Below are 57002 nucleotides of genomic sequence, written 5' to 3'. Positions count from 1 at the left end.
CCGACCTCGACCTCGAAGTGACCGAGACGCTGCCGGCGGAAACCGCGACCGCGGGTTCCACCACCGTGCCGGCGCACATGTTCTACGACATCGTGCGCAAGCTGCCGGACGGCTCGCAGATCGTGCTGGAGGCCGACGGCGACCGCGCCGTGCTCGCGATCCGCGCCGGCCGCTCGCGCTTCACGCTGCAGACGCTGCCGGAGAACGATTTCCCGGATCTGGCCGCCGGCGACATGTCGCATTCGTTCTCGCTCGCCGCCAAGGACGTCAAGCGGCTGATCGACCGCACCCAGTTTGCGATCTCGACCGAGGAGACGCGCTATTACCTCAACGGCATCTATCTGCATGCCGCCGGCACGCCAAAGGCCGCCACCCTGCGCGGTGTCGCCACCGACGGTCACCGCCTCGCCCAGCTCGACCTGGTGCAGCCGAAGGGCGCCGAGGGCATGCCCGGCGTGATCGTGCCGCGCAAGACGGTCGGCGAGGTGCAGCGCCTGATCGAGGACACCGAGGCCGAGATGACGATCGAGCTGTCGCAGGCCAAGATCCGGTTCACCATCGGCAACGTCGTGCTGACCTCGAAGCTGATCGACGGCACCTTCCCCGATTACGGCCGCGTCATTCCGCAGAACAACGACAAGGAGCTCGTCGTCGACAAGAAGGATTTCGAGAACGCGGTCGACCGCGTCTCCACGATTTCGAGCGAGCGCGGCCGCGCGGTCAAATTGTCGCTGTCGGCGGGCAAGCTGGTGCTGTCGGTGACCAATCCGGATTCCGGCAGCGCGACCGAAGAGCTCGAGGTCGAATACGCCTCCGACGCGCTCGATATCGGTTTCAACTCCCGCTATCTGCTCGACATCGCCGCCCAGATCGAAGGCGACGTCGCCACGCTCCGCCTCGCCGACCCCGGCTCGCCGACCTTGGTGCAGGACCGCGACGACAAGAGCGCGCTGTACGTGCTGATGCCGATGCGGGTGTGAGACCTACCGGCATCCACACCTGTCACTACATCGTCATGGCCGGCGTAGCCGTCCGAAAGGACGGCGTCGCTTTGCTCCGCCTATGTCCCGGCCATCCACGTCTTCGGAGCCAAGAACGTGGATGCCCGGCACAAGGCCGGGCATGACGGAAAACGGATCTCATGACCCCCTCCCGCATTTATCGGCTGACGCTGACGCATTTTCGCAATTACCGGGCGGCGGGGCTCGAGACGGCGGCTGATCTGGTGGCGCTGGTCGGGCCGAACGGGGCGGGCAAGACCAATTGCATCGAGGCGATCTCGTTCCTGTCGCCGGGCCGCGGCCTGCGCCGGGCGACGCTGGAGGATGTCGCCGACAACCAGGGCGACGGCTCCTGGGCGGTGTCGGCGCAGGTCGAGGGCGCGCTGGGGCTCGCCACGCTCGGCACCGGCATCGATGCGCCGCGCGCGGATACCACGGTGAGCCGGCGCTGCCGCATCGACCGCGAGCCGGTGGGCTCGGCCAGCGTCTTCGGCGATCATATCCGCATGGTGTGGCTGACGCCGGCGATGGACGGGCTGTTCATGGGCGCAGCGTCCGAACGGCGGCGCTTCTTCGACCGTCTCGTGCTCGCCATCGACAGCGAGCATTCCAGCCGCATCAACGCGCTCGAGCGCTCCTTGCGCTCGCGCAACCGCCTGCTGGAGACGCGCAATTACGACGACCATTGGTGCGACGCGATCGAGCGCGAGACGGCCGAACTCGCCGTCGCGGTGGCGGCCACGCGCGGCCAGACCGCGGCAAGGCTCACCGGCATGCTCAACGCGCGCGCACAGGCATCCGCATTTCCGTCCGCTCAGATCGCGCTCGACGGCTGGATGGAGAATGCGCTGCTCGAGGAGACCGCGACGTCGGTCGAGGACCGCTACCGCCAGATCCTGCGCGACAACCGCCCGCGCGATGCGATCGCCGGCCGCACCACCGACGGCCCGCATCTCACCGACCTCCAGGTGATCTACGCGCCCAAGAGCATGCCGGCGCGCGATGCCTCCACCGGCGAGCAGAAGGCGCTGCTGATCGGCCTCGTGCTGGCGCATGCGAGCCTGGTCGCCGAGATGACCGGCATCGTGCCGCTGCTGCTGCTCGACGAGGTGGTTGCGCATCTCGATCCGAACCGCCGGGCGGCGCTGTTCGATGAGCTGAAGAAGCTCGGCGCGCAGGTGTGGCTGACCGGTGCGGATCCTGCCGCCTTCGCCGAGATCGGCGCGGGGGGCGAAGTGTTTGACGTCGAGAGCGGACGAGTCTCGGCCCGCGCCCAGGCCGCCGCATTGAACCCGCCTGTTCCAGATCGCGACTAGCTGCTTGAGGCCGCAAGAAGCGGCCATCGCGCAGCACTCGGACATGCGCGATATCCTTCGCGATATTTTTGGAGCATGAGCATGACGGCGGTGAGGCATGGGGCGCAAGCTCCGGCACGATGGCAGTTGTTTGCGTGCGGCTTCGCCCTGTTTGCGATGTGCATGCTCGCGGCCAGCGCCGGTGCCTCGCTGCCGCATCTGTTTCCGACGCCGCTCACGCTGGATTCCGATGCCAAGCTGCCCGCACCGACCCGCTATACTTACAGGGGGATCCACACCACGCTGATGCAGGGCGTCGACGCGCCGCTCCGCGTCAGGCTGGAGGCCACCGTGCCCGCGGGGCTCAGCGACGTGCTCGCCTTCTACCGGACCGAGCTTCGCAAGCTCGGCTGGCAAGAGCAGCATGATGGCGCCGTGATCAATGCCGATCACATCCGGCTCGCCTTCGTCTCGCCGCTGGGGCCGGCCGCGCTGAAGCTCGACCGCAAGGATTCCGGCACCTCGGTTCATCTGGTGCAGAAGAACGCGGACATGGCGACAAAGGCGAACGTGCTGCCCGAGCCCGGCCAGGCGAAGCTGGTGTTCAGCAATATCGGCGACAAGGAAGCGGTCCTCACCATCAACGAGCGGACCATCCCGCGCCCGGCCGGCGCGAACGCCGTCGCGCTGGACCTCGCGCCGGGCGAATATTCGTACAGGCTGGGCGTCCCGGGCCAACCCGCCACCACGAGCATCCTCACCGTCGCCGCCGGCGACACCTGGGAGCTCACGGTCGGGCGCGACGGTGACGCCTGGCCGCCGTTGCAGCTGTACTGAGCCTGTTGAACCTCTCCGGTTCCCGGCGCGACTTCTCGTCTGAGGCCGCACCGACGGCGCCGCAGCCCGCCAATGCGCAAGGGCATGACGACCCGCGCGACATCCAGGAGTTTTTGACGATGCCGATGATCCGGCGCGGGGCGCAAGTCCCGGCAAGATGGCTGCTGCTTGCCTGCGGCATTCTCGCGATAGTGATCCCCTCGCGTCCCGCCGGCGCGGCAGACGACGGCATCGTCGACGTCCATACGCTGCCGCGGCTCGACGGCGCGGTGGAGGACACTTCGCGTCCCGACACCTATCGCGTGATCTACACCGTGCCGACCCCGCTTGCCGGCACGTCGGACGCCACCAGGAAGCTGCTGAGCGCCGACGGCTGGGTGCCCTATGTGTATCCCCTGGATGAGAGAAGCGCAGCGTTGACCTTCAAGAAGGGACGGCAGGGGCTGCGCGTTTCCTTCACACAGGCGCGCGGGCGACCCGACCAGTCCGCCGTGTTCTACACGCCGAACCGGATCTATGCGAACGTGCCCTTTCCGGAAGGCGCGATCGATCTCGTGTTCGACGAGACCCGGCCCTATCTCAGCTGCATTGCGCCCGGCGCGCTCGATGCGACCGCAGCATTCTTTACCAAGGACATGGCGGCGATGGGGTGGCGCAAGCTGAACCCAGAGACGGCCTTGCGCTGGCCGAACGCCGATCTTGCCGGGACCGTTCCGAACGGCGTTCGCGTCTTCTACGACCACCCCGATCGCGACGCGACGCACGTCTACCAGAAGCCGGTGATGCTGACCCTGACGCGCCGCGACGATGGCCGCACCAATGTCGAGATCCGGGTCGCGCCGTTCGCGCTGCCGGAGGTGCTCGAGGCCGACGACGACATGGCCGGCCTGCCGCGGCCGAAGCCGACCAAATCTGCGCGGGGCCTCGGCAGCGCCAGCTCGAACAAGCGCGAGATCTCGGCCGCGGCGATCGCCGAGCTGCCCGCCGTGCGCGCCTTCTATCAGCGCGAGCTCGCCGCGCGCGGCTGGCAGGAGGATGGCAGCGCACCGCTCGCGCCCGGCGACGAGGTGGCGATCAAGATCTCCAACTCTGATGAAACCGGCGTGCTGCGGCTCGGCCGCAAATATGATTTCACCATGGTCAGCCTGACCGCGCAGGTGAAGGAATCCGCGCTCGCCGCCCGCGCCAAGGCGAAGAAGGAGGCCGACGCGCGGTTCCTGAGCGATGCCTTGGGCACGGCTCAGCAGCTCATTGCGGCCGATGATATCAGGCGCAAGACGCAGGCCGCCTCCCTGTCGGACGCCCCGCTCACCGCGCTCACCGCGCTCGCTGACAGCAAGACGCCGGTGCCGCTGCCCGAAAACGCCGAAGCCGTGACGTTCGAAGGCGGCGACGGCCACCTGGAATTCTCCTCGGCGTCGAGCGTGAAGGCGCTCAGCAGCTTCTATCGGACGGCGCTGAAGAGCTCGGGCTGGAAGGAGCAGCCCTCCGTCATCAACCAGCCGAACATGGCGGTGATGGCGTTCTCGAAGGGCGGCAAGTCGATCTCGATGACGGTGATGCAGATGGGCCCGAAGGTGAATGTCCGCGCCGACGGATCGGGCCTGGTGACGGAAGCGGCCAAGGCTGCGGCCGGCGCGGAGGTGGAGGTTCAGGCCAAATCCGCCGAGCCGCTCAAACCCGATCCTGAGTCCCCGCTGCCGGTGCCGACGCAGCGTTCGTCGAAATCGCTCGCCACCACCAAGATACCCGGAGGCGAAGCGCCGCTCCGCCGCGAGCTCGAGGCCCGCATCCCCGCTTCGCTCGACGAGGTCCTCGCCTTCTACCGGGCCGAGCTTGCAAAGCTGGGCTGGCAGGAGAAGACCGACGGCGCAGCCGTGTCCGCGGAACGCGCGCAGATCGACTTCACCTCGCCGCAAGGTCCCGCCGTGCTCAAGCTCGGCCGCGCCAAGGGCGAGACCACGGTCAGCCTGGCGCAGAAGAATGCCGATGCCGCGGCCAAGGCCGAGATCATGCCGAAGGCGGGACAAGCGCGGCTCATGCTCGGAAACATGGCAGCGAACGAGGTCGCGCTGACGATCAACAAGCAGACGGTGAAGATCGCAGCCGGCGCCGGCGGCCCGCAATCACCGAAAGGCCCGATGCTCGACCTACCGCCCGGCAAATACGTGTACGCGTTGCGCCTGCCCGGCCGCCCTGCGCGTAGCGAGTCCCTGACCGTTGCCGCCGGCGAGGCCTGGGGCCTTCTGGTGGGCCCGAGCGGCGACGTGCTGCCGCTGCAGATGTATTGAGGCTGCACGCTTTCAGATTCGCGGTATCGTCATGGCCGGGCTTGTCCCGGCCATCCACGTCTTCCGCGACGCCAAGAACGTGGATGCCAGGACAAGGCCGGGCATGACGGCGATCGATGAATCAGTTTCAGGTGCCCCAAAACCACTCTTCCTGGCCCCGCAAAATCCACGGCTTTTCGAGGCAAAAAACTGCCCTCGAATCGGGCTTTTTGCGGCGCCCAGAATCGGCCCTCCGGCGCCTTGAAAACCGGCCGAAAAACCCTATCTGCTCAAAGGGTTGCCGGAGGATACTTTGCGCTAGGCGCAAGCGGTCTTTCATGGCACAAATAGCCCCGCAAATCAGCGCCTTTTGCGCCGCTGATTCGGGCGACATCTCGAAGGCCTCTCATGACAGAACCTGCTCGGCAGCACGCTGCCGAAAACGAGCCCTCCAACGCGAGCGATTACGGCGCGGAATCGATCCGCGTGCTCAAGGGACTCGATGCCGTCCGCAAGCGCCCGGGCATGTATATCGGCGATACCGACGACGGCTCGGGCCTGCACCACATGGTCTACGAGGTCGTCGATAACGCCATCGACGAAGCGCTCGCCGGCCATGCCTCGCGCGTCGAGGTGATCCTCAACGCGGATAATTCCGTCACCGTGCGCGACGACGGCCGCGGCATTCCCGTCGACATCCACAAGGGCGAAGGCATCTCGGCGGCCGAGGTCATCATGACCCAGCTGCACGCCGGCGGTAAGTTCGACCAGAACTCCTACAAGGTCTCCGGCGGCCTGCACGGCGTCGGCGTCTCCGTCGTCAACGCGCTGTCGAGCAAGCTCGGCTTGCGCATCTGGCGCGACAACAAGGAGCACTATATCGAGTTCGCCCACGGCGATGCCGTGGCACCGCTCAAGGTCGTCGGCGATGCCCCGGGCAAGCGCGGCACCGAGGTGACGTTCCTGGCCTCGACCGAGACCTTCAAGAACATCGAATACGACTTCGCCACGCTCGAGCATCGCTTACGCGAGCTCGCCTTCCTCAATTCCGGCGTCAACATCGTGCTCTCCGACATGCGCCACGCGGTCGAGAAGCGCGAGGAGATGTTCTATTCCGGCGGCGTCGAGGAGTTCGTCAAATATCTCGACCGCAACAAGAAGGCCCTGGTGCCGGCGCCGATCATGGTGCGCTCGGAAGCCAACGGCATCGGCGTCGAGGCCGCTTTGTGGTGGAACGACAGCTACCACGAGAACGTGCTGTGCTTCACCAACAACATCCCGCAACGCGACGGGGGCACCCATCTCGCCGGCTTCCGCGGCGCGCTGACGCGCCAGGTCAACGGCTATGCCGAGGCCAATGCCAAGAAGGAAAAGATCGCGCTGACCGGCGACGATTGCCGCGAAGGGCTCACCGCCGTTCTCTCGGTGAAGGTGCCCGATCCGAAGTTTTCGTCGCAAACCAAGGACAAGCTGGTGTCCTCGGAAGTGCGCCCCGTCGTCGAGAACGTCCTTAACGAGGCGCTTGCCGCCTGGTTCGAGGAGCACCCGAGCGAAGCCAAGATGATCGTCGGCAAGGTGATCCAGGCCGCGGCGGCCCGTGAAGCTGCGCGAAAAGCGCGCGAGCTGACGCGCAAGAGCCCGCTCTCGGTCTCCTCGCTGCCGGGCAAGCTCGCCGACTGCCAGGAAAAGGATCCGGCCAAGTCCGAGCTCTTCATCGTCGAGGGCGACTCGGCAGGCGGCAGCGCCAAGCAGGGCCGCAACCGCGAGTTCCAGGCCGTCCTGCCGCTCCGCGGCAAGATCCTGAACGTCGAGCGCGTGCGTCCCGACAAGATGCTGTCGTCAGAGCAGATCGGCACGCTGATCACCGCGCTCGGCACCGGCATCAGCGACGAGTTCTCGGTCGAGAAGCTGCGCTATCACAAGATCATCGTGATGACGGACGCCGACGTCGACGGCGCCCACATCCGCACGCTGCTGCTGACGTTCTTCTACCGGCAGATGCGCGACATCATCGATGGCGGCTATCTCTATATCGCCCAGCCGCCGCTCTATAAGGTCTCACGCGGCAAGTCCGAGCAGTACCTGAAGGACGAGCGGGCGCTGGAAGACTATCTCATCGACGCCGGCCTCGATGATTGCGTGTACATCCCCGGCACCGGCGGCGACCGCTCCGGGCGCGATCTGCGCGCGCTGGTCGATGACGCCCGCGTAGTCCGCAGCGTCCTGCGCAACCTGCACAGCCGCTATAATCGCAAGGTGGTCGAGCAGGCCGCCATCACCGGCGTGCTGAACAAGGAGATCTACGGCGATCCCGAGAAGGCGGCGGCCGCCGCGCAATACATCGCGAGCCGGCTGGACAACCAGGCCGAGGAGGTCGAGCGCGGCTGGGTCGGACAATTCATCGAGGGCCAGGGCTTCCTATTCGAGCGCACCGTGCGCGGCGTCAAGGAAGCCGCCGTCATCGACGATGCGCTGCTTGGCTCGGCCGAGGCGCGCAAGCTCGACGAATACACGACCAAGCTCCAGGACGTTTACGCCCGCTCCGGCAAGCTACGGCGCAAGGATTCAGAGCACGTGGTCCACGGCCCGGTCGATCTGTTCGAGGCCGTGACCGATTCGGGTCGCAAGGGCATCAGCCTGCAGCGCTATAAAGGCCTCGGCGAGATGAACCCGGAGCAGCTCTGGGAGACGACGCTCGACACCGAGGCACGCTCGCTGCTCCAGGTGAAGGTCAAGGAGGTCGACGAGGCCGACGACATCTTCACCAAGCTGATGGGCGACGTCGTCGAGCCGCGCCGCGATTTCATTCAGGAACATTCGCTGAGCGCGACGATCGATATTTGAGGGCGGCTGGCTTTGGATTGATCTGCTGGCCAAGCACTCGCTGCACCTCTCCCGCTTGCGGGAGAGGTCGACACGCTCGCAGAGCGTGGCGGGTGAGGGCTTCCTCCTCTAGGGGATTGTCCCGTGTGGAGAGACCCTCTCCCCCGCCCTCCCCCGCAAGCGGGGGAGGGGGCGCACCACCTTCGTGGCAACACCGCCCCTGAACCTCCCCACCCGCCATCGCGACGAAACGGCATGCCCCCGCAAGGCCAGTTCCGGCCGGGAAGCTCGCGCCATGACCGCCTCTGCAACGCCCAGTTCCGCTATGCCCTCACGCCGCCTCGGCATCATCGGCAGCATCGTCGGTGTGCTGGCGTTGATGGCGGCGGTGCTGCCGCATTGGGTCGTGCCGATCGTGTTTCCGCCGCCGCCGGCGGACAAGGTGATCGTCGACACCGGACATCGCATCAAGGACCGCATCGTCGCGAAGGTGAAGGGCGTGGAGTTCAAGGCTCCGGACCTCGAGAAATCGGCTGGACGAAGCTGGAGTGATATCGCATCGGTCACGGCGATCTCGCTCGGCCTGCTCGCCATCCTGCTGTCGGTGCTCTCGCTGATCTTTCGGGAGGAACGGCTCCTTGCCGCTGTCGCCGCCGCACTCGGCACCGGCGCCATCGCCATCGAAATCTCCTTCTTCCTGATGGGCGTCCTGATCCTGATCGCGTTCCTCTATGTGGTCGGGAGTATCATCGGGTTGTTCTGAGGGCGGGTCCTGCCACAAGCGACGGACGGACGTGTGCGGGTCCCAGCCGGCACAATTGCTCCCGCGCTCAAATCTCTGTAGTTTCCGCCCGAAACAGGCCCTCCCACTCAACAGGACAGCGAGAACCCCGTGGCGCCCATCCAATACATCGTCGAGGGCGGTCACCGGCTCTCGGGCTCGATCGAGCCGTCCGGCAATAAGAATTCGGCGCTACCGATCATCGCCGCCGCGCTGCTGACCGAGCATCCGGTCGTGCTGGAGAACGTGCCGCGGATCCGCGACACCGAGACGCTGGTCGAGCTGGTCCGCTCGGTCGGCGCGTCGGCCGAATGGTCCGCGCGCAACACGCTTCACATCCACGCCAAGAGCATCCGCGCCGCCGACCTCGACCCCGAGCTGTGCGTGCGCATTCGCGCCTCGATCCTGCTCGCCGGGCCGCTGCTCGCCCGCTGCGGCGAGGTGATGCTGCCGCCGCCGGGCGGCGACGTCATCGGCCGCCGGCGACTGGACACGCATGTGCTCGCGCTGGAGCAGCTCGGCGCCAAGGTCACCGCGACCGATCGGCTCGAATTCCGCGCGCCAAAGCTCGCGGGCGCGGACGTGTTCCTGGACGAGCCGAGCGTCACCGCCACCGAGAACGCGCTGGTCGCGGCGGTCGCCGCCGACGGCATCACCTATTTGCGCAACGCGGCCTCCGAGCCGCATGTGCAGGACCTCGCCAATTTCCTGGTCGCGCTCGGCGCCAGGATCGAAGGCATCGGCACCAACACCATGATCATCCATGGTCAAGCGACGCTCGGCGGGACGACGTACCGGATCCAGCCCGACCACATCGAGGTCGGCTCGCTGATCGGGCTTGCCACCGTGACGCGCTCGCCCTTGCGCATCGCGCGCGCGGGCGTCGAGCATCTGCGCTCGATCCGCATGGGCTTCGAGCGGCTCGGCATCGTCTGCCGAATCGAGGGCGATGATCTTATCGTGCCCTCCAACCAGACATTGAAGATCCAGGACGATTTCGGCGGCCATGTGCCCAAGCTGGAGGACCAGCCTTGGCCGGCCTTCCCGGCCGACCTGATGTCGATCGCCATTGTCACCGCCACGCAATGCGAGGGCGTGATCCTGATGTTCGAGAAGATGTTCGAATCCAGGATGTTCTTCGTCGACAAGCTGATCGCGATGGGCGCGCGCATCGTGCTGTGCGACCCGCACCGCGCCATCATCGCCGGCCCCAGCCGCCTGCACGGCGCGACGATGACCTCGCCCGATATCCGCGCCGGCATGGCGATGCTGCTCGCGGCGGTGTGCGCCGAGGGAACCTCGACCATCAACAACGCCGACCAGATCGAGCGCGGCTATGAGCGCATCGAGGAGCGGCTGAACGCGCTTGGCGCGAAGATCAAGCGCGTGCCGGAGCGGAGCTAACCTGTTCTATTTTGGCGGATTCGCGTCGAAGGCCTGTTTGCAGGCCGCGGACAAGCTCGCGTAATTGTCGCCGAGGCATTTGCGGATGCGGCCGCTCCCGGGCATGGTGCCGGCGCAGAACCGTGAATAGTCTGCCTTGCAGGCCTGCTTTGCCTCACTCCGCGCATCGCCTGCGGAGGCTTGTGAAAGAAACAGCACGAGAAGTGCGATCAGACTCGCGGCCGCAAGCCCCGCACGCACGTAGACGGCCGCCCGATGCGAGAACCTCACCACCGGTCCGCTTGCCGCCCGGCCAAATCGTTGCACCATGTCACCTCCATCAATTCGCAGACATCGATGTAGGTGATACGTCTGGACGGGCCGAATCCCTCGTTCACTCTGCGCGGCTCAGCGAAAATAGCCGCCGACGAGTTGTCGGCGTCCTTTCGTTGAAATTCGTTCCAGCATCTCGACGAAGGTCGAGACGACGAGGTCGCCAATCTTCACGCGCTTGTCGCGGGCATCCTTCACGGCTGCTTCCAGCTCGGCCTTGTCGAGATTCGTCTGCGCCGCCGTTTTCATCGCCTTCATCAACGCGAGCCGGTACTCGGCCTGGAGCGGGGCCAGCTCCGCCTCCTTGCCGCGATAGATGCTCCACAGGATCTCCGCGTCTTCCGCCGGAAGTCTTTCGGCGACACGCTCGATCATGCGTAGCGGCACGGCTGCGCCCGGTCGAAAGCCGCCGGGTAGCAGCCATTGCGCCGAGACATAGGTAAACAGGGCGACGTTGACGCACAGCGACAGCAGCATGAGCGCCCGCCAGGGAGTGGACCATTCTCGCCGGAACTTCATTGCACCGATCCCAAACCGATTGAGTAGACGTCGAAGACGCCGCTCATGACGGACAACGGGTCCGACGCCGAATGGACATAGGGCATCGCCCCCGCCAGCCACACGCCGACGATCGCGGAGCAGGCGAGACTTGCGGCGGGAACGAGCGTGGGCCAGCGCAGCAGGCGTCGATACCATGCCGGCCGATGCTGCTGCGGGACCGCGGCGAGCCGCTGCAGGACGAGCAGGCTCGAACGATCCGCCCTCGCCTCGTCGATCTCCGGGGCCACCGCGAGCAGGCGATCGAGCCGTCCCTGCTCATCCAGGAGGGCCGCGCCTTCCGCACTTGCCGCAAATCGCCGCGCGGCCTCGCGCGTTGCCGCGGGCCAACGCTCGACATCGCCTCCCCATGTCTCGGCCAATCGTCTGAACTGATCCGGCGTCATGCGTAGCTCCCTGTCTCCTGTATTTTCTGGACGTTTGCTTTCAGCGCCGTGCGGGCACGGCCCAGCAGCGATTCGAACGCCTTGGCGCTGACGTCCATCGCCTTGGCGGCCTCCTCGCCGCTCAATCCCTCCATGTGGAAGAGCGCGATCGCGCCGCGCTGCCGGTCCGACAGGCCGGCCATCGCGCGATTGAGAAGACTGAGCTCCTCATCCGCGATCAGCCGCTCGACGGCGTGCGGTCCCATGTCGGGTACGTCGCCGGCGTCTTCGAGCGGCAGGAACGTTCGCCGCCGCGTGCGATCGAAGGTCAGGTTGAGGACGATGCGGTAGAGCCAGGTCGTAAACTTCGCAACCTGCGGATCGAACGAGGCTGCGTGCGTCCAGACCCGCATGAACGCCTCCTGGCCGATGTCGTCGGCCTCGGCCGGGTCGCGCACGATCCGCTCCGCGACCCGCAGCGCCCGAGGCATATGGCGCCGCATGAGGACGCGAAACGCATGCTGCCGCTGCGCCGAAACCTCCGCCATCAAGGCCTCGTCCGATGGCTCTTCCATCACATCATCTGTTGCTCTGGCCTGCGGACATCGTAGCCGAGAATTGCGAACCGATCCTACCAGGCGATAGCCGCCTCCAACCGAGCATCAAAAGCGCCAATAGACTCCGGCTCGCACCGTGTGCGTGTCGAGCCGGGACTCGCGCGCGCCGAAGGTCGTCGCGCCGACCGTCTGGGCGGCCAGCGTCTTCGAGCCGTAATTGTCATAGAGATATTCGAGCCGGACCGAGGCCTGCGGTGCGAAGCGGAATTCCCCGCCCGCTCCGATCGACCAGCCGATCCGTGTATCGCTCCAGCTCGCAACGGCCCCGATCCCATTGTCGAACGCCTTGCTCTCGACGCCCGCGACGGCAAGGCCACCGGCGGCGAACAGCAGCGTGCGGTCGAAAGCATAGCCGATCCGTCCACGGAGACGGCTGTTCCAATTGACCGCGGATTGAAGCTGCGTGACCGCGGGTGTCGGCGCAAAGCCGGTATCGATCGTCGTGCGCGCATCGACGAAGTTCACGTCGCCCTCGAGCCCGGCGACGATCCGGCCCCATTGCGCCGAGAAGCCCGCCGTTGCACCGACGATCGCGCCCTTCGGATCGACAAAGTGGAATTCACCCGTCGCGGGCAGCGAGATCTCGGAGCGGCCCGAAAGATAGCCGGCCTGAACGCCGAAATAGGGCCCCGCCCAGCTCAGCAGGGCTGCCGACGCCGCCGGCGGTGCTGCGGGCAGCCTCAGGTCGGCCGCTGCAGCGGCGCCGGCACCCAGGATGGCAGAACCGATGAACAGTGCGGCAAACGTCAGTCTAAATCTCGTTATCATACTCAATTCCCAATGTGAGACCGGCCCAGATTCGCCGCACATGACGAATACGGTGCAACCCGACCTTTCCTTCGCCTGAGCCCCCGCCTTTTTTCAGCGGCACCCGCCCTCACATTTCTTTGCCGTTACTTCGCCGATCGAGGCTGCTATGTCCCCGGCATGACCGAGCTTTTGGATACCAAACGGCGGTACCGGGCACGCCTGGACGCACGGCAGAACCATCTTGCCGAAGAATTCATCGAGACGCTGCGCCTCGCCGTGCCGCTGATGCTGACGCAGCTCGGCCAGATCGCGATGATCACGACCGATCTTGCGATGATCGGCCGGCTCGGCGAGGAGGCGGTGGCCGCGGCGGCGCTGGCCCATACGGTCTATTTCGTCAGCTTCACGTTCGGGCTCGGATTGACGTCCGCAGTGTCGCCGCTGGCGGCGCAGGCGTTCGGCGCCGGCGACGTCAGGCGCATTCGGCGCTCCTTGCGCGTCGGTCTGTGGGCCGCGCTGCTGATTTCGCTGCCGATGATGGCCTCGCCGCTCTATGGCGAGCAGATTTTGCTCGCGCTCGGTCAAACGCCGCACTCGGCCGCGCTGGCGCAGCACTATCTGAACGGCCTTGCCTGGGGCATCGCACCGGCGCTCGGATTCATCGCGCTGCGCAGCATGATGAGCGCGGTGAACCGACCGCAGGCGCCGCTGTGGATCACACTGGCGGCGATCCCGGTCAATGCCGCGCTGGTCTATGCCCTGATCCACGGCCTGTTCGGCCTGCCCGAGCTCGGCCTGTTCGGCGCGGGGCTTGCGACCACGCTGGTCAATCTCGGCACCTTCCTCGCCGCGCTCGCGATCGCCGGGCTGCGCAAGCCGTTCGCGGACTATCGTCCGCTCGCCCACTTCTGGCGGATCGACTGGCCCCTGATGCGCCAGCTGATCGCGATCGGCGCGCCGATCTCGTTTTCGCTGCTGCTGGAATATGGCCTGTTCTCCTCGGCCGCGCTGCTGATGGGCCTGATCTCGACCACCGCGATTGCCGCGCACCAGATCGCGCTCCAGGTCACCGCCGTGCTGTTCATGGTGCCGCTCGGCATCGGCATGGCGGCGACCGTGCGGGTCGGTCATGCCTTCGGCCGCAATGATCCGGCGGCGGTGAAGCGCGCAGGGCTCGTCGCAGCCGTGCTCGGCCTCGCGCTGGTCTCCGCGCTGACGATCGCCATTGTGATCGGTCGCTATCAGCTCGGCCGGCTGTTCTTCGGCGCCGGCAGCGAAAGTGCGGCCACCGTCGAGCTGACGGCAACGCTGCTGCTGGTCGGGGCCAGCTTCTTCATCGCCGACGGCCTGCAGACCATCATGGGCGGCGCGCTGCGCGGCATCAACGACACCAAGATGACCCTGCTGTTCGCCGCGATCGGCTATTGGGGCGTCTCTTTTCCCATCGGCTGGTTGCTGGCGTTCCACACAGGGCTGGGCGCGATCGGCGTCTGGATCGGATTCTCGATCGGCACGTTCGTCTATGCCGGGCTCCTGATCTTGCGCTTCCGGATGCTGACGCGCAAAATGGCGGGATGATCGGGACGGTCCGCGAAGTCGCGCCTGAAGTCGATGCCGATGCGCTGCTCGCCGGCGCGCAGTTCATCGACGCGTTTTGCGTGGACATCGGCGCCGCGGCGGTGAATGCCCGCGAAGCCTGCACCAGGATGGTGCTGCACGGGCCGCGCTGGATCGACGCACTGCTGCGCCTGCGCAACATTCTGGTGAGGCCGTTCGGGCTGAAGACATCGGGCGAAGGCGCCCCGGCGCCGGGCGGCATGATCGGCCTGTTTCCGGTGCTGAGCGAGACGCCGGAGCAGCTGGTCGCGGGCTTCGATGATTCGCACCTCGATTTCCGCATCGTGGTCGACGTTTCAGGCAATGCCGCGCGCCGGCAGGTGACCTCGACCACGCTGGTGCGCACGCACAACCTGCTCGGCCGGACCTATCTTGCGCTGATCATGCCCTTCCACAAGCTCGTGGTCCGCAACATGATGGGACGCATCGTGGAGACGGCCCGATGAACTGTGCGGGCCGACATTGAACGAACACGCCCTGTTCAGCCCACCGGCCCTGCAGTCCAATTGTCGCCAGCGAGCGGACTGACTTTCACGTCAGGAATGACACCGAGGTCCATGCTCGGATCGAAATGGCGCATCGTTCGCTCATTGAGGTCGATGATGCGGCCAGGTCTTAGTGGTCCCACGTCGTTTATCTTGACGATGACCTTCTTGCCCACGGCCTCGACGAGAGCATATTTCGGCCTCGCGCCGAATCCGACCCCACCGAATTTCCGGCGCAGGCTCGTCTTGATGGCAGCCGTCCAGGCGGAGGGATCATAACGTTCGCCGGAAGCCGTCTGCGGACCGCCCTCCTCCTTGCCGGGCTTGAACGGATTATAGGTGGACGCCGCGCCAATAATCGCATCGCCCGAGGCGGCATCGACGACGGCACTTGAGTGATCCCCACGCGTTTCACTTCGAGCAACGGCAACAGAGAAGGCAAGCATAACCAGGGCGCCGCAAACTGCGGCGCTCGAGCGGAAGAGCATCATGAGTCCTGTGATTTTTTAGATTGTCCGGTTCCAGAACCGCAAACGTGGTCAAGCGAACGCAGCAGCGCTCATGAACTTGCCGAACATTTTGCGGATTCGAGCCAACCCCTGGCTACGGAACCGTTGTGAGAACCGGAGTGGTCTCACGTCGTGTTTAGCTTCTCGCCGATTAAAACAGAAAATGCGTCAGCAACATGACCCGATGGAACCTCGTGCGTGGAGCGACTCAGAGCCGCAGACCGCCGATCACCGCCGCGCTTCGCACACGCGCATTACTGTCGAAAGCCGACGTTGACGACGACGCGCCCGAACTCACTCCGCAACGCGTGCGGTTTTATCTGTCGAGGCCTCCGACCATTCGCCGACGACGCGGTCGAGGTCGCCGAGATTCTGGTGCATCTGCTCCAGGGAGAAGCCGAGCGCGAAGAAGCGCTCGGCTGTGTCACTCGCGTGGCCGCGGATCAGGCCATCCTGACGGACGGACGCGACCGCCTCGGCATAGTGCTGGAGCGCGACATGGACGGGATGGATCGGCGGCGCGCCGACGCCCTCGCGCAAGGCGCCAGCGGCCGAGCGGAGGAAGCGGGCGATCACGGTCGACACTTCCGACAGGGGCGCTGCCAGCCGCAATTGCACTTCCACCGGCAGCGGCACCACCGTGGCGCGGCCGATCATCACGACGTCATGGCGCAGCCGCAGGATCGTTCGCAGCAATGGGCCGGTGTCCGGACCGCTCGACAAGCGCGCCGCGCGCTCACGCTCGGCTTCGGAGCCGATCGCATTCAGATTGACCATCGCGGTGCCGATGCCGTCCTGGATCCGGTGCAGCGCGTCGTTGTCGCGGCCGCGCGTGAGGCCTGCCAGCAGCTCGGCGAGGGCATCGGCGATCAGCTCGAGCAGAACCGCCGCGCTGGCGCGGATCTGCCGCACCGCGCGCGAGGGCAGCACCAGGAAGGAGACCAGCAATCCCGTGACGGCGCCGACGCCGACCTCGCTGACCCGATCGATCGCCGAGGTCAGGGGATCGGCATGATGCAGGGTCGGAACCAGGAGCACGATCACGGCGGTGACAGTGGCGGCGCTGAGGCTCGGATTGATCGCGGCGATGAAGGCGAGCGGGGCGACGGAGAGGACCAGCAGGCCGAGCAGGCCCGCCTCGCTGGAATAGGGAATCAGGATGGCGATGGCGCCGCCATAGAGGGCTCCGCCGATGGTGCCGAGCATGTAGTCGCGCGTCGCCTTCAGCGAGCGGCCGACGCTCATCTGGGTCACGATCAGCGAGGTCAGCACCGCCCAGAGCGGCAGCAGCAGATGCAGCGCGGTCGCGATCGCATAGGCCGCTGTCGCGGCGACCGTGACCCGGATCGCCAGCCCCAATTGCGTCCGCCGCGCTCGAATCCGGTCGAACAGCTGCCTTGCGCGCGTCATGCGGAATATCCCGATCCTTTTCGCCTAAGCAAAAGCATGGCTGATCCCCGCCGACGCAAGGCCGCTTGAAAGGCCAAATCAGCCCGCCTAACTTGCGCGCCAAATCGAGGAAACACGATGGCTCACGAAACCGCAACGCTCGCCGCCTATGTCTTCAATCTCAAGTACCAGGATATTCCGGCGGAGGTGCTGGAGCGCGCCAAGGTCCTGACGCTGGACTTCCTCGGCAGCGCCATCAGGGCGCGACGCGAGGCGGAATCGACCCCGTCGATGCTGAAGATGCTGGAGGCGCTGGCGCTCGACACCAAGGGCGAGTCCACCGTGTTCGGTGATGCCAAGACCTGGACGCCGGCGGTCGCGGCGCTGCTCAACGGCGCGCTCGGCCACTCCCTCGATTTCGACGACACCCATGCCGATTCCTCGCTGCATCCGAGCGCACCGGTGGTGCCGGCCGCCTTCGCTGTCGGCGAGATGGTCGGCGCCTCCGGGCGCGACGTGCTCACGGCGATCGTTGCTGGCTACGAGGTCTGCTGCCGCCTCGGCAATGCGCTCGATCCGACCTCGCATTACGCGCGCGGCTTCCACCCGACGGCGACGGCCGGCACCTACGGCGCAGCCGCGGCGGCGGGCAAGCTGTTCGGCCTGAGCGAAAAGCAGCTGATTGCCGCGTTCGGCATCTCCGGCAGCCAGGCCGCGGGCTCGCTGCAATTCCTGGTCAACGGCGCCTGGAACAAGCGCTACCAGGTCGGCGCCGCCGCGATGAACGGGGTGATCGCCGCGACGCTGGCGCGTAACGATTTCGTCGGTGCGACCGAGTCGGTCGAAGGCAAGCACGGCCTGCTCGCCGGCTATACCGACGATGCGCATCCGGACAAGGCGGTGGCCGAGCTCGGCAAGACCTATGAGACCATGAAGATCGGCGTGAAGCCCTATCCGAGCTGCCGCTACACCCATGCCGCGATCGACGCGCTGATCGCGATGCGGCGCGAGCACAATCTGACGCCGGAGCAGGTCAAGCGCGTCGAGATCGGTCTGCACCGCAACGGCATCACGCTGACCGGCGACGCCGCGACCAAGCGGCACCCGCGCTCGATCGTCGGCGGCCAGTTCTCGATGTTCTTCACCGGCGCGCTCGCGCTCGACCAGGGCTCGTTCGGCTGGGACGATTACAACCGTCTCGGCGACTCCGCCATCGACGCGCTCGCCGACAAGTTCGACGTGGTGCAGGACGATCGCCTCGAGATCGGCCGCAGCCATCCCTTCGGCGCGCGCGTGAGCATCACCACGGACGACGGCGTGCACGAGCGGCTCTATGCCGACCCCTCGGGCGAGCCGAATTCTTTTCCGGACACCCAGGCGATGCAGCAGAAGTTCTTGACGCTGGCCCGCCCCGTGCTGAACGCGCGCGCGGAAAAATTTGCCGACGCGATCATGACGTTGGAGCGGTTCGACCGCGTGGCGCAGGCGACGGAATTGGGGAGGTAAGCAGGTTCGCCGCAGGGCTTCGCTTACCCTCCCCTGGAGGGGGGGGGTCGGCACGCGATCGAGCAAAGCGAGATTGCGTGACGGGGTGGGGTGATCTCTCCACTCGGGCACTGTTCGTCGCGGAGAGACCGTCACCCCACCCCGCTCGCGCTGCGCGCGATCGACCCTCCCCCTCCAGGGGAGGGTAAGAAAGAACTCATTTCCCTCCCGCCAGCCTCCCCTTCTCGCGCGTTGCCGCCACCACATCGCGCACGAGGTCGAACACACCGTCGGCGTGCGGCGGCGCGTTCGGCGAGCGCCCCATGCGCACGATCACCAGCTGCTGCGACGGGATCACGATCGTGTACTGCCCGATCGTGCCCTTGGCGAAGAAGGCATCGCGCGGCCAGCCGTGCTCCACGCGATAATTTGCGCCAAGGCTGTCGCCCCGGTTGGTCCAGAAGCCGGCGCCGATGCCGACCCACGCATTTGGCGTAGCACTCGCCGAATAGTTCACCCAGCCTTCCGGCAGGATGCGTTTGCCGCCGGCGACGCCGTCATTGAGATAGAGCTGGCCGAAGCGCGCCCAGTCGCGGGCGGAGGCGAGCATCTCGCTCGACCCTTCGATCGTGCCGGCGCCGTCGAGCTGGAGCACGACATGGCGCATGCCGAGCGGGGCGAACAATTCGCGGCGCGCGAAGCGCAAGGCATCTTCCGGTGTACCGCCGGCCGCATCGCGAATCAGATGCGCGAGGATGAGGCTGTTGCCGTCGTGATAATTCCATGCCGTGCCCGGCGCGGTTGCGAGCGGGATGCTCTCGGCGTAGGCGGCCATGTCCTTCTCAGCGAATTTCATCCGGTTGATGGGCTCGAGCCCGGAGCCGAGCGAGGCCTGCAGCGAGCTGCCGAGCGCAAGGCCCGCGGTGTGACGCAGCAGCTGGTCGACATTGATGGCATGGCGCGGATCGTCGGAATCTCTCCAGACGGTGACCGGCGCGGGGCCGTCGACCTTCAGCTTGCCCTGACGCACCAGCACGCCGATCAGCGCCGAGATTACCGACTTGGTCATGGAGAAGCCTAGCAGCGGCGTCTCGGGTTCGATACCGTCGGCGTAGCGCTCGGCGACGATGCGGCCGGCCTTCATCACGACAATAGCGCGGGTGCGGCGGTGAGGCGGCTGCGTGGGCTCGGCGAAGGCGCGGTCGAGCGCAGCGGCGAGCGCGGGGCTTTGCGGCGGCACGATCGCGGGACCGGCGATCTCGGGCAGCAAGGCCGGCCGTTTGTCGACAGGCAGCGGCTCGACGGCGACGATGCCAGCGCCGTGCGCGAGCGTGCAGCCGAGCCCCTCGCGATACACGGCGTGGCTGCCGCCGAAGCCGAACAGCGTCACCGTGACGTCCTTGCGGACGCGGTCGATTCTGTACTCCATCGCCCAGCTGATCAGGCTCGCTCCGGGCATGGCGTCGGTGGTCTCGGCGAAGTTGCGTCCGGGATCGAGGCCGGACACGAACGTCTCGGCGCATAGGATGTTGGCGACGAAGCCGGTCACGACCCTCGGAACGTCGCGGGCCTGGGCCGCGCCGAGCGCAAGGCCGGCTGCGGCGATGGCGGTAGCGAGAAGGACGATCTTGCGGCGACGGGCCACGGGGCTTTCTCCGGCTGGGGCGTAGGCCGGGCAGGAAGCGGGATGCGGACGGTGGATGCTCGCCGGATCTGGAAAACAGGCTGGTCGAATTCGGAGCGAGCTGGCCGATTCCAGAATTTCAATGTGATTAGAATGGCTTGGAAACTAGGCCGCACTCGTCTTCAACCGCCGGTACTCGGTCGGCGTACGCCTGTCACCGCCTTGAAGGCGCGGTTGAATGGTCCCAGCGACTGGAAGCCGGCGTCCATGGCAATGGTGATGACGGGGACCTCGGCCTGGGAGGGATCGGCGAGCGCGGCCTTGGCTTCCTCGATGCGGTGGTTGTTCAGGAACACATTGAAATTGCGATAGCCGAGCCGCTGGTTGATCAGGCGGCGCAGCCTGTATTCGGGAATCCTGAGCCGGCCCGCCAGCACACCGATGGTAATGTTCTCCTGGCGATAGATCCGCTCGTCCGCCATCAGGCGCATCAGGGCATCGATGAGTTTCTGGTCGGAGTCCTCGGCCAAAGGCTGGATCGGCGCGATCGCGGGTGCGGGCTCTGGCGCAATCGGAAACAGATCGGCGCCATCGACTCGCAACATTGCGTAGGCGATCGCGGCAACGATGCAGGCGAGCACGCCTGTATTGATGGTGTCGGCGACATCGCTCGCGCTAAAGGCAACGAGGATCTGGAGCAGCGCATTCAACCCGCCATAGAGTGCGGCGGCGCAGACGATGACGACGCGCAGGCGGCGGCGACGCTCGACCAGATCGGCGGACCACGATCCGATCGTCTGCACCACCGCGAGCGCGATGAAGCCGAGCACGATCAGGTTCATTGCCGTCACGGAGAACCGCGCGTTGCCGCCCGGCGCGATCCAGAGACATCCGACGAAGCTGAAGGCGGTCACCGCGGCCCAGATCAAACCATGCCACCAGCGTAGCCGAAACTCGTCGTCGAACAGCGCGCGCGTGAACAGCCAGAACACGACGATGTTGCCGGTCGACAGTGCAATCAGCGGCGCGTGCCAGATTGGAACGAGCGACGACACGCCGATGGAATAGCTCGCGGCATGCGCCGCCGAGCCTAGCGCGAAGGCCGCGCCGAGGCGGGCCGCGAGCACATTGCGGAAATCGGAGAGCAATGACGCCGCCAGCACCAATAGCAGCGCGACGCTGGCAGCGCGGAAGGCAAGTTCGGTTGCGGCAAGGGTCATCGGCTGGGGCGAACGGTCGCGGTTGAAGGCAGCCGAACATCGTTCGTTGCGCCCGGTTTTTCAAGGACGATCCGCATGCAAGGGTTAGCGGAGCTTTGTCGCGACGGCGACGCCAAATCCTGCTAGCGTCGCGTTCAACAAAGCCAAAGGAGTCCCCCCATGAGCTGGCAGCCCTCGAACGATCCCGTGCTCGGCGATCCCATGTCCTGCGATGCGCTCGATCTCGTCATCGTGCCGCGCACGCGCGATCTCGGTGACGGGTTCGCGGTGCGCCGGGCGTTGCCGCACGGCAAGCGGCAGATGGTCGGGCCTTTCATCTTCTTCGACCATTTTGGCCCGGTGCAGTTCGTCTCCGGCAAGGGCATGGACGTGCGGCCGCATCCGCATATCGGGCTTGCCACCGTCACCTATCTGTTCGACGGCGCAATCATGCATCGCGACAGCGAGGGCAACGTCCAGGAGATCGCTCCCGGCGCGATGAACCTGATGACGGCCGGGCGCGGCATCGCGCATTCCGAGCGCACGCCGGACGCGCAGCGCGCCTCGGGCCAGAAGATGCTCGGCCTGCAAAGCTGGATCGCGCTGCCGGCGGGCTCCGAAGAGATCGCGCCGTCGTTCCAGCATTATGCGGCAGGCGATTTGCCGATGATTTCCGAGCGCGACTTCACTGCGCGGGTGATCGCGGGCTCCGCCTTCGGCATCGCCTCGCCGGTCTCGATGGTCTCGCCCTGGTTCTACACCGAGGTCACGGCGCTCGCGGGCGCGAGCGTGCCGCTCGACCCCGATCATGAGGAGCGTGCGATCTATGTCGTCGACGGCGAGGTCGAGATCGCCAACGAGCGCTACGAGGGGCCGCGCCTGCTGATCTTCCGGCCCGGCGACCGCATCACCGTGAAGGCGCTGAAAGCGACGCGAATGATGTTTCTCGGCGGCGATGCGCTGGAAGGCCCGCGCCACATCTGGTGGAATTTCGTCTCCTCCAGCAAGGAGCGGATCGAGCAGGCCAAGCAGGACTGGAAAACCGGGCGCTTCGCCGCAGTTCCGCAGGAACACGAGTTCATTCCGCTGCCGGAATAGGCTAATCCGGTGTCCGGCCGCGCCATCAGACGCGGCCGGATGTCCTGTGCGAAGGCTTTGCCGATGACCACCATGCTCTCCAGCGACCTGCCTCTATCCAAGATCGGACGCGGCAAGGTGCGCGATATCTACGCCGTCGACGACGACCGCCTGCTGCTCGTCACCACCGACCGCATCAGCGCCTTCGATGTGGTGATGAGCGAGACCATCCCGATGAAGGGCGCGGTGCTGACCCAGATCAGCGCGTGGTGGTTCAATGAGCTCGAAGGCGTGGTGCCGCATCACATGATCAGCGCCGACACCGACGAGATCATTGCGGCCGTGCCGGCGTTGAAACCGCACCGCGCCGAGATCCTCGGCCGCGCCATGCTGTGCAAGCGCACCACCGTGTTCCCGATCGAATGCGTGATCCGCGGCTATCTCTCAGGCTCCGCCTGGAAGGAATATGCGGCGAGCGGCACGCTGGCCGGCGAGAAGCTGAAGCCGGGCCTCGTCGAGAGCGAGAAGCTGGAGCCGGCGATCTTTAGCCCCGCGACCAAGGCCGAAAGCGGCCATGACGAGAACATCACCATCGCGAAGATGCGCGCGGTGGTCGGCGACGAGGTCGCCTACACGCTGGAGAGCATGACGCGGGCGATCTACACGCTGGGCGAGGAGCTCGCCCGCGAGCAGGGTATCATCATCGCCGACACCAAGTTCGAGTTCGGCCGCGACAAGGACGGCCGCATCATCCTGATCGACGAGGTGATGACGCCGGATTCGTCGCGGTTCTGGGCGGTCGACGCCTACAGACCGGGCCAGCCGCAGGCGAGCTTCGACAAGCAGCCGCTGCGCGACTATCTCGACGTCGAGCGCCGCGCCGGCCGCTGGAACGGCGACGCCCCGCCGCCGCCGCTGCCGGCCAGCGTGGTGGACGCGACCAGCAAGCGGTACCTGGAAGCGTATCGGCGCGTGACGGGGACAGAGCTGAAGATTTAGGCCCGACTGTTACCGCAGCTCCGTCATTGCGAGCGCAGCGAAGCAATCCAGAGTGTTTCCGCGAAGGGATTCTGGATTGCTTCGCTCCGCTCGCAATGACGTGGAGAGGCCGGTCGGCCTCTCCAACATCTCCGCCTGGCTCGCATTCGCGCTGACACGAGCGAGCCGCTCACACCCCCGCCATCATCACGTATTTGATCTCGACATATTCTTCCATGCCGTGGCGCGAGCCTTCGCGGCCGAGGCCGCTTTCCTTGACGCCGCCGAAGGGAGCGACCTCGGTGGTGATGAGGCCGGTGTTGACGCCGACCATGCCTGATTCCAGCGCCTCGGCGACGCGCCAGACGCGGCCGATATCGCGGGAATAGAAGTACGAGGCGAGGCCGAACGGCGAGGCGTTGCACATTGCGATGACATCGGCCTCGTCCTTGAAGCGGATCACGGGCGCGAGCGGGCCGAAGGTCTCCTCCTGCGACACCAGCGAGTCCGGCTTGACGTCGGCCAGCACCGTCGGCTCGAAGAAGGAGCGACCGAGCTCGCTGCGCTTGCCGCCGGTGACAACCTTGGCGCCGCGCTTGACGGCATCGGCGATGTGGCGCTCGACCTTGTCGACCGCCTTCATGTTGATCAGCGGGCCTTGCGTGACGCCGCCTTCGGTGCCGTCGCCGATCTTCATCGCGGCGACCTTTTTCGACAGCTTCTGCACGAACTCGTCGTAGATCTTGTCCTGGGCGTAGATGCGGTTGGCGCAGACGCAGGTCTGGCCCATGTTGCGATATTTCGAGACGATCGCGCCTTCGACCGCGGCGTCGATGTCGGCGTCGTCGAATACGATGAAGGGGGCGTTGCCGCCGAGCTCGAGGCCGAGCCGCTTCACGCCGACCGAGGCCTGCTGGTAGAGGATCTTGCCGACGGCGGTCGAGCCGGTGAAGCCGACGAAGCGCACCGCCGGATGCTCGCACAGCACCTTGCCGATCGGCGGTGCATCGCCGGTGATGATGTTGAGCACGCCCTTGGGGATGCCGGCGCGCTCGGCGAGCACGGCCAGCGCCAGCGCCGACAGCGGCGTCTCGTTGGCGGGCTTGAGCACCACCGTGCAGCCGGCCGCCAGCGCCGGCGACACTTTGCGCGTGATCATCGAGTTCGGGAAATTCCACGGCGTGATCGCACCGCAGACGCCGATCGGCTGCTTGATGGCGAGCAGGCGCGCATCGGCGCGCTGGGTCGGGATGGTCTCGCCATAGACGCGCCTCGCTTCCTCGGCGAAGAACTCGATATAGGCCGCGCCGATATCGACCTCGCCGAGCGCCTCGGTGAGCGGCTTGCCCTGCTCTGAGGTGAGGATCAGCGCGAGATCCTCGCGGTTGGCGGTGATCAGCTCGAACCATTTGCGTAAGGTGTTGGAGCGTTGCTTGGCCGTGTGCTTGGCCCAGGCCGGAAAGGCGCGCTCGGCGGCTTCAACCGCCCGGGTGGTGTCGTCGGCACCAAGCTGCGGCACCTTTGCGAGCTCGACGCCGGTGGCGGGATTGTTGACGGCGAAGACCGGCGTGCCGACCCAGGCGCCGTCGATGTAGCAGGCCTCCTTCAGCAGCGAGGGGTCCTTCAACCGGTCGCGCAGAGTGGCGGTGGCTTGCGGGGCGCGTGCGGCGGCGGTCGGTGTCATGGCGTTTCTCCCTGGGCGATCGGATCGGCCGCAATATAGGGACAGACGGTGCGCAATGCACCGCCCTGCAAACGCACGTCAGATGGCAGCTAAACTGGCAGCGGCCTTAGGCCGCGCCGCTCATATAGGTCTCGCGGCGGCCGATCATGCGCTCCGCGGCGGCCTTGGCATCCGCTTTCGTGGACGTCGCGCAGGTCCGGTACTCTAAATCGGGGACTGACGAGGTGTCGCGGCGGCCGAACCATGACTTCGAGCCGACCGGCAGCAGCGCCAGCGCCTGAGCCAGATTGTCCACCGCCCCGAAGGAATAAAGGGCGCCGGTACCGGCGACGCGGACCTCGTAGATCCCCGGCGAAATCGGCGCCTCCAGGTTCTCGCCACGTCCCGGACGGGGATAGCGCTTCCATTCGCTCCAGGTCGAAATCATCTGAGGTCCCCCTCGCCGCCCATCCACGGCCGGCACATTTGCATCAAGTCTTAACGGCTCGTCGATCGGGCCGGGTGCTGAACGCGGCAGCTCACGAAATGTTTCAGGGGTTCGGGAACCACGAAGCATATCGCGAGCAACCCATCCAAGGTGAGGCGAGACACGCCGATCCACCGCAGATTGCAAAAGAGCGTACGCGCTCAGCCTCGTTGTCGTCCTGCGTTGGATCAAGACCGTCAAGTCACGACATCGCGACCGGTGCAGGTACATAGATGGCGCTTGCCGCGCCGGAGATCCGGGAAGACAATCGATCACTTCCAACAATAATCAAACCCGAGGAAACGCCATGCAAAGCCAAGCCCAGATCGATGAGATTCTGCGTCAGAAGAGCGAGACCAAGGAGATTCCGGGCGTCGTCGCCATCGCGGCCAGCGGTCAAGACGTGCTGTATCAGGGCGCGTTCGGCAAGCGCGATCTGTCCAAGCCCGATGCGATGAGTGTCGACAGCGTGTTCTGGATCGCCTCCATGACGAAGGCGGTGACCACAGCGGGCGCCATGCAGCTGGTTGAGCAGGGCAAGCTGTCGCTGGATGCGCCGATCGGCGATGTCTTGCCGGAGCTCGCCAATCCGCAGGTGCTCGAAGGCTTTGACGCCAATGGCGAGGCGAAGCTGCGGCCGGCCAAAGGACCGATCACGCTGCGCCAGCTCGTGACCCACACCGCCGGCTTCTGCTACAACATGTGGAACGGCGATCTCGCGGTCTATCTGGACAAGCACGGCATCCCCGCCGTCACCACTTGCCAGAATGCGGCATTGAAGACGCCGATCATGTCCGACCCCGGCACGCGCTGGGAATACGGCACCAACATCGATTTCGTCGGCAAGGCCGTGGAGGCCGCCAGCGGCAAGCGGCTCGACGCGTACCTGCGCGACAATCTGTTCGCGCCGCTCGGCATGCGGGACACCGCTTTCAAGATCAGCGACGACATGCGCAAGCGCCTGGTCGGCATGCATGCGCGCGGCGAGGACGGCCAGCTGGCAGCGATCCCGTTCGAGCTGGAGCAGGAGCCGGAATTCCACATGGGCGGCGGCGGCCTGTACTCGACGGCGGGCGACTACATCAAGTTCACCCAGATGATCCTCAACAAGGGGCGCGGCAACGGCAACCAGGTGCTGAAAGCCGAGACGGTCGCGACGATGGGGCAGAACCACATCGGCGATCTCGCTATGGGCAAGATGACGACGGCGGCGCCGATGTACACCAACGACGTCGATCTCTATCCTGAGCAGGTGAAGAAGTGGGGCCTCAGCTTCATGATCAACACCGCCAAGACCGCCGAGGGCCGCAGCGCCGGCAGCCTCGCCTGGGCAGGCCTTGCCAACACCTATTACTGGATCGATCCGGCGCGCGACGTCACCGGCGTCATCCTGATGCAGCTGCTGCCGTTCGCGGATGCGAAATGCCTGGAGGCGTTCGCGGGCTTTGAGCGCGGCGTTTATGCCGGGCTCGATGCTGCCGGAAGCGGGCAGAAGGCGGCGTGACTCGCAACCTCTCACCTGACGTCATGGCCGGGCTTGTCCCGGCCATCCACGACTTGCCACGCGGCACAAAGAACGTGGATGCCCGGGACAAGCCCGGGCATGACGACGGGTAGAGTGTGCCGATCATCACTCACGAAAGGATTTCGACTTGGCGGATAAAGCGGACAGCTACGTTTGCGGCATCTCGGACGCGCCGCTGCTCGGCCACACGATCGGCCGGAGTCTCGACCAGGCCGCGCAGCGCTGGTGCAATCGCGAAGCGCTGGTCTCGCCCAGCCACGGGATGCGATGGACCTGGTCGGAATTCGCCGAACGGGTCGATGCGCTCGCCGCCGGCTTTCTCGCGCTCGGACTCGAGCGGGGCCAGCGGATCGGCATCTGGTCGCTGAACCGACCGGAATGGACGCTGACCCAGTTCGCCGCCGCCAAGGCCGGCCTGATCCTGGTGACGATCAATCCTGCCTATCGCCTGAGCGAGCTGGAATTTGCCCTTCGCAAGGTCGGCTGCGCGGCGATCGTCACCGCGACGGCGTTCAAGACCAGCAACTACATGGAGATGCTCAACACACTATTGCCGGAGCTGTCATCCGCCAGGCCCGGACAGCTGCAAGCGGCACGGCTGCCGGCCCTCCGCAATGTCATCCAGATCGGCGGCCCGGCCGCACCGGGCACAATTGCCTTCGACGAGGTCGCGCAGATGGGTGGCGACCGGCACCGTCAGCAATTGGCCGCGCTCGGCGCCGAGCTGCAGTTCGACGATCCCGTCAACATCCAGTTCACCAGCGGCACGACCGGATCACCGAAGGGCGTGACGCTGACCCACCACAACATCCTCAACAACGGCTATTTCGTCGGCCGCGCGATGCGCCTCACCGAGCAGGACCGCATCTGCATTCCGGTGCCGCTCTATCATTGCTTCGGCATGGTGATGGGCAACCTTGCCTCCGTGACGCTCGGCGCCACGATGGTCTATCCCGGCGAGGGTTTTGACCCGCTCGCGACGCTGCGCACCATCGAGCAGGAGAAATGCACGGCGCTCTACGGCGTGCCGACGATGTTCATCGCCGAACTTGATCACCCCGAATTCGCCGGCTTCGACCTGACATCGCTGCGGACCGGCATCATGGCCGGCGCGCCCTGCCCTATCGAGGTGATGAAGCGCGTCAACACCGAGATGAACATGCGGGAGGTCACCATCGCCTATGGCATGACCGAAACCAGCCCGGTCAGCTTCCAGAGCGCAACCGACGATCCGCTCGAGCGGCGCGTCTCCACGGTCGGCCGCATCCACCCGCATGTCGAGGTCAAGGTCGTCGACCTCGAAGGCAAGATCGTCAAGCGGGGCGAACGCGGCGAGCTCTGCACCCGCGGCTACAGTGTCATGCTGGGCTATTGGGAGGAGAAGGAAAAGACAGCCGACGTGCTCGACGCCAACGGCTGGATGCATACCGGCGATCTCGCCACCGTCGACGACGAAGGCTATTGCAACATCGTCGGCCGCATCAAGGACATGGTGATCCGCGGCGGCGAAAACCTCTATCCGCGCGAGATCGAGGAGTTTCTTTATCGCCATCCCAAGATCCAGGACGTGCAAATCTTTGGCGTCGCCGATACCCGCTACGGCGAGGAGCTCTGCGCCTGGATTCGTGTCAGAGCGGGCGAGCAACTGACGGCTGAGGAAGTACGTGCCTTCTGCGAGGGCCAGATCGCCCACAACAAGATCCCGCGCTACGTCGAGTTCGTCGACGAATTTCCGATGACCGTGACCGGAAAGATCCAGAAATTCCTGATGCGCGAGGCAGTCGAGCAGCGGCTCGGATTGAAGGCGGCGAAGACGGCGTGAAAGTGTTGAACGCTCTCCATATACAACGACCGTCATTCCCCCCGCAGGCGAATCCAGTACGCCGCGGCTTCTCGATCCATCACAGCCGCTCGGAGTACTGGATCGCCCGGTCTTCGCCGGGCGATGACAGTTTTGATTGAGGCCCGCGCCTGCCTACATCGTCATTGCGAGCGCAGCGAAGCAATCCAGCTGTCTCCCCGCAGAGATTCTGGACTGCTTCGCTGCGCTCGCAATGACGGGGATGACGAGCGTTACGCCGCCGGATGCTGCGCGGCACCCTTAGTTCCAGCTATTTGGACAGGTGCGCCATTCATTCTGCTTGTGGCGTCTCCCACGCGCGTTCAATGTCGATCACCTGTGGCAGGCCCGGCACAGCCATCGGCGGCAGTACAATGTTACGGTCGTGTCCTGACTTGATCGATTGTTGATCTAGGGGGAATGCCATGAAATTGGCTTGGAGGACCATCCTGGTTGCAGGAATTGGATTTGCAACCGTCGGCTCGGCAAGCGCTGCAGATCTCGCGGCCCGGCCCTTCAAGGCACCAGCGACCGCCGTAGCCGTCTATAACTGGACCGGTTTTTACGTGGGCGTGAATGCGGGTTACGCTTGGGGGCAGTCGGATCTCGGCACCGTGCTCGATCCCACCAGCAGCTGGGCCGTGGAAGGCGTAGCGTTCAGGAACGAGTTTGTGGCGCTGAGCAATCGCCGCCTCGATCCGGCCGGCGCTATCGGCGGTCTTCAGATCGGCGCGAACTGGCAGACCGGTGCTTGGGTTCTGGGTGTAGAAGCCGACGCCAACGCAACAGATATCGGTGCGCGCACCGTTTTCACCGGAGCGAATCCGCCGGTGATCCGCACATTCGACGAAAGCATCCGCAACGATTGGCTCGTGACCGTTCGCGGCCGCGCCGGCTATGCGGTCGACAAGACCCTGCTGTACGTCACCGGCGGTCTGGCCGTCGGCAGCGTCAAGGGAAGCTGGGATCTCACCTCGTCCAATGGTTATACCAAGACGGGTTCGGTGTCCGAGACGAAGGTCGGCTGGACGGTCGGCGCCGGCGTTGAGCACGCCTTCGTGCCGAATTGGACGGTTAAGCTCGAATATCTCTACACCGATCTCGGCGGCGTGGATTACACATCGACCTACGTGCCCGGCAGCACTTTTGCTCCGCCCGGCTCCAACTACGTCGAACGCATCTCGCAGGACCTCACCTTCCATACCGTGCGGGCCGGCCTGAACTACAAGTTCGGCGGGCCGATGATGGCCAAGTACTGAGAAGCGAAGAAGCCCAAGATCCCGGCTCCGGCCATTCGGCTCGGAGCCGTTTTTTTTGATCAGGAGCCAGAGAGAGCGCCTCGTTCTACGCGGCACGCCGGCAAAGTGCGGTCGCTATGCCGACCGCATCGTGGAGGCAGAGATAATTTCTTACGCCGTCAGCCCGCGCTGCTCGGCCAGCTCCTTCAACGATACCTGAGGCCGCGCGCCGATGTGCTGGATGACTTCGGCGGCGGCGAGCGCGCCGAGCTCGCCGCACTGCTTGTAGCCGAAATTGCGCGCGAGGCCGTAGAGGAAGCCGGCGGCGAACAGGTCGCCGGCGCCGGTGGTGTCGACCACCTTCTCGACCGGGAAGGCCGGCGCTGCGACGGCATCCTCGGACGAGACTACCATGCAGCCCTTCTCGCTGCGGGTGACGACACCGAGATTGACGTCGTTGCGCAGCTGCTTCAGCGCGGTGTCGAAGTCCGAGGTCATGTAGAGCGAGTGCAGCTCAGACTCGTTGGCGAACACGATGTCGACGGTGCCGCCTCGCATCAGCGAGAGAAACTCGTCGCGATAACGATCGACGCAGAAGGAATCCGACAGCGTCAGCGCCACCTTGCGCTTGGCGTCATGGGCGATCTTGGCCGCCTTGACGAAGGCCTCCTTGGCGTTCTTGGGGTCCCAGAGATAGCCTTCGAGGTAGACGATGCCTGCGCCGGCAATCTCGGCCGGATCGATGTCGGCGGGCGACAGGTCCTGCGCCGCGCCGAGATAGGTATTCATGGTGCGCTCGCCGTCGCCGGTGACCAGGATGTAGGAGCAGCCAGTGGCGGGGCCGTCCTTGGCAGCAGGCGTGTTGAAGGCGACGCCGGCGGCGCGAATGTCGTGCACGTAGAGCTTGCCGATCTGGTCGTCCTTGACCTTGCCGACATAGGCGGCGCGTGCCCCCAGGCTGCCGATGCCGACGATGGTGTTGGCAGCCGAGCCGCCCGAGACTTCGGTGGCCGGCCCCATGTCCTTGTAGATGGCAGCCGCGCGCGCCTCGTCGATCAGCGACATGCTGCCCTTCGCCATGCCATGCTTGGCCAGAAAGGCCTCGTCGGTCCGAACCAGCACGTCGAACAGCGCGTTGCCGATGCCGAGAACGTCATATTTCACGTCAGCCATTCACCTTGATCCTGTTTGCCGGATTGCGATCTAACCGGAAATCCGCTTCCTGTCGGCCTGAAATCCAAGCTCGCGGCCTATCACGACCGGGCCTTGGCGGGCAAGCAACGGTATTTTCGAGAGCATGATCCGCTCCTTCCTGACCGTCTCGACGGGAACGCTGGCCTCGCGCCTGCTGGGTTTCGCCCGCGATTCCCTGATTGCGGCGCTGCTCGGCACCGGCGCCGTGGCGGATGCGTTTCTGGCGGCGTTCCAGCTCGTCAACGTGGTGCGGCGGCTGCTCAGCGAGGGCGCGCTGAACGCGGCGCTGATCCCAGCCTGGCTGCGGGTGCGGGACCGCGACGGGGTGGCGGAAGCCGCGGCGTTCGCGGGGCGCGTGATCGGCACGGTCAGCACGGCCCTGATCGGGATCTCACTCCTGCTCGCATTGTTGATGCCGCTGATCATGACGGTGATCGCGCCGGGATTCCTCGGCAGTGGCACGCTCGATCTCGCGGTTCAGAACGCGCGGCTGATGCTGCCTTACCTCGCCTTCGCCGGTCCCGTCACCGTGCTGATGGGGCTGCTCAATGCGCAGGGACGCTTCGCGCTGACGGCGTTCTCGCCACTGCTGTTCAACATTGCGCTGATCGCCGCGATCGCGATGCTGCTGGTCTGGCATGCAGACGCCGGCTTCGCCGCCTGGATCCTGGCAGCGACCGTCGGCCTCGCCGGCTTGCTGCAACTCTTGATGCTGCTGTCGCAGCGAAGCGCGCGCCTTGCGACACCGCTGCGCGCGAGTTTCGACAAGGAGATGCGCGGCTTCTTCGCCAAGGCGATCCCCGGCATGATCGCAAGCTCGGGGCCGCAATGGCTGATGGTGGCGGGTGCGATCATCGCGTCCGCAACGCCGTCCGCGGTGTCCTGGCTCTATTTCGCCAACCGCTTGATCGAGCTGCCGCTCGGCATCGTCGGCGTCGCCATGGGCACCGTGCTGGTGCCGGAGCTGACGCGCGCCGTCGCGAGCTCCGATCGCGACGCGGTGGCGCATGCCGAATCCCGCGCGCTGGAGCTTTCCGCCGGGCTGGCGCTGCCGGCCACGGTCGGCCTGATCGTGCTCGCCGAGCCGATCGTGGGGCTGCTGTTCGAGCATGGCGCGTTCGGTGCGGCGGATAGCGCGGCCACCGCGCGTGCCCTGATGTGGCTGGCGCTGGGCCTGCCGGCGCATGTGCTGATCAAGGCGCTGTCGCCGGCGTTCTATGCCCGCAGCGACACGATGACGCCGCTGCTCGCGACCGCCAAGGGCTTCGTGGTGACGGTCGTGCTCGCGGTTCTGCTCGGTCATGTCTTTGGCGCAAGCGGAATCGCGGCAAGCATCGCGGCTGGCGCCTGGAGCAGCGCGCTCGCGCTGCTCCGCAAGGGCGCGGGCGAGTTCGGCTTCTCGATCGACGCGGCGGCCCGCACGCGGCTGCCGCGCATCGTGCTGGCCGCGATCGCCATGGGCGCCCTGCTCTGGCTGACCGCAGGTCTGGTGCCGGCCGGCGCCCATGGGCTCATCCACTTCATTGCGCTGGGTGTGCAGATCGCAGCCGGAATCGCCGTCTACGGCCTGTTGCTGCAGATCCTCGGTGCCGCCTCCTGGCGCGAGGCGGTTAACGCATTGAAACGGCTCAGCTAGACCACGGCCTCCGCGAAAGACCCTTGACGGGGCAGCGCCGCTGTTGGAAACGACGGCCGAATACCTATGGGAAGGCTGACCATGCCATTCGTTGAACGGGTCTTTTCGGGCGTCCAGCCGACGGGCAATCTGCACCTCGGCAATTACCTCGGCGCCATCGTCAACTTCGTGAAGATGCAGGAAACCCACAATTGCATCTATTGCGTCGTCGACATGCACGCGATCACGCAAGGGGTGGACGTCTGGGGCGGGCCGGTGGAGCTCGCGCGCAACACCCGCGAGGTGACCGCCGCGTTCATCGCGGCCGGCATCGATCCGAAGAAGCACATCGTGTTCAACCAGAGCCAGGTCTCGGGCCATGCCGAGCTCGCCTGGATCTTCAACTGCGTCGCGCGCATGGGCTGGCTGGGACGCATGACCCAGTTCAAGGAGAAGGCCGGCAAGGACCGCGAGAACGCCTCGGTGGGCCTGTTCGACTATCCCGTGCTGATGGCGGCCGACATTCTGCTCTACCGCGCCACCCACGTTCCCGTGGGTGAGGACCAGAAGCAGCATCTCGAACTCTCGCGCGACATCGCGCAGAAGTTCAACAACGACTTCGGCGACTCGATCCGCGCGCAGGGCGTCAATGACGGGCTGTTCTTCCCGCTGCCGGAACCCTTGATTACGGGTCCGGCGACGCGCGTGATGAGCCTGCGCGACGGCACCAAGAAGATGTCGAAGTCGGACGCCTCCGACAATTCGCGCATCAACCTCACCGACGATGCCGACACCATCGCGCAGAAGATCCGCAAGGCGAAGACCGATCCGGAGCCGCTGCCGACGGAAGAGAAGGGCCTGGAAGCGCGGCCCGAGGCCGACAATCTCGTCGGCATCTTCGCCGCGCTGTCCGGCCGCTCCAAGGCGGACGTGCTGCGCGAGTTCGGCGGCGGCCAGTTCTCCAGCTTCAAGAACGCGCTGGCGGAGCTGTGCGTGACCAAGCTCGCGCCGATCGCCGGCGAGATGAAGCGCCTCGTCGCCGACCCTGGCCACATCGAGGCGATCCTGAACGACGGATCCGACCGGGCGCGCGCGATCGCCGACGAGACCATGAAGCTCTCCAAGGACATCGTCGGCTTCATTCGCCGGCGCTAGGGCGCGCTTCGCGATACCGGCTGGCGCCACGGCGCCGGCCGCTTCGCCCCTCCCAAACATCGCGGGAGTGTGGCAGCATGCTCCCCGTGCACAATCCGGGACATGCATGACCAGTAAGCGACTTTGCTACGAGCCGGGTCACAAGCCCAAATGCCTCGTCATCGTCGACGACAGCGCCGAATGGGATCGCGCCGTCTATTACGCCAGCCGCTGGGCGATTCGCGCCGGCGGCGGCGTGGTGATGCTGCGCATCATCGAGCCTGAGCAGCAGAGCCAGGAATGGCTGGGGGTCGCCGACATCATGCGCGCCGAGGCACAGGAAGCCGCCGAAGCCGCGCTCGACCGCGCCGCCGGGCGCGCCAACGGCATCGCCGCCATCACGCCGGAGCGCGTCATTCGCGAAGGCAGCGCGATGGAACAGCTGCTCGCAGTGATCGACGAGGATCCTGATATCGCCATGCTGGTGCTCGCCGCCAATCCTGGCGCGGAAGGGCCCGGGCCTCTGGTCTCGCTGCTCGCGCATGCGCTCGGCACATTCCCGGTGCCGGTGACGATCATCTCGGGTGCCCTGAGCGATGAGAGCGTGGATTCGCTGTCCTAGCGACGATGCATCTTATCCTCCCCTGGAGGGGAGGGTCGGCTCATGTTGAGCGAAGCGAGGCATGAGACGGGGTGGGGTGACGGTCTCTCCACATCCGACACTGCCCGAGTGGAGAGATCACCCCACCCCGCTCGCGCTGCGCGCGATCGACCACGGGCGAGCTACGCTCGTCCCGGACCCCTCCAGGGGAGGGCAAGGCCAACCCACTGATTTTCATGAGCTAATATCCCGCCTCCCCTTGACCGTGCGTTAGCCGTCGCCATCTGCTAGGGGATAGAGCACGCGCCGGCCTTGAACCGGCGACGTCTGGAGAAAACCATGTTCATTCAAACCGAAGCCACCCCCAATCCCGCCACGCTGAAGTTCATTCCCGGCCGCGTCGTGGTCGACGGCAGCCCGATGGAATTTTCGAGCCGCGAATCGGCGGCGCGTTCGCCGCTCGCCGAAAAGCTGTTCGAGGTGCCCGGCGTCACCGGCGTGTTCTACGGATCGGACTTCATCACCGTGACGAAGGCGAGCGGTGAGTGGCAGCAGCTCAAGCCCGCGATTCTCGGCGCCATCATGGAGCACTACATGTCCGGCGCGCCGCTGCTCGCCGGCGGCGAAGCGCACAGCGATGCCGATCTCGACGACGAGGACGAGTTCTTCGATGAAGCCGACGCCGAGACCGTCGACATGATCAAGGACCTGATCGAGACCCGGGTGCGGCCGGCCGTTGCCAATGACGGCGGCGACATCACCTTCCGCGGCTTCAAGGACGGTATTGTCTATCTCAACATGAAGGGCGCCTGCTCCGGCTGCCCGTCATCGACGGCGACGCTCCAGCACGGCATCCAGAACCTGCTCAAGCACTTCGTGCCTGATGTGGTCGAAGTCCGGCCGATGTAAGCCGGTTACGCCGCCTTCTTCTTCGCGCTGATCAGCTTGCGGTTGATCAGCACTTCCGCGATCTGGATCGCGTTGAGGGCGGCGCCCTTGCGTAAGTTATCGGATACGCACCACAGCGCGAGACCGTTCTCCACGGTCGCGTCCTCGCGGATGCGGCTGATGTAAGTCGCGTCCTCGCCGGCCGCTTCGTAAGGAGTGGCGTAGCCGCCGGGCTCCTGCTTGTCGATGACGAGACAGCCGGGCGCCACGCGCAGGATGTTGCGCGCTTCATCGGCGGTGATCGGATTCTCGAACTCGATGTTGACGGCCTCGGAATGGCCGACGAACACAGGCACGCGCACGCAGGTGGCGGACAGCTTGATCTTGGGATCCAGGATCTTCTTGGTCTCCGCCATCATCTTCCACTCTTCCTTGGTGTAGCCGTCCTCCATGAAGACGTCGATGTGGGGGATGACGTTGAAGGCGATGCGCTTGGGGAATTTCTTCGCGACCAGCTCGTCGTTGGTGTAGACGGCCTTGGTCTGCGAGAACAATTCGTCCATTGCGTCCTTGCCGGCGCCCGACACCGACTGATAGGTCGAGACCACGACGCGCTTGATCGTCGCCTTCTCGTGCAGCGGCTTGAGCGCCACCACGAGCTGTGCGGTCGAGCAGTTCGGGTTGGCGATGATGTTCTTCTTCTTGAAGCCTTCGGTCGCGGCCGCATTCACCTCGGGCACGATCAGCGGCACGTCCGGATCCATGCGCCAAGCCGAGGAATTGTCGATCACCACAGCGCCGGCGGCGCCGATCTTCGGCGACCATTCCTTCGACACCGACCCACCCGCCGACATCAGGCAGATGTCGACGTCGGAGAAGTCGTAATGCTCGAGCGCTTTGACCTTCAGGGTGCGGTCGCCATAGGAGACTTCGACACCGACGCTGCGGCGCGACGCCAGGGCCACGACCTCGTCCGCGGGGAATTTGCGCTCATCCAGGATGTTGAGCATTTCCCGACCGACATTGCCGGTCGCGCCGACGACTGCGACTTTGTAACCCATCGTTCACTCTCCGATGAAAAAGCCCGTTCCCGAAGCTGACGCTTAAACAGGAAGAGCAGCGCTTCTATGCGAGAACCGGCCTCAAGACAACGTTAAGACCATGCCTTAGGGACGTGGATGCAGTCGCCTGACGCCAGCACGGCCGTTAGCCCTACCCAGATCCAGCTGACGCTCTTGGCCTTGGCCGACGAGGTCGTCGGCACGCTGGCGCATCTGGTCGCCTATGTGGGGGCGCTCGCCCTGTTTGCCATCCTCGCCCTCGCAGGCCTGGGACAGCTGCCTGACCTGCGTGGCGATGGTCCGGCGGACAGACCGGGCTGGAGCATCGCCGACCGCTCGCATCCGGCCTTCGCCGTCAGCCGGATCGATTCATCAGAAAAAACAGCCTCTTACGTCATCTTTAGGCATCCCGAGGGCGGCCGCAGGGACGTGCTGCGCTGGACCGATATGGCGGACAAGCCGGTGGCCGAACTCGAAATCTACCGCCAAGGCGCCGAATTCGACGTGACACGGCCGGCGGCCGCGGGTTTGGCCGCCCGGATGGGTTTGGGTGCAGATGCCCCGCTTGAGCAGGCCGGCCTGATCGACACCAAATTCGGACCCGTTGCCCTGTTCCGGCCGGTCGGCGGGGCAAAGGGGACGCGGGCCTGCCTCGGTTATCTCAAGCGCTACGAGGAGCCCGCCTTGCAGATCTCCGGCTTCTCCTGCCAGGGCGACAGCTTGCCCGCCCGCCGCGCGGCGATCGCCTGCACGCTGAACCGGCTGACGCTGCTGGCCTCGGGCAACGAGCCGAGGCTGGCGGAATTGTTCGCCCATGCCGAGCTCAGGCGCCGCGGCTGTGACCCCCAGGGCTCGCCGGACTGGCTGCTGGGCGCAGCGAACGCGCAATTGCGCGGAGCGCTTTGACTTGCATCAAGGATTCTGCATCAAGCTCAAGTAGCTGGTTTGCATGCAACTTTTGCCGGCGCGCACGATTATTCCGAGCTGGTGTGACCCAATTGACCTAGTTGCGTCCGCCCCGGCCGGGCTAGTATGGGGTGAAATCGACTGGCGGCCTGCCGCCTGAAGGGGACGTGATGAGCTTGAAATTTTCTGCCGCGAACAAACTGGCGACATTGCTTGCGGCGGGCGCCGCAATGGCCGTTGCGTTCGCGACCCCGGCTTCCGCCGACACCAGGACCAAGCAGCGCTATGACGACCGCGGCCGGCCCTATTACGGCCCGAGCGGCCCCAACACGGTCTATCAACAGGGCCGCACCCGCCTCTATGTGAGCAAGCGCTCCTGGCTCGATGGCGGCACCGAGGTCAATCCGGGCGACCGCAAGTTCACCGACTACGCCTTCCCCCCGGCCGTGGGCTATCCGTCCTTCGCCCGCGAGAACCTCAACCGGCCGATCGACCGCCAGCCGCTCTCCCCGCCGCAGGATGTCGGCGGCTATCCGCAGAACTTCCCGCTGTACTGAGGCGGGCGTCACGACCGAATCAAAATGGCCGGTGCTCACGCCCGGCCATTTTTGTTTTTCGCGAGATGCGTCCGTCTTACGCATTGGCTGCCGGATCGTAGCGCCGGCAAAATTCTTCGATGGCCTCGGAGCGGAAATCACTGAGGCGTTCGAAGATCAGCGCATCCGGCCAATCCCACCAGGCGATGCGGCGCAGGCTTGCGGAAACGGTATCGTCAAAGCGCTTGCGGATGGGACGGGCGGGAACGCCACCGACGATGGTGTACGGCTCGACATCGCGGCTAACGACGGCGCCTGCGGCGATCACTGCGCCATCGCCGACGCTCACGCCCGGCAGCAGGATGGCGGCATGGCCGATCCAGACGTCGTTGCCGACGATCACCCGGTCGCCGCGCCTACCTGCGAAGAAGTCGCGGTCGCGCGTCGCGCCCGCCTCGTAATATTCGGGGACGTAGGTGAAGCGGTGCTGCGAGGGACGGCCCATCGGGTGGTTTGGCGCACCGATCCGCACCGAGTTGGCGATCGCCGTGAACTTGCCGATCACGGCGTCGGCGACGTCGCAATTCTCGCCGAGATAGGAGTAGTCGCCGAGCGAAGCATATTCGATGCGCGTGCCCGCAAGCACCTCGCAACGCCGCCCGACCTGCGCCTCGCGCAGGCGCACCGTCTCATGGATGACGGTTTCCGCGATCTTGGGGCGGGGTGTATCCATGAGGCGGTTTCCAATGAGGCCGTAGCCCGGATGGAGCGAAGCGCAATCCGGGAAGGTCTGTCCACGGGGTGAGAACCCGGATTTCGCTTCGCTCCATCCAGGCTACGATTCTTCCCGCCTTACGCGTGCAGCTTCTGCAATTCCTTCAGGATCGCTTCGCCCATCTGCGTGGTGGAAGCGACCGTGGTGCCTTCCGACTTGATGTCGGCGGTGCGCAGGCCGCTGGCCAGCACGGCAGCGATGGCCTGGTCGACCTTGTCGGCGAGATCGCCCATGTCGAAAGAATAGCGCAACGCCATGCCGAAGGACGAGATCATCGCGATGGGATTGGCGAGGCCCTTGCCGGCGATATCGGGGGCCGAGCCGTGCACGGGCTCGTACAGCGCCTTGCGCTTCTTGGTCTTGACGTCGACCTCGCCGAGCGAGGCCGAGGGCAGCATGCCGAGCGAGCCCGTGAGCATCGCCGCGATGTCGGAGAGCATGTCGCCGAACAGATTGTCCGTCACGATGACGTCGAACTGCTTCGGCCATTTCACCAGCATCATGCCGCCGGAATCGGCGAGCTGATGCTCGAGCGTGACATCGGGGTATTCGCGCTTGTGGACCTGAGTCATGACCTCGTTCCAGAGCACGCCCGATTTCATGACGTTGCGCTTCTCCATCGACGTCACCTTGTTCTTGCGCTTCCGGGCAAGCTCGAAGGCGACGCGGCCGATGCGCTCGATCTCATAGGTATCGTAGACCTGGGTATCGATGGCGCGCTTCTGGCCGTTGCCGAGATCGGTGATGGTCTTGGGCTCGCCGAAATAGACGCCGCCGGTGAGCTCACGCACGATGACGATGTCGAGGCCCTCGACCGCCTCGCGCTTCAGGCTGGAAGCATCCGCCAGCGCCGGATAGCACACGGCGGGACGGAGGTTGGCGAACAGCGCGAGATCCTTGCGCAGGCGCAAGAGGCCGGCTTCCGGGCGCACCTCGTAAGGCACGGCATCCCACTTCGGACCGCCGACCGCGCCGAAGATCACGGCGTCGGCGTCCTTGGCCTTGGCCATGTCGCCTTCGGAGATCGACACCTTGTGCGCGTCATAGGCGGAGCCGCCGACGAGGCCGGTGTCGGTCTCGAACTTGGCGATCCCGGCCGAATTGAGCCAGTCGATCAGCCGCTTCACCTCGCCCATCACCTCGGGGCCGATACCGTCGCCGGGAAGCAGCAGCAGTTTGTGGGTCGCCATGGTCGTGTCCTTTTCGATCCTCTCTCGTCATTCCGGGACGCGCCTCTTAGCGCGGGCCCGGAATCCATAGCCACCAGCCGGGGTTATGGATTCCGGGCTCGCGCTTCGCGCGCCCCGGAATGACGGCGCCGGAGTGCTAGAGCGGCGTTGCGCGCTTGGCAAGACACCATTGCCGCGCTGCGGCTGTGCAAGGCCGGCGGGGCCTGCCACACTGGCTAGGCCGGAGTACCCCTTGCACGCACCTGATCGCCCCCTGCCCGACGCACACCCCGCGCGGCTGATCCTGACCCTGTCGCTGGCAGCCACCGTGGGGCTCGGCATCGGCCGCTTTGCCTATGCGCTGGTGCTGCCGGACATGCGGGAGGACCTCGGCTGGTCCTACTCGGCGGCCGGTTTCATGAACACGATCAACGCCGTCGGCTATCTCGTGGGCGCGCTGGTGGCGTCCCGCCTGATCCGGCGCGTCGGCTGGGCCGCCGCGATCCGCGGCGGAACAATTGCCTGCGTCGCAGCGCTCGCCACCTGCGCTCTGACGGGGGATTTCGTCGCGCTGAGCCTGGCGCGCCTGGTGCTGGGCCTGGGCGCGGCGGCCGGCTTCGTCGCCGGCGGCGCGCTCGCCGCCACCATCGCCCAGTCGCGGCCCGAACGGGCCAACTTCCTGCTCAGCCTGTTCTATGCCGGACCCGGCATCGGCATTCTGTCCTCGGGGCTGATCGCCCCGTTCACGCTGCAACATTTTGGGCCGGGCTCGTGGTGGATCGTGTGGTGGGCGCTGACGCTGCTGTCGGTTGCGATGACGATCCCGCTGTTCCTGATCCGGATCGAGAGCGGCGCGCGCTTCTCTGAAGGCGGTCATGCCTCGTTCGCGATCCTGCCGGTGCTGATTTATCTGGCCGGCTATTTCTTGTTCGGCGCCGGCTACATCGCCTACATGACCTTCATGATCGCCTATGTGCGCGACGGCGGCGGCGGGGCCGCGGCGCAGGCGGCGTTCTGGGGGTTGATCGGTCTATCTGCGTTCGTGACGCCCTGGGCCTGGCGCGGCGTGCTGGCGCTCGACCGCGGCGGGCTCGCCACCGCCATCATCCTCGGCACCAACGCAGCTGGCGCAGCGCTGCCGATGCTCGGGCATTCGCCGGCCTGGCTCGCGGTCTCCGCGATCGTGTTCGGCGTCGCCTTTTTCGCCGTGGTCGGCTCGACCACCGCCTTCGTCCGCTTCAACTATCCGCCAGAGGTGTGGCCGACCGCGATCGCGGCGATGACGATCTCGTTCGGCGTCGGCCAGACGCTCGGGCCGATCGTGGTCGGCGCGATCACCGATGCGCTGGGGAGCCTGAGTTACGCGCTGAATGTGTCGGCGGCGCTATTGGCGCTGGGCGCGGTGGCGGCGTTGTGCCAGCGGAAGGTGGGGCCGGCCAAGCAATCGGTGCCGTAGGGTGGATTAGCGAAGCGTAATCCACCAACTTCGCTCGGCAACTGCGGAAGTATGGTGGATTACGCCCACCGACTGCGCTTCGCGCAGCCGCTCGGCTAATCCACCCTACGACAGCGGAGCTAGCTCCCGCTGAACGAATTATACCCCTGGTCTTCCCAATAGCCGCCCTTGTAATCGTTGGTGACTTCCATCGAGACCACGTATTTCGGGTTCTTGAAGCCGAGCTTGGTCGGCACGCGGATCTTCATCGGAAAGCCGTAAGCGCGCGGCAGGATCTCGTTTGCGTATTTGAACGTCATCTGGGTCTGCGGATGCAGCGCACTGCGCATGTCAAGCGGCGAGTTGTAGCCGTCCTTGTCGGCGCACTGGAACCAGACATAATTCGCGCGCGTGTCGGCGCCGATCAGCTTGAGGAAATCGCGCAAGGGCGTGCCGGTCCAGCTGCCGATCGCGCTCCAGCCCTCGACGCAGATATGGCGCGTGATCTGCGTGACCTGGGGCAGCTTGTAGAGCTCGTCCAGCGTCCAGGACTTTTTGTTGTCGACGAGGCCGCGCACCTCGAGCTTCCAATCCGCGGCCGAGATGTCAGGCGCGTCGTCGAGATCGTAATAGGCGTTGAACGGGAAGGGCTTGGTGATCGCGCTTTCGGGGAAGGTCGGCGCCAGCGCGTGGGGATTGAACATCCAGGCCTGCACCGCGTCGTTGAACTTCGAGACCTTCGCCAGCATGGTCTCGGCCGAGGACGAGTCGATCACGTCGCAGCCGGTGAGCAGCGTCAGTGCGCCCAGGCTGGCGCCGCCCGCAATGAAGCGGCGGCGGGTGACGTCTGGCATCGTCTTGAGGGAATCCTTGATCAGGAGCCGCTTGTCGACGCCGGGAATCAGGAACGGGCGCTTCGCCATATTCTCCTCCTCAGCGACCGATGATCATCGCGCGCAGACTCTTCGGCACGAGCAGCGCAAGCAAGACGTGGACGACCAGAAACGCGCAGATCGCGGCCATGCAGAAGAAGTGGACATAGCGCGCGGCCGGATAATCGCCGAACAGCATCACGAGATAATAAAGCTGAACGGGCTTCCAAATCGCAAGGCCCGACAGCACGATCAGCACGCCGACCACGATGATGCCGGCATAGAGCAGCCGCTGCACGTAATTGTAGACGGTGAGATCGTCATGGCCGAGCTTGAAGGTCAGCGCCGCCCTGACGTCGTGGAGCACGCCTGATGCCGTGATCGGCAGCAGCTTCTTGCGGAAGCGGCCGGTAGCGATGCCGGTGACGAGATAGGCGAGGCCGTTGATCATCAGCAGCCACATCGCCGCAAAATGCCAGAGCAGGCCGCCGCCGAGCCAGCCGCCCAGCGTGTACTCGCGCGGAAAGCGGAAGTCGAACAGCGGCGAGGCGTTGTAGATCTGCCAGCCCGACAGGATCATCAGGATCATGGCGAGCGCGTTGATCCAATGCATGACCCGCACCCAGGCCGGCTGGATCACTTTGGACTTGGTGGCCGTGACCTGCTCGTCGGTGACTGTGAGGCTCGCCATGGCGGGTTCCATCCTGAGGTCGTGTGACAGCGATTATACGCCGGTGTTTCGGCTTTCGTTACATCCCGTTCGCCATCGAATCGATGTCGTGAGGCTATTGTGGTCACAAAAGAGCGAGCCGGGTATCCCCGGCTCGCGGTCTGAGGACGTCCTGTTCGGGGATGAAACAGGATCGCGCGGTGTTACGTCGCCGGCATCAGCACGGTATCGACCACATGGATCACGCCGTTCGACTGGTTGACGTTGGTGATCGTCACCATCGAGGTGCCGCCCTTGGCGTCGACGATCCAGACCTTGCCGTCCATTTTCTTCACCGTCAGCTCCTCGCCTTCGGCGGTCTTCAGCTTCTTGCCGTCGGTGAGGTCGGAAGCCGCGAGCTTACCGGGCACGACATGGTAGGTGAGGATCTTGGTCAGCGTTGCCTTGTTCTCGGGCTTGACCAGGTTGTCGACGGTGCCGGCCGGCAGCTTGCCGAAGGCGGCGTTGGTCGGCGCGAACACCGTGAACGGGCCCTTGCCTTCGAGCGTCGGCACCAGGCCGGCCGCCTTCACCGCCGCCACCAGCGTGGTGTGATCCTTGGAGTTGACCGCGTTCTGGACGATGTTCTTGGACGGGTACATCGCGGCGCCGCCGACCATGACGGTCTTTTCCTCGGCACTGGCGGGCGCGACGACGGTCGCGGTGAGGGCCAGGGCGCTGAAGGCGGCGGCAGCGAGATAGGCAATGCGCTTCGACATGAGAGAGTCTCCCGATTGAATTGAGACCGGCGTTGGCCGGCGTTGAGTTGAGCAACAACGGCGCCTGCGACAGTTAAGGGTGATGCAGCAGTGCCGTCGTTGGACCGAACTACGGGAGGGTTTCAGGTGCGGTTTCGGGGAAAAATTCTTTGTGATGGGTGAAACTATCGGCGGGGATGTTCGTGTGCGAACGAGAGCACCCGGACAAGCGTAGCGAAGCAGTAGGGTGGGCAAAGCGAAGCGTGCCCACCAAACGCAAATGCGGAGAGAGATGGTGGGCACGGCGCTTCGCGCCTTTGCCCATCCTGCGACGGCGTACCCGTTGAGGCAGTGTCCTCGCCTCAATCCCTGTTGTTCGGCGTCTGAATGAACCCGCGATTATGCGTCGGGCTGATCAGCACTTCGTTGATGCAGACCCGCGCCGGCATGCTCGCGATGAAGGCGATGGTACGGCCGAGATCTTCGGGCTGCAGCATCTTCGCCTGCTCGGCTTCGCTCGGCACCACCGGTCGCAGCTTCAGGATCGGCGTCGCCACCTCGCCCGGCATCAGGCAGCAGGCGCGCAGGCCGTTGACGCATTCGTCCATGTTGAAGGAATGGGTCAGCGCCAGCACCGCGTGCTTGGTGGTGGTGTAGGCCGGGCCCGGCATCTTCGAGACGTGACGGCCGGCCCAGGACGAGACGTTGATGATGGAACCGTCCTGCTGCTTGCGCATCGTCGGCAGCACGGCGCGCATGCAATAGAGCACGCCGTTGAGATTGACCTGGACCAGTCTGTCCCAGCCCTCCAGCTCCATGTCCTTCCAGCTGCGCTTGGGAACATTGATGCCGGCGTTGTTCACCAGCAGATCGATGCGGCCGTGCCGGGCGACGATATCATCCGCCGCCTTCTGCGCCTCGGTGGCCTTGGACACGTCCAGCGCGATCGCCTCGGCCGCGCCGCCCGCTTTCGTGATCTTCGCGACCACGGCATCCAGCGCATCCTTGCGGCGTCCCGACACCACCACCGTCCAGCCGTCGGCAGCTAACGCCTCCGCGCCGGCCTCCCCGATCCCGCTGCCACCGCCCGTGACCCAGGCCACGCGTTTCCCGCTTTTTGACATGCAATCTGTCTCCGTTGCTTGATCGGGGCGGTTTTTGCTAATCCAGCCCGCGGTTTTGACCGGCCTGTGCCGGCGAGGAATGTTGCATGAACCAAGCTGCCAACGCCAATTTGTTTTCCCGCCTGTTCGAGGGCCTCGCCGATCCGAAGCGGCTCGCGATCGAGACGCATGACGGCGCGCATATCAGCTATGGCGATCTGATCGCGCGCGCGGGCCAGATGGCGAACGTGCTGGTCGCGCGCGGCGTGAAGCCGGGCGACCGCGTCGCGGTACAGGTGGAGAAGTCGGTCGCCAATATCGTGCTGTATCTCGGCACGGTGCGCGCCGGCGCGGTCTATCTGCCGCTGAACACGGCCTATACGCTGAACGAGCTCGACTACTTCATCGGCGATGCCGAGCCGTCGCTGGTGGTCTGCGATCCCGCCAAGGCGGAGGGGCTCGCGCCGATCGCAGGCAAGGTGAGGGCGAAGGTCGAGACGCTCGGGGCTGACGGCAAGGGCTCGCTGACGGAGGCCGCCGACAAAGCGAGCCGCGAATTCACGACGGTGCCGCGTGAAAGCGACGATCTTGCCGCGATCCTCTACACCTCGGGTACCACCGGCCGCTCCAAGGGCGCGATGCTGACGCATGACAATCTCGCGTCGAACTCGCTCTCGCTCGTCGACTATTGGCGCTTCACCGACAAGGACGTCCTGATCCACGCGCTGCCGATCTACCACACCCACGGCCTGTTCGTGGCGACCAACGTGACGCTGTTCGCCCGCGCCTCGATGATCTTCCTGCCGAAGCTCGATCCGGACCTGATCATCAAGCTGATGGCGCGCGCCACGGTGTTGATGGGCGTGCCGACCTTCTACACCCGCCTGCTGCAGAACCCTGCGCTGTCGCATGAGACGACGAAGCACATGCGGCTGTTCATCTCGGGCTCGGCGCCGCTGCTCGCCGACACCCATCGCGAATGGTCGGCGCGCACGGGACATGCCGTGCTCGAGCGCTACGGCATGACCGAGACCAACATGAACACGTCGAACCCGTATGACGGCGAGCGCGTGCCCGGCGCAGTCGGCTTTCCGCTGCCGGGCGTCTCCGTGCGCGTGACCGATCCCGAGACAGCGAAAGAGCTGCCGCGCGACGAAATCGGCATGATCGAGGTGAAGGGGCCGAACGTCTTCAAGGGCTATTGGCGCATGCCGGAGAAGACCAAGGCCGAATTCCGGCCCGACGGCTTCTTCATCACCGGCGATCTCGGCAAGATCGACGCCAAGGGTTACGTGCACATCCTCGGACGCGGCAAGGATCTCGTGATCTCCGGCGGCTTCAACGTCTACCCGAAGGAGATCGAGAGCGAGATCGACGCCATGCCTGGCGTGGTGGAGTCGGCCGTGATCGGCGTGCCGCACGCCGATTTCGGCGAGGGCGTCACGGCCGTGCTGGTGCGCCAGCCCGGCGCGAGCATCGATGAAGCGGCCGTGCTGAAGGGCCTCGACGGGCGCCTCGCGAAATTCAAGATGCCGAAGCGGGTCTTCGTGGTCGACGAGCTGCCGCGCAATACGATGGGCAAGGTGCAGAAGAACGTGCTGCGCGAAACGTACAAGGATATTTACGCGAAGAAGTGAGAGAGCTCCGCTCTGTCGGCGTCATTGCGAGGAGCTCTTGCGACGAAGCAAGCCGGCTGCCGAGACCAACAGATAGCACCTGACACGTCGCACGGTCGGGCTGGGGTGGAATGCAGGGTGCGCATATCCGCCCGGAGCGCGGGAACCGGTGCGCGTGCCGGGAGTCGCCGTGGGTCGCAGCCGGGACGGTTTACCCTCGGCATCGTCCCCTCGCACGTTGCGGCCGCACGGGCCCAAGGCGGCTTAGAGGCGTTCCAATAGCGATTTCAATGCGCCGTACGCTCGCGCCAAAGAGATGAATTTGGATTCCTATGTTCGTTGGCGGACCGATGGGCTGGTATACCAAGGGCCTGATTGGCCTTGGTTCATCAAGGCCATAGAGCTGAACCACAATTCGGTTTATGGCGATTTGGTGATTGCGCAGGCCAGATCGACTCCGTAAATAGAGCCCACCTTTCGCGATCCCCGCGCGCCCCATGCTGGGCCGCAACAAACATCAAAAGCCGCCCATGACCGCACGGATCGAACGACCGCTTTCGCCGCACATCCAAACCTATCGCTGGACGCTGACGATGGCTCTATCCATCGTGCACCGCGCCACCGGTATCGCCCTTTACGTCGGAACCCTGCTGCTGGTCTGGTGGCTGGTTGCGGCGGCCTCCGGCCCGGCCGCCTATGCCCATGTCCAGGCTTTCTCCAGCAGCATCATCGGCCGGCTGATTGTGTTCGGCTACACCTGGGCCCTGATGCACCACATGCTCAGCGGCATCCGGCATTTCGTCTGGGATCTCGGCTACGGCTTCAAGGCCAACGAGCGCGAAGCGCTGACCTGGGGCGCCCTGGTCGGCGGCATCGCACTGACGGTGCTGATCTGGATCATCGCCTATGCAAACGGAGGCGGCCGATGAGCTTTGACGAATCCCACGGCTCTCCGAAGCGTCCCTCGATGCGCACCCCGCTCGGGCGCGTCCGCAATCTCGGCGCCGCGCATTCCGGCACGTCCGATTTCTGGCGCCAGCGCATCACCGGCGTCGCCATGACGCTGCTGATGATCCCGGCGCTGGTCATCATCATGATGCTGCTCGGCCGCAACCAGGTCTACGCGGCGCAGACCCTGAGCTCCATTCCCGTTGCGGTGATCCTGCTCCTCTTCATCTTCGCCAGCGCCTGGCACATGAAGATCGGCATGCAGGTGGTGATCGAGGACTACGTCCATAACGAGAAGCTCAAGCTCACCGCGATCATGCTCAACAATTTCTTCTCGGTCGCCGTGGCGCTCGCCTCGACCTACGCGATCCTGAAGCTTTCTTCCGGAGTGTAACCCATGGCCGCTGAGACCAATGGCAAGGGCAACGGCGCTCCCGCCACCAACGGAAAAGCCTATCCGATCGAAGACCATACCTACGACGTCGTCGTGGTCGGCGCCGGCGGTGCCGGCCTGCGCGCCGTCGTCGGCTGCAGCGAAGCCGGCCTCCGCACCGCCTGCATCACCAAGGTGTTTCCGACCCGTTCGCACACGGTCGCGGCGCAGGGCGGCATCTCCGCTTCGCTCGGCAACATGCACAAGGACGACTGGCGCTGGCACATGTACGACACCGTGAAGGGGTCGGACTGGCTCGGGGACCAGGACGCGATCGAATACATGGTGCGCAACGCGCCCGACGCGGTCTACGAGCTCGAGCATTGGGGCGTGCCGTTCTCGCGCACCGAGGACGGCAAGATCTACCAGCGTCCGTTCGGCGGCATGACCACCGAGTTCGGCAAGGCCCAGGCGCAGCGCACCTGCGCCGCCGCCGACCGCACCGGCCACGCCATGCTGCACACGATGTACGGCCAGTCGCTGCGCCACGCGGCCGAGTTCTTCATCGAGTTCTTCGCCATCGACCTGATCATGGACGACCAGGGCACCTGCCGCGGCGTCATCGCGCTCAAGCTCGACGACGGCACGCTGCACCGTTTCCGCGCCCAGACCACGATCCTGGCGACCGGCGGCTATGGCCGCGCCTATGCCTCCTGCACCTCGGCGCACACCTGCACCGGCGATGGCGGCGGCATGGTGCTGCGCGCCGGCCTGCCGATGCAGGACATGGAGTTCGTGCAGTTCCATCCGACCGGCATCTACGGCTCGGGCTGTCTCGTCACCGAGGGTGCGCGCGGCGAAGGCGGCTATCTCGTCAACGCCGAAGGCGAGCGGTTCATGGAGCGCTATGCGCCGTCGGCCAAGGACCTCGCCTCGCGCGACGTGGTCTCGCGCGCGATGACCATCGAGATCCGCGAGGGACGCGGCGTCGGCAAGAAGAAGGACCACATCTTCCTGCATCTCGACCATCTCGATCCCGCCGTGCTCGCCGAACGCCTGCCGGGCATCTCGGAATCGGCCAAGATCTTCGCCAATGTCGACGTGACGCGCGAGCCGATCCCGATCGTGCCGACCGTGCATTACAACATGGGCGGCATCCCCACGAACTATCACGGCGAGGTGCTGACCAAGAAGGACGGCGACGACAACGCGGTGATCCCCGGCCTGATGGCGATCGGCGAAGCGGCCTGCGTCTCCGTGCACGGCGCCAACCGCCTCGGCTCCAACTCGCTGATTGACCTCGTCGTGTTCGGCCGCGCCGCCGCCTTGCGCCTCGCCGAAAAGCTCACGCCCAATGCCAAGCAGCCCGAGCTGCCGACGAACTCGGCCGAGATGGCGCTCGGCCGCCTCGACCATTACCGCTACGCCTCAGGCGGCACGCCGACCGCGAAGCTGCGCGAAGGCATGCAGCACGTGATGCAGAACAATTGCGCGGTGTTCCGCACCGGCGAAGTGCTGAGCGAAGGCCAGAACCTGATCGCGAAGGTCCACAGCGGCATCACCGACATCGCCGTCTCCGACCGCTCGCTGGTCTGGAATTCGGACCTCGTCGAGACGCTGGAGTTCGACAATCTGATCTCGCAGGCGGTGGTGACGATGAACTCGGCCGCCAACCGCACCGAGAGCCGCGGCGCCCATGCCCGCGAGGACTTCTCCGAGCGCGACGACAAGAACTGGATGAAGCACACGCTGGCCTGGCTGGACGATGCCGGCAAGGTCAGGATCGAGTATCGCCCGGTTCACAACTACACCATGACCAACGACGTGCAGTACATCCCGCCCAAAGCTCGCGTTTACTAAACGTCGCGCGTGTATTGATCGAACAGCGAAGGCCTTAATCGAATGGTTGAATTCGCACTTCCGAAGAACTCCAAGATCACTGGCGGCAAGACCTGGCCGAAGCCCCCGGGCGCGACCGAGCTCCGCGAGTTCAAGGTCTATCGCTGGAATCCGGACGACGGCAAGAATCCAAGCGTCGATACCTATTACATCGACACCAATGATTGCGGCCCGATGGTGCTGGACGGCCTGATCTGGATCAAGAACCACATCGACCCGTCGCTGACCTTCCGCCGCTCCTGCCGTGAAGGCGTCTGCGGCTCCTGCGCGATGAACATCGACGGCCAGAACACGCTGGCCTGCACCAAGTCGATGCACGACGTGAAGGACGGCGCGGTGAAGATCAACCCGCTGCCGCATCAGCCGGTGGTGAAGGACCTCGTCCCCGACCTCACCAATTTCTACGCGCAATACGCCTCGGTCGAGCCCTGGCTGAAGACGACCTCGCCGACGCCGCAGAAGGAATGGCGCCAGAGCCACGAGGACCGCGAGAAGCTCGACGGCCTCTACGAGTGCATCCTCTGCGCCTGCTGCTCGACCTCCTGCCCGAGCTATTGGTGGAACAGCGAGCGTTATCTCGGCCCCGCCGCGCTGCTCCAGGCCAACCGCTGGGTCTCGGATTCGCGCGACGAGGCCACCGGCGAGCGGCTCGACAATCTCGAGGACCCGTTCCGGCTCTATCGCTGCCACACCATCATGAACTGCGCCAAGGCCTGCCCGAAGGGCCTCAACCCGGCCGAAGCCATCGCCGAGCTCAAGCTCAAGATGGTCGAACGCCAGATCTGAGGCGAAGTCCCCCCCTTCCGCCCCGGCTAAACCGGCCGGGGTGTTCTGCATTTGCCGTTAATTCGAGCAGAATTTTTCTCTGACCCGCTCGACGCGCAAATTTCCGGCTCGCAACCAACGGTTCCAGCACAAGCTGCTTCCTTCCTTGCGCGGGATTCAGTTAAGCTCCCGTCAGGGACGGAGCGACTGTGCAGAGGGCGCAACGCAACTCGCTGAGGCTGTTGCAGTGGATGATGGCGGCATCCCTGGCGCTGCCGATTGCGCTGTTCGTCGTCGCCGCCGCGATCTCCTACACATCGACCAACGATACCGCCGACCGCGAGATCGAGCGCACGGTCGATGTCGCCCATGAGCACGCGCTCAAGGTCTTCGAGACCATCGACCGCAGCCTCGCCGAGCTCAACGAGGTCGTGCGCGGCCTGCCCGACGGCATCATCCGCGAGCGCGAGCCGACGCTGCATCGCCGGCTGAAGCGGCTGACCGATTCGCTGCCGCAGCTCAAATCGGCCTGGATCTTCGACGCGAACGGAAAGGCGCTGGTCAACAGCCTCGTCTCGCCGCCACCGGACCTGAGCTTTGCCGACCGCGATTACTTCTATTCCCATGTCGACCAGAGCATCGGCACGTTCATCGGCACGGCGCTGACGCCACGACCGCCCTATCAAGGCGCCCGCTTCTTCGGAGTCAGCCGCCGCCGCGACTCCGATGACGGCCGCTTCATCGGCGTGATCCAGGCCTCCGTGCTGCCGGAATATTTTGAAAGCTTCTATGCCAGGATCGGCACCGACCCCGGCAGCTTCTTCGCGATGGGGCGCACCGACGGGGCAATGCTCGCGCATTTTCCCCGGCTCGACCACGAGCTTCGGCTCGATCCGACCGGACCGGTGGGCCAGAAGATCGCGACCCAGCCCGTGCACGGCCTCATCACGGTCGCCTGGCCCTCGGACGGGATCGAGCGGCGCATCGCCTACCGGCGCGTCGCCGAATATCCGATCTATGTCAGCGCCGGGTTGGAAACGTCTGCGATCCGCGCACGCTGGCTCGCCACCATCGGCCAGCATCTGGTGTTCGGCATTCCCGCCACCGCGCTGCTGTTCCTGCTGCTGGTGCTCGCTCTGCGGCGCACCCAGCACCTTCAGGCCGAAGCTGCAAAGCGGCGCGAGGCCGAGGAGGCGCTCAAGCACAGTCAGCGCCTGGAAGCGCTCGGCCAGCTCACCGGCGGCGTCGCGCACGACTTCAACAACCTCCTGACGGTGATCCGTGCTTCGGTCGATCTCTTGAACCGTCCGCAGCTGACGGAGGAGCGGCGACAACGCTACATCACGGCCATTGCCGATTCGGTGGCGCGTGCGGCCAAGCTGACTTCGCAATTGCTCGCCTTTGCGCGGCGCCAGACCCTCAAGCCGGAGGTGTTCGACGTCGGCGCACGGGTGCAGTCGCTGCACGACATGCTCGCCACGCTACTGGGCCCCGCGATCGAGATCGTCATGCAACTGCCGGCGGAACCGTGCCTCATCAATGCCGATGCCAGCCAGTTCGAGACGGCCCTGATCAACATGGCGACCAATGCGCGCGATGCCATGCAGGGCCAGGGGCGAATCGTTTTCAGGGTCGAGGCCACGACGACCGTTCCGGACGCGCTGGTGCAGCTTTCGGCCAGCCCGGACCACGGCTTCGTCCGCGTCACCGTCAGCGACACCGGCGTCGGCATTCCCGCCGCGCGGCTCGGCCGCATCTTCGAGCCGTTCTTCACCACCAAGCAGGTCGGCCGCGGCACCGGCCTCGGTCTGTCCCAGGTGTTCGGCTTCGCCCGGCAGTCCGGCGGCGAGGTGACCGTGACGAGCGAGGTGGGGCACGGCAGCACCTTCTCGCTCTATCTGCCGCGCGTGCCGCCGGGCCTGCTGCCGCAGCGCCAGGCTCCCAACACGGCGCCGGCGGTGGCCGGCAGCGGCATGTCGGTGCTGGTGGTCGAGGACAATATCGAGCTGGCCAATTTCGCCGCCGACGGGCTCACCGAGCTCGGCTACAGCATCACGTTGGTCGACAACGCGGCCGACGCGCTCGCCGAGCTCGTCGTGGACACCGACCGCTTCGATGTCGTGTTCTCGGACGTGGTGATGCCCGGCATGACCGGGCTCGATCTGGCGCAGGCGATCCGCGAGCGCAGCCTCGGCGTGCCGGTCGTGCTGACCACCGGCTACAGCCAGGCCCTGTCGCAGGAGGGTACAGGCGGCTGCGACCTCGTGCAAAAGCCTTATACGATCGAGGAATTGTCGCGCGTTCTGCATCGGGCGGCGCGGATCCGGCGCGTCAGGAACGGCGCCGCCGAATAGGGGCACGCGGAACTCTCGTGGGAACCGGCCGAGTTCCCTTGGCGTTGTCCGCTCATGTACAAGCCGGCCGCGACGCGTGAAAAGGGCAAGAAGCCGCCCATCATCGACATCCAGGGCGAGAACGGCGACGAAGTGACACCGCCGCCGCCCGAACTGGTCGAACCCGACCCCGAATTGTCACCCGAGGCAGCCGAGCAGGTCCGCAAGGATTATCTGCTGACACGGTTCTGGATCAGCGCCCGCGGCTTCTGGGGCCGCAACGGCGACCGCCTCGCCTGGCCGTTCTCGGTTGGTCTCGGCCTGCTGATCGTGCTGACCGTCGGCTTCCAATACGGCATCAATGTCTGGAATCGCGCGATCTTCGACGCCATCGAGAAGCGCGATGCGGCGAGCGTCTTCCATCTCACCGCAATGTTCTTCCCGCTCGCGATCGGCAGCATCGTGCTCGCAGTCGTGCAGGTGTTCGCGCGCATGGGCATCCAGCGACGCTGGCGCGCCTGGCTGACGGCGAGCGTGCTGACACGGTGGCTCAAGAACGGGCGCTACTATCAGCTCAACCTTGTCGGCGGCGACCACAAGAATCCCGAATACCGGATCGCGGAGGATTTGCGGATTGCGACCGACTCCCCCGTCGACTTCCTCGCCGGCGTGACGTCGGCGCTGCTGTCGGCCGCGACCTTCATCGTCGTGCTCTGGACCATCGGCGGGGCACTTACCGTCACGCTCGGCGGTTCGTCGGTGACCATTCCCGGCTTCCTCGTGATCGCCGCGATGCTGTACGCCGCGATCGCATCCGGATCGATCGTGGTGATCGGCCGGCGCTTCGTGCAGGTCTCCGAGGGCAAGAACCAGGCCGAAGCCGAGTTCCGCTACACCCTGACGCGCGTGCGCGAGAACGGCGAGAGCATCGCCCTGCTCGGCGGCGAGGAGGAGGAGCGCGACGGCATCGATCGCAATTTCACGAGCGTGCTGCGGCAATGGGCGCGCCTTGCCGGCCAGCACATGCGCACCACGCTGGTGTCGCAAGGATCGAGCCTCGTTGCGCCGGTCGTGCCGCTTCTGCTCTGCGCGCCAAAGTTCCTCGACGGCAGCATGACGCTGGGCCAGGTGATGCAGGCCGCGTCCGCCTTCACGATCGTGCAGAGCGCGTTCGGCTGGCTGGTCGACAATTATCCGCGGCTCGCCGACTGGAATGCCTGTGCGCGGCGCATCGCCTCGCTGATGATGTCGCTCGACGGCCTCGAGCGCGCCGAGCAGGGCGACGGCCTCGGCCGCATCAAGCGCGGCGAGACCAGCAACGAGGCCATGCTAGAGCTGAAGGATCTCTCGGTCACGCTCGACGACGGCACCGCCGTAGTCGGCGAGACCGAGGTGGTGATCGAGCCCGGCGAGCGGCTGCTGGTCGCCGGCGAATCCGGCACCGGCAAGAGCACGCTGGTGCGCGCCATCGCCGGGCTGTGGCCGTGGGGCGGCGGCAGCGTGAATTTCCATGCCGATCGCCGGCTGTTCATGCTGCCGCAGCGGCCCTATGTGCCCTCCGGCTCCTTGCGGCGGGCGGTCGCCTATCCCGGCGCGGCCGACCACTGGACTTTGGACGAGATCGGCGCAGCCCTGCACAAGGTCGGCCTCGATCATCTCAAGGAGAAGATCGAGGAGGAGGCACCGTGGGACCAGACCTTGTCGGGCGGCGAGAAGCAGCGCCTCGCCTTTGCGCGGCTGCTCTTGCACAACCCCGACATCGTCGTGCTCGATGAGGCGACCTCGGCGCTCGACGAGAAGAGCCAGGACAAGATGATGCAGATGATCACCGAGGCGCTGCCGAAGGCGACCATCGTCAGCGTCGCGCATCGCGCCGAGCTGGAGGCTTTCCACAGCCGCAAGATCGTGCTGGAGCGGCGCAAGGGCGGCGCCAAGCTCGTCAGCGACATCGACCTGATTCCGCGCAAGGGCCGGCGCCGGCTGCTGGGGCGGTTCTTGCGGCAGCGCAAGAAGGCGGCGTGAGGTTCGCGGCGTGTAGCCCGGATGGAGCGCAGCACAATCCGGGAAGATCTATCCGTCAGCAAGAATCCCGGATTTCGCTGCGCTCCATCCGGGCTACGGACCTGAAGTTGGAGTCCTCGTCAAAACCGGTTATGCATGCGCCGCCTGCAACGAGGATCTGCTGCTTGACGTCCGACAATGCCCCTTCGCCCGCGCCGTTCGGTGCGTTTGCGCCCAATGCGGCGCAGGCTGCGATCATCCGCCTCGCTCAACGGTCGGGACTGAAGCGCGGCGCGTTCCGGCCGTGGATGTCGCGGCTGGTCAACCTGCTGCGCAGCGGCCCGGTCGACGTGCAATATCAGGGCGCCTCGTTCCGCTTCCATCACCAGGGCAGCGCGACCGAGCGCGGCGCGCTGTTCAATCCCGACTACAATCTCGACGAGCTCGACTTCCTGCGCCAGCACACCCCTGCGGGCGGCACGTTCGTCGATGTCGGCGCCAATGTCGGCACTTTCGCACTGGTGATGGCGCGGCAGGTCGGGCCATCCGGACAAGTGGTGGCGATCGAGCCGCATCCGCTGACCTTCGGACGGCTCTCGTTCAACCACGCCGCATCGAAGACGCCGCAGGTGCGCCTGGTGCAGGCCGCCGCGGGCGAGCGCGACGGCGAGCTGATGATCGAGAGCGGCGGCGGCAACCTCGGCGCCACCCACGTCGTCACCGGCACGGCCAGTGCCGAGGCCATCAAGGTGCCGTCGCTGCGCTTGGTGCGCATTCTGGAGGAGGCCGGCGTCGGCCAAGTCGATTCGCTGAAGATCGACGTCGAGGGCTTTGAGGACCGCGTGCTGATCGGCTTCTTCCGCGACGCGCCGCAATCGCTCTGGCCACGTGCGGTGGTGATCGAGCATCTGTCACAAAACGAATGGCAGCAGGATTGTATTGCCGACATGGTCGGGCGCGGCTTTACGATCGCACGCAAGACACGAAGCAATACGTTTTTGTCCCGCTGACGGGTACGAACAAGGGAGGTTGCGATGATCGATCATCTGGGATTCTCCGTCTCCGACTATGAGCGCGCCAAGGCGTTCTATGCGAAGGCACTGGCGCCGCTCGGCTACAGCCTGATCATGGAGGTCACTGCCGAGCAGACCGGACACGCTGCGGCTGCAGGCTTCGGTGCCGACGGCAAGCCCGATTTCTGGATCGGGGGCGAGGGCGCGATGAACAAGCCGGTGCATGTCGCCATCCGCGCCAATGACCGCGCCACCGTCGATGCGTTCTACAAGACGGCGATGGCGGCCGGCGGCCGCGACAACGGCCCGCCCGGCATCCGCCCGCATTATCACGCGAACTATTACGGCGCCTTCGTGCTCGACCCCGACGGCCACAACATCGAAGCGGTCTGCCACACGCCGGAATAATCCGGTCTCCGAAGCGATGTGACGCGGAACATCGGTGCTGCACCTTCGTTGTTGTTCTCTGACAACGATCCCGATGATGCCGATGCCGATTGAACCGCCCGAGATTCCGCCGTCGACGCCCGGTACGCCGACTGAGCCGCCGCCCGGAATCCCGCCCGGCAATCCGCAGCCCGAAATCACGCCGCCGGTGCGCGAGCCCGGCTCGCCGCCGCGGCCCGACGAATTGCCGGGCCGCATGCCTGAGGAGATCCCATCGCGCGGACCGAACGGGCCGCTCACGCCCAATCCTGCGACGGATGCGATTCCGCCGCGCGATCACGCGTGAAGCAGCGAAGCAATGTCAGGCGATTGCCACCAGCGTCTGAATGCGCAATGAACGTTGCCATAGTGAGATGATTTGGGTGCAGAAATAAATCGGGTCGCAGTTGCATCGCCCGCCACAATGCGGCCTAACGCTTGGCCGTTCATCCCGACACTTCGACAAAGAACCTTCCGGGGAAGTTCACCACATGACCAACCTTCGTTTCGTGCTGCTTGCGACGACGGCTCTGACCGCGATGCAATTGGCCAACACCGCATCGCATGCGCAAGATGCTGCGCCGTTCGTCGTCGCTCAGGCCCAGCCGCAGGACGCGGGCCCTGACGGAAGACCGAAGCAGCCGCCGAAGGGACCGCCAGGCGCGGCGGCGCCTGCAGCACCCGCACGCCCCGCGGCTCCGCCGCCGGCGGCTGCACCGCCCCAGCCGCCTGCAGCTCCTCCGCCGGCCGCAGCACCGCCGCGCCCGGCAGCGCCGCCACCGCCTCCGCCTCCCCCTGCGGCC

The 57002-nt window shown here is 65.6% G+C and carries 50 protein-coding genes and 2 pseudogenes (1 of these 52 running past the window's edge); 33 read left to right on the top strand and 19 right to left on the bottom strand.

What is annotated here, in order from left to right:
- From dnaN to murA, 7 genes are all read left to right on the top strand, one after another.
- On the top strand, positions 1 to 980 hold the 3' portion of the coding sequence (gene dnaN, locus I6F33_RS28570) for a DNA polymerase III subunit beta (RefSeq protein WP_036002613.1). It extends 139 nt beyond the left edge of the window; 980 of the gene's 1119 nt are visible here — the last part of the coding sequence; its start codon lies off the left edge, out of view; it ends in the stop codon at positions 978 to 980.
- Positions 981 to 1141: 161 nt separating this feature from the next.
- Positions 1142 to 2317: a DNA replication/repair protein RecF gene (recF, locus tag I6F33_RS28565; protein ID WP_225144814.1), complete on the top strand. Its 1176-nt coding sequence runs from the start codon at positions 1142 to 1144 to the stop codon at positions 2315 to 2317.
- A gap of 81 nt (positions 2318 to 2398) precedes the next feature.
- On the top strand, positions 2399 to 3133 hold the full coding sequence (locus I6F33_RS28560) for a hypothetical protein (protein ID WP_225144813.1): 735 nt from the start codon (positions 2399 to 2401) through the stop codon (positions 3131 to 3133).
- 119 nt (positions 3134 to 3252) lie between these two features.
- Positions 3253 to 5424: a hypothetical protein gene (locus I6F33_RS28555; protein WP_225144878.1), complete on the top strand. Its 2172-nt coding sequence runs from the start codon at positions 3253 to 3255 to the stop codon at positions 5422 to 5424.
- A gap of 387 nt (positions 5425 to 5811) precedes the next feature.
- Positions 5812 to 8247, top strand: a complete 2436-nt coding sequence (gene gyrB, locus I6F33_RS28550) for a DNA topoisomerase (ATP-hydrolyzing) subunit B (protein ID WP_036024084.1) — start codon at positions 5812 to 5814, stop codon at positions 8245 to 8247.
- A gap of 274 nt (positions 8248 to 8521) precedes the next feature.
- Positions 8522 to 8989: a hypothetical protein gene (locus I6F33_RS28545; RefSeq protein WP_225144812.1), complete on the top strand. Its 468-nt coding sequence runs from the start codon at positions 8522 to 8524 to the stop codon at positions 8987 to 8989.
- Between the two features lie 129 nt (positions 8990 to 9118).
- The gene (murA, locus tag I6F33_RS28540; RefSeq protein WP_225144811.1) at positions 9119 to 10411 is read left to right on the top strand and encodes a UDP-N-acetylglucosamine 1-carboxyvinyltransferase; all 1293 of its coding nucleotides are present in this window, start codon (positions 9119 to 9121) and stop codon (positions 10409 to 10411) included.
- Positions 10412 to 10417: 6 nt separating this feature from the next.
- Here the strand turns inward: murA and I6F33_RS28535 are convergent, their stop codons facing one another.
- The 5 genes from I6F33_RS28535 to I6F33_RS28515 form a co-directional block, all read right to left on the bottom strand.
- Entirely contained in the window at positions 10418 to 10720 is a 303-nt protein-coding gene (locus I6F33_RS28535; protein ID WP_225144810.1) for a cysteine rich repeat-containing protein, read from the bottom strand.
- A gap of 78 nt (positions 10721 to 10798) precedes the next feature.
- Entirely contained in the window at positions 10799 to 11242 is a 444-nt protein-coding gene (locus I6F33_RS28530) for a periplasmic heavy metal sensor (protein WP_225144809.1), read from the bottom strand.
- Entirely contained in the window at positions 11239 to 11667 is a 429-nt protein-coding gene (locus I6F33_RS28525; protein ID WP_225144808.1) for a hypothetical protein, read from the bottom strand. Before I6F33_RS28525 ends, I6F33_RS28530 begins: the two co-directional genes overlap by 4 nt.
- Positions 11664 to 12284, bottom strand: coding sequence for an RNA polymerase sigma factor (locus I6F33_RS28520; RefSeq protein WP_225144877.1), 621 nt, complete (start codon positions 12282 to 12284; stop codon positions 11664 to 11666). The genes I6F33_RS28525 and I6F33_RS28520 overlap by 4 nt, the downstream gene beginning before the upstream one ends.
- A 24-nt stretch (positions 12285 to 12308) precedes the next feature.
- Entirely contained in the window at positions 12309 to 13031 is a 723-nt protein-coding gene (locus I6F33_RS28515; RefSeq protein WP_225144807.1) for an outer membrane protein, read from the bottom strand.
- A 159-nt stretch (positions 13032 to 13190) separates the two neighbouring features.
- Here I6F33_RS28515 and I6F33_RS28510 point away from each other — a divergent pair, with 159 nt between their 5' ends.
- Together I6F33_RS28510 and I6F33_RS28505 are read left to right on the top strand one after the other, a co-directional pair.
- Positions 13191 to 14591 (top strand): MATE family efflux transporter, encoded by a 1401-nt coding sequence (locus tag I6F33_RS28510; protein ID WP_225144806.1) that lies wholly within the window; start codon positions 13191 to 13193, stop codon positions 14589 to 14591.
- Entirely contained in the window at positions 14588 to 15076 is a 489-nt protein-coding gene (locus I6F33_RS28505; RefSeq protein ID WP_036002662.1) for a DUF2867 domain-containing protein, read from the top strand. The genes I6F33_RS28510 and I6F33_RS28505 overlap by 4 nt, the downstream gene beginning before the upstream one ends.
- 35 nt (positions 15077 to 15111) lie before the next feature.
- Here I6F33_RS28505 and I6F33_RS28500 read toward each other — a convergent pair whose 3' ends face one another.
- Together I6F33_RS28500 and I6F33_RS28495 are read right to left on the bottom strand one after the other, a co-directional pair.
- Positions 15112 to 15606 carry a septal ring lytic transglycosylase RlpA family protein gene (locus I6F33_RS28500; RefSeq protein ID WP_193375181.1) on the bottom strand — a complete coding sequence of 165 codons (495 nt, stop codon included), beginning with the start codon at positions 15604 to 15606 and terminating at the stop codon, positions 15112 to 15114.
- 312 nt (positions 15607 to 15918) lie between these two features.
- Entirely contained in the window at positions 15919 to 17034 is a 1116-nt protein-coding gene (locus I6F33_RS28495) for an aromatic acid exporter family protein (RefSeq protein WP_225144805.1), read from the bottom strand.
- Between the two features lie 117 nt (positions 17035 to 17151).
- Here I6F33_RS28495 and I6F33_RS28490 point away from each other — a divergent pair, with 117 nt between their 5' ends.
- Complete coding sequence (locus tag I6F33_RS28490) at positions 17152 to 18519, top strand: MmgE/PrpD family protein (RefSeq protein ID WP_225144804.1); 1368 nt, start codon at positions 17152 to 17154, stop codon at positions 18517 to 18519.
- A 196-nt stretch (positions 18520 to 18715) separates the two neighbouring features.
- Here the strand turns inward: I6F33_RS28490 and I6F33_RS28485 are convergent, their stop codons facing one another.
- Positions 18716 to 20143, bottom strand: coding sequence for a serine hydrolase (locus I6F33_RS28485; protein ID WP_225144803.1), 1428 nt, complete (start codon positions 20141 to 20143; stop codon positions 18716 to 18718).
- A 144-nt stretch (positions 20144 to 20287) separates the two neighbouring features.
- A pseudogene (locus I6F33_RS28480) lies at positions 20288 to 21342 on the bottom strand (helix-turn-helix domain-containing protein).
- Positions 21343 to 21501: 159 nt separating this feature from the next.
- On the opposite strand from I6F33_RS28480, the gene I6F33_RS28475 reads away from it, so the two are divergent.
- Entirely contained in the window at positions 21502 to 22419 is a 918-nt protein-coding gene (locus I6F33_RS28475; RefSeq protein ID WP_036024106.1) for a pirin family protein, read from the top strand.
- Between the two features lie 63 nt (positions 22420 to 22482).
- A complete protein-coding gene (locus I6F33_RS28470; protein ID WP_225144802.1) occupies positions 22483 to 23397 on the top strand; it encodes a phosphoribosylaminoimidazolesuccinocarboxamide synthase in 915 nt (304 codons plus the stop codon).
- A 169-nt stretch (positions 23398 to 23566) separates the two neighbouring features.
- Here the strand turns inward: I6F33_RS28470 and I6F33_RS28465 are convergent, their stop codons facing one another.
- Positions 23567 to 25060, bottom strand: coding sequence for an NAD-dependent succinate-semialdehyde dehydrogenase (locus I6F33_RS28465; protein ID WP_225144801.1), 1494 nt, complete (start codon positions 25058 to 25060; stop codon positions 23567 to 23569).
- Between the two features lie 106 nt (positions 25061 to 25166).
- On the bottom strand, positions 25167 to 25487 hold the full coding sequence (locus I6F33_RS28460; protein WP_036002694.1) for a hypothetical protein: 321 nt from the start codon (positions 25485 to 25487) through the stop codon (positions 25167 to 25169).
- A gap of 346 nt (positions 25488 to 25833) precedes the next feature.
- Here I6F33_RS28460 and I6F33_RS28455 point away from each other — a divergent pair, with 346 nt between their 5' ends.
- The 3 genes from I6F33_RS28455 (at position 25834) to I6F33_RS28445 (ending at position 30150) form a co-directional block, all read left to right on the top strand.
- Positions 25834 to 27030 (top strand): serine hydrolase, encoded by a 1197-nt coding sequence (locus I6F33_RS28455; protein WP_225144800.1) that lies wholly within the window; start codon positions 25834 to 25836, stop codon positions 27028 to 27030.
- A gap of 148 nt (positions 27031 to 27178) precedes the next feature.
- The gene (locus tag I6F33_RS28450) at positions 27179 to 28873 is read left to right on the top strand and encodes an AMP-binding protein (protein WP_225144799.1); all 1695 of its coding nucleotides are present in this window, start codon (positions 27179 to 27181) and stop codon (positions 28871 to 28873) included.
- Positions 28874 to 29316: 443 nt separating this feature from the next.
- Positions 29317 to 30150 (top strand): outer membrane protein, encoded by an 834-nt coding sequence (locus I6F33_RS28445; protein ID WP_036024125.1) that lies wholly within the window; start codon positions 29317 to 29319, stop codon positions 30148 to 30150.
- Positions 30151 to 30300: 150 nt separating this feature from the next.
- On the opposite strand, the gene I6F33_RS28440 is transcribed toward I6F33_RS28445, so the two are convergent.
- A complete protein-coding gene (locus I6F33_RS28440) occupies positions 30301 to 31302 on the bottom strand; it encodes an adenosine kinase (RefSeq protein WP_109142029.1) in 1002 nt (333 codons plus the stop codon).
- A 124-nt stretch (positions 31303 to 31426) separates the two neighbouring features.
- Here I6F33_RS28440 and murJ point away from each other — a divergent pair, with 124 nt between their 5' ends.
- The 4 genes from murJ to I6F33_RS28420 all read left to right on the top strand — a co-directional run bounded on the left by murJ (position 31427) and on the right by I6F33_RS28420 (position 35582).
- Positions 31427 to 32959: a murein biosynthesis integral membrane protein MurJ gene (gene murJ, locus I6F33_RS28435; protein WP_225144798.1), complete on the top strand. Its 1533-nt coding sequence runs from the start codon at positions 31427 to 31429 to the stop codon at positions 32957 to 32959.
- 81 nt (positions 32960 to 33040) lie between these two features.
- Entirely contained in the window at positions 33041 to 34093 is a 1053-nt protein-coding gene (gene trpS / locus I6F33_RS28430) for a tryptophan--tRNA ligase (RefSeq protein WP_036002766.1), read from the top strand.
- Between the two features lie 106 nt (positions 34094 to 34199).
- On the top strand, positions 34200 to 34694 hold the full coding sequence (locus tag I6F33_RS28425) for a universal stress protein (RefSeq protein ID WP_036002710.1): 495 nt from the start codon (positions 34200 to 34202) through the stop codon (positions 34692 to 34694).
- Between the two features lie 318 nt (positions 34695 to 35012).
- A complete protein-coding gene (locus I6F33_RS28420) occupies positions 35013 to 35582 on the top strand; it encodes a NifU family protein (protein WP_036002713.1) in 570 nt (189 codons plus the stop codon).
- A gap of 5 nt (positions 35583 to 35587) precedes the next feature.
- Here the strand turns inward: I6F33_RS28420 and I6F33_RS28415 are convergent, their stop codons facing one another.
- Positions 35588 to 36622, bottom strand: coding sequence for an aspartate-semialdehyde dehydrogenase (locus tag I6F33_RS28415; protein WP_057025860.1), 1035 nt, complete (start codon positions 36620 to 36622; stop codon positions 35588 to 35590).
- A gap of 117 nt (positions 36623 to 36739) precedes the next feature.
- Between I6F33_RS28415 and I6F33_RS28410 the strand changes: the two genes are divergently transcribed.
- Positions 36740 to 37528: a hypothetical protein gene (locus I6F33_RS28410; RefSeq protein ID WP_225144797.1), complete on the top strand. Its 789-nt coding sequence runs from the start codon at positions 36740 to 36742 to the stop codon at positions 37526 to 37528.
- A 170-nt stretch (positions 37529 to 37698) separates the two neighbouring features.
- Entirely contained in the window at positions 37699 to 38085 is a 387-nt protein-coding gene (locus I6F33_RS28405) for a hypothetical protein (protein WP_036024148.1), read from the top strand.
- A 76-nt stretch (positions 38086 to 38161) separates the two neighbouring features.
- On the opposite strand, the gene I6F33_RS28400 is transcribed toward I6F33_RS28405, so the two are convergent.
- Together I6F33_RS28400 and leuB are read right to left on the bottom strand one after the other, a co-directional pair.
- The gene (locus I6F33_RS28400) at positions 38162 to 38797 is read right to left on the bottom strand and encodes a DapH/DapD/GlmU-related protein (RefSeq protein WP_036002723.1); all 636 of its coding nucleotides are present in this window, start codon (positions 38795 to 38797) and stop codon (positions 38162 to 38164) included.
- A 119-nt stretch (positions 38798 to 38916) separates the two neighbouring features.
- Positions 38917 to 40029: a 3-isopropylmalate dehydrogenase gene (leuB, locus tag I6F33_RS28395; protein WP_225144796.1), complete on the bottom strand. Its 1113-nt coding sequence runs from the start codon at positions 40027 to 40029 to the stop codon at positions 38917 to 38919.
- Positions 40030 to 40261: 232 nt separating this feature from the next.
- Here leuB and I6F33_RS28390 point away from each other — a divergent pair, with 232 nt between their 5' ends.
- Positions 40262 to 41464, top strand: a complete 1203-nt coding sequence (locus I6F33_RS28390; RefSeq protein WP_225144795.1) for a YbfB/YjiJ family MFS transporter — start codon at positions 40262 to 40264, stop codon at positions 41462 to 41464.
- A gap of 119 nt (positions 41465 to 41583) precedes the next feature.
- Here the strand turns inward: I6F33_RS28390 and I6F33_RS28385 are convergent, their stop codons facing one another.
- From I6F33_RS28385 to I6F33_RS28370, 4 genes are all read right to left on the bottom strand, one after another.
- Positions 41584 to 42366: a molybdopterin-binding protein gene (locus I6F33_RS28385; RefSeq protein ID WP_225144794.1), complete on the bottom strand. Its 783-nt coding sequence runs from the start codon at positions 42364 to 42366 to the stop codon at positions 41584 to 41586.
- Positions 42367 to 42376: 10 nt separating this feature from the next.
- Positions 42377 to 43006: a cytochrome b/b6 domain-containing protein gene (locus tag I6F33_RS28380; protein ID WP_036002769.1), complete on the bottom strand. Its 630-nt coding sequence runs from the start codon at positions 43004 to 43006 to the stop codon at positions 42377 to 42379.
- 182 nt (positions 43007 to 43188) lie between these two features.
- A complete protein-coding gene (locus I6F33_RS28375; protein ID WP_036024154.1) occupies positions 43189 to 43743 on the bottom strand; it encodes a fasciclin domain-containing protein in 555 nt (184 codons plus the stop codon).
- Positions 43744 to 44084: 341 nt separating this feature from the next.
- The gene (locus tag I6F33_RS28370) at positions 44085 to 44846 is read right to left on the bottom strand and encodes an SDR family oxidoreductase (RefSeq protein WP_225144793.1); all 762 of its coding nucleotides are present in this window, start codon (positions 44844 to 44846) and stop codon (positions 44085 to 44087) included.
- Positions 44847 to 44932: 86 nt separating this feature from the next.
- Between I6F33_RS28370 and I6F33_RS28365 the strand changes: the two genes are divergently transcribed.
- The 11 genes and pseudogenes from I6F33_RS28365 to I6F33_RS28315 all read left to right on the top strand — a co-directional run.
- A complete protein-coding gene (locus I6F33_RS28365; protein ID WP_109142022.1) occupies positions 44933 to 46462 on the top strand; it encodes a malonyl-CoA synthase in 1530 nt (509 codons plus the stop codon).
- Between the two features lie 509 nt (positions 46463 to 46971).
- Positions 46972 to 47370, top strand: coding sequence for a succinate dehydrogenase, cytochrome b556 subunit (gene sdhC / locus I6F33_RS28360; RefSeq protein WP_036024159.1), 399 nt, complete (start codon positions 46972 to 46974; stop codon positions 47368 to 47370).
- Positions 47367 to 47783 carry a succinate dehydrogenase, hydrophobic membrane anchor protein gene (sdhD, locus tag I6F33_RS28355; protein ID WP_036002745.1) on the top strand — a complete coding sequence of 139 codons (417 nt, stop codon included), beginning with the start codon at positions 47367 to 47369 and terminating at the stop codon, positions 47781 to 47783. Before sdhC ends, sdhD begins: the two co-directional genes overlap by 4 nt.
- A 3-nt stretch (positions 47784 to 47786) precedes the next feature.
- Positions 47787 to 49622, top strand: coding sequence for a succinate dehydrogenase flavoprotein subunit (gene sdhA, locus I6F33_RS28350; RefSeq protein WP_036002747.1), 1836 nt, complete (start codon positions 47787 to 47789; stop codon positions 49620 to 49622).
- 42 nt (positions 49623 to 49664) lie between these two features.
- Entirely contained in the window at positions 49665 to 50447 is a 783-nt protein-coding gene (locus I6F33_RS28345; protein ID WP_036002750.1) for a succinate dehydrogenase iron-sulfur subunit, read from the top strand.
- Between the two features lie 188 nt (positions 50448 to 50635).
- The gene (locus I6F33_RS28340; RefSeq protein ID WP_225144792.1) at positions 50636 to 52780 is read left to right on the top strand and encodes a hybrid sensor histidine kinase/response regulator; all 2145 of its coding nucleotides are present in this window, start codon (positions 50636 to 50638) and stop codon (positions 52778 to 52780) included.
- Positions 52781 to 52834: 54 nt separating this feature from the next.
- Complete coding sequence (locus I6F33_RS28335) at positions 52835 to 54781, top strand: ABC transporter ATP-binding protein/permease (RefSeq protein ID WP_225144791.1); 1947 nt, start codon at positions 52835 to 52837, stop codon at positions 54779 to 54781.
- 164 nt (positions 54782 to 54945) lie between these two features.
- Complete coding sequence (locus tag I6F33_RS28330) at positions 54946 to 55770, top strand: FkbM family methyltransferase (protein WP_225130292.1); 825 nt, start codon at positions 54946 to 54948, stop codon at positions 55768 to 55770.
- A gap of 24 nt (positions 55771 to 55794) precedes the next feature.
- Positions 55795 to 56181, top strand: a complete 387-nt coding sequence (locus I6F33_RS28325; RefSeq protein ID WP_036002763.1) for a VOC family protein — start codon at positions 55795 to 55797, stop codon at positions 56179 to 56181.
- Positions 56182 to 56263: 82 nt separating this feature from the next.
- Positions 56264 to 56506, top strand: a complete 243-nt coding sequence (locus I6F33_RS28320; protein ID WP_036002774.1) for a hypothetical protein — start codon at positions 56264 to 56266, stop codon at positions 56504 to 56506.
- A 184-nt stretch (positions 56507 to 56690) separates the two neighbouring features.
- Positions 56691 to 57002 (top strand): annotated as a pseudogene (locus tag I6F33_RS28315) (OmpA family protein); the annotation flags it as partial.

The sequence above is a fragment of the Bradyrhizobium sp. BRP20 genome, assembly GCF_020194215.1.
GTDB lineage: Bacteria > Pseudomonadota > Alphaproteobacteria > Rhizobiales > Xanthobacteraceae > Bradyrhizobium > Bradyrhizobium yuanmingense.
Note: the sequence above shows the minus strand (reverse complement) of the source record. Positions and strands in the feature narration are given on the sequence as shown.

What these genes read in the sequence shown, in the direction of transcription:
- recF (WP_225144814.1), top strand. Translation starts at nt 1,142, where the DNA reads ATGACCCCCTCCCGCATTTATCGGCTGACGCTGACGCATTTTCGCAAT.
- I6F33_RS28560 (WP_225144813.1), top strand. Translation starts at nt 2,399, where the DNA reads ATGACGGCGGTGAGGCATGGGGCGCAAGCTCCGGCACGATGGCAGTTG.
- I6F33_RS28555 (WP_225144878.1), top strand. Translation starts at nt 3,253, where the DNA reads ATGCCGATGATCCGGCGCGGGGCGCAAGTCCCGGCAAGATGGCTGCTG.
- gyrB (WP_036024084.1), top strand. Translation starts at nt 5,812, where the DNA reads ATGACAGAACCTGCTCGGCAGCACGCTGCCGAAAACGAGCCCTCCAAC.
- I6F33_RS28545 (WP_225144812.1), top strand. Translation starts at nt 8,522, where the DNA reads ATGACCGCCTCTGCAACGCCCAGTTCCGCTATGCCCTCACGCCGCCTC.
- I6F33_RS28535 (WP_225144810.1), bottom strand. Translation starts at nt 10,720, where the DNA reads ATGGTGCAACGATTTGGCCGGGCGGCAAGCGGACCGGTGGTGAGGTTC.
- I6F33_RS28530 (WP_225144809.1), bottom strand. Translation starts at nt 11,242, where the DNA reads ATGAAGTTCCGGCGAGAATGGTCCACTCCCTGGCGGGCGCTCATGCTG.
- I6F33_RS28525 (WP_225144808.1), bottom strand. Translation starts at nt 11,667, where the DNA reads ATGACGCCGGATCAGTTCAGACGATTGGCCGAGACATGGGGAGGCGAT.
- I6F33_RS28515 (WP_225144807.1), bottom strand. Translation starts at nt 13,031, where the DNA reads ATGATAACGAGATTTAGACTGACGTTTGCCGCACTGTTCATCGGTTCT.
- I6F33_RS28510 (WP_225144806.1), top strand. Translation starts at nt 13,191, where the DNA reads ATGACCGAGCTTTTGGATACCAAACGGCGGTACCGGGCACGCCTGGAC.
- I6F33_RS28505 (WP_036002662.1), top strand. Translation starts at nt 14,588, where the DNA reads ATGATCGGGACGGTCCGCGAAGTCGCGCCTGAAGTCGATGCCGATGCG.
- I6F33_RS28500 (WP_193375181.1), bottom strand. Translation starts at nt 15,606, where the DNA reads ATGATGCTCTTCCGCTCGAGCGCCGCAGTTTGCGGCGCCCTGGTTATG.
- I6F33_RS28495 (WP_225144805.1), bottom strand. Translation starts at nt 17,034, where the DNA reads ATGACGCGCGCAAGGCAGCTGTTCGACCGGATTCGAGCGCGGCGGACG.
- I6F33_RS28490 (WP_225144804.1), top strand. Translation starts at nt 17,152, where the DNA reads ATGGCTCACGAAACCGCAACGCTCGCCGCCTATGTCTTCAATCTCAAG.
- I6F33_RS28475 (WP_036024106.1), top strand. Translation starts at nt 21,502, where the DNA reads ATGAGCTGGCAGCCCTCGAACGATCCCGTGCTCGGCGATCCCATGTCC.
- I6F33_RS28470 (WP_225144802.1), top strand. Translation starts at nt 22,483, where the DNA reads ATGACCACCATGCTCTCCAGCGACCTGCCTCTATCCAAGATCGGACGC.
- I6F33_RS28465 (WP_225144801.1), bottom strand. Translation starts at nt 25,060, where the DNA reads ATGACACCGACCGCCGCCGCACGCGCCCCGCAAGCCACCGCCACTCTG.
- I6F33_RS28460 (WP_036002694.1), bottom strand. Translation starts at nt 25,487, where the DNA reads ATGATTTCGACCTGGAGCGAATGGAAGCGCTATCCCCGTCCGGGACGT.
- I6F33_RS28455 (WP_225144800.1), top strand. Translation starts at nt 25,834, where the DNA reads ATGCAAAGCCAAGCCCAGATCGATGAGATTCTGCGTCAGAAGAGCGAG.
- I6F33_RS28445 (WP_036024125.1), top strand. Translation starts at nt 29,317, where the DNA reads ATGAAATTGGCTTGGAGGACCATCCTGGTTGCAGGAATTGGATTTGCA.
- I6F33_RS28440 (WP_109142029.1), bottom strand. Translation starts at nt 31,302, where the DNA reads ATGGCTGACGTGAAATATGACGTTCTCGGCATCGGCAACGCGCTGTTC.
- murJ (WP_225144798.1), top strand. Translation starts at nt 31,427, where the DNA reads ATGATCCGCTCCTTCCTGACCGTCTCGACGGGAACGCTGGCCTCGCGC.
- trpS (WP_036002766.1), top strand. Translation starts at nt 33,041, where the DNA reads ATGCCATTCGTTGAACGGGTCTTTTCGGGCGTCCAGCCGACGGGCAAT.
- I6F33_RS28425 (WP_036002710.1), top strand. Translation starts at nt 34,200, where the DNA reads ATGACCAGTAAGCGACTTTGCTACGAGCCGGGTCACAAGCCCAAATGC.
- I6F33_RS28420 (WP_036002713.1), top strand. Translation starts at nt 35,013, where the DNA reads ATGTTCATTCAAACCGAAGCCACCCCCAATCCCGCCACGCTGAAGTTC.
- I6F33_RS28415 (WP_057025860.1), bottom strand. Translation starts at nt 36,622, where the DNA reads ATGGGTTACAAAGTCGCAGTCGTCGGCGCGACCGGCAATGTCGGTCGG.
- I6F33_RS28410 (WP_225144797.1), top strand. Translation starts at nt 36,740, where the DNA reads ATGCAGTCGCCTGACGCCAGCACGGCCGTTAGCCCTACCCAGATCCAG.
- I6F33_RS28405 (WP_036024148.1), top strand. Translation starts at nt 37,699, where the DNA reads ATGAGCTTGAAATTTTCTGCCGCGAACAAACTGGCGACATTGCTTGCG.
- I6F33_RS28400 (WP_036002723.1), bottom strand. Translation starts at nt 38,797, where the DNA reads ATGGATACACCCCGCCCCAAGATCGCGGAAACCGTCATCCATGAGACG.
- leuB (WP_225144796.1), bottom strand. Translation starts at nt 40,029, where the DNA reads ATGGCGACCCACAAACTGCTGCTGCTTCCCGGCGACGGTATCGGCCCC.
- I6F33_RS28385 (WP_225144794.1), bottom strand. Translation starts at nt 42,366, where the DNA reads ATGGCGAAGCGCCCGTTCCTGATTCCCGGCGTCGACAAGCGGCTCCTG.
- I6F33_RS28380 (WP_036002769.1), bottom strand. Translation starts at nt 43,006, where the DNA reads ATGGCGAGCCTCACAGTCACCGACGAGCAGGTCACGGCCACCAAGTCC.
- I6F33_RS28375 (WP_036024154.1), bottom strand. Translation starts at nt 43,743, where the DNA reads ATGTCGAAGCGCATTGCCTATCTCGCTGCCGCCGCCTTCAGCGCCCTG.
- I6F33_RS28370 (WP_225144793.1), bottom strand. Translation starts at nt 44,846, where the DNA reads ATGTCAAAAAGCGGGAAACGCGTGGCCTGGGTCACGGGCGGTGGCAGC.
- I6F33_RS28365 (WP_109142022.1), top strand. Translation starts at nt 44,933, where the DNA reads ATGAACCAAGCTGCCAACGCCAATTTGTTTTCCCGCCTGTTCGAGGGC.
- sdhC (WP_036024159.1), top strand. Translation starts at nt 46,972, where the DNA reads ATGACCGCACGGATCGAACGACCGCTTTCGCCGCACATCCAAACCTAT.
- sdhD (WP_036002745.1), top strand. Translation starts at nt 47,367, where the DNA reads ATGAGCTTTGACGAATCCCACGGCTCTCCGAAGCGTCCCTCGATGCGC.
- sdhA (WP_036002747.1), top strand. Translation starts at nt 47,787, where the DNA reads ATGGCCGCTGAGACCAATGGCAAGGGCAACGGCGCTCCCGCCACCAAC.
- I6F33_RS28345 (WP_036002750.1), top strand. Translation starts at nt 49,665, where the DNA reads ATGGTTGAATTCGCACTTCCGAAGAACTCCAAGATCACTGGCGGCAAG.
- I6F33_RS28335 (WP_225144791.1), top strand. Translation starts at nt 52,835, where the DNA reads ATGTACAAGCCGGCCGCGACGCGTGAAAAGGGCAAGAAGCCGCCCATC.
- I6F33_RS28325 (WP_036002763.1), top strand. Translation starts at nt 55,795, where the DNA reads ATGATCGATCATCTGGGATTCTCCGTCTCCGACTATGAGCGCGCCAAG.
- I6F33_RS28320 (WP_036002774.1), top strand. Translation starts at nt 56,264, where the DNA reads ATGCCGATTGAACCGCCCGAGATTCCGCCGTCGACGCCCGGTACGCCG.